The sequence below is a fragment of the Kitasatospora sp. NBC_01539 genome (assembly GCF_045040525.1).
Lineage (GTDB): Bacteria > Actinomycetota > Actinomycetes > Streptomycetales > Streptomycetaceae > Kitasatospora.
In genome coordinates this window covers 2344692-2401748 of the sequence record NZ_CP109390.1, presented here as the reverse complement: position 1 = coordinate 2401748, position 57057 = coordinate 2344692, and the positions used below count along the sequence as shown (strand labels likewise).

Below are 57057 nucleotides of genomic sequence, written 5' to 3'. Positions count from 1 at the left end.
TCGTCATCGGCCTGATGGTGGTCGGCGCGCTGGCCGACGACGACCCGTACACCCCCACGACGCCGTACCGGGTGCCCACCTCGGTGGGGATCACGACCGGGTCCTGCGTGCACAACGCGGGCACGTCGGTGAAGCCCGCGCTGAAGGTGCTGCCGTGCAGCGACCCGACGGCCGACTACAAGGTGGTGGGCCGCGTCGACGGCACCACCGACGACGCGGCGGCGTGCGAGCCGTACCCCGACACCGAGTCGTCGTTCACCCACTCCGAGAGCGGGACGGACGACGACTACGTGCTCTGCCTGGCGCACAACGGCACCTCCGGGGCGAGCGCGGCGGTCTCCTGACGTGCCGCGGGGGCGATGCGGCGGCTGCCGCACCGCCCCCGCGGGCGTCGTGTACCGCCGGGCGGTCACTTCACGGTGCAGGAGGCTCCGTTGAGGGTGAACGCGGCCGGGTTGGTGTTGCTGCCGGTCCACGTGCCGTTGAACCCGAAGGACGTGCTGCCGCCGTTCGCGGCGAGCGCGCCGTTGTAGCTCAGGCTCGTGACGGTGACGTTGGCGCCGCTCTGGGTCCAGCCGCCGTTCCAGAGCGAGCCGACGGTCTGGCCGTTGGCGAACGCCCACTTGAGCGTCCAGCCGTTGACCGCCGTGGTGCCGGTGTTCCTGACGGTGACGTTGGCGCCGAAGCCGCCGCCCCACTGGCTGCTCACGGCGTACGTGACCTCGCAGCCCGTGCCCGCGGTCGGGCTGGAGGACGGCGAGGACGAGGGGGAGGACGACGGCGACGCGGACGCGGAGGGCGAGGCGGACGCCGACGGCGACGGGGAGGCCGATGCGGAGGCCGACGCGGACGGCGACGGCGAGACCGTGGTCACGACCGAGGTGTCGCCGACGATGATGCCGCGGCCGTTGGTGGAGACGTACACCCGGCCGTAGACCCGCGGGTCGCCGGTGATCGCGGCGCCGGTCCAGCCCCACTGGTGGTTGTCGTCGTTGATGCGGACCCAGGTCGCCCCGGCGTTGTCGGAGCGGAAGATGCCGCGGACGCCGCCGATCTGGGCGCTGCTGTAGAGCGCCGGGTAGGCGGAGCCGGTGGCGGCCTTGCCGAAGCCGATGCTGTCGGCCTTGTCGACGCCCGCGAGGCGGGTGAACGACGCACCGGAGTTGGTGGAGTGCCACAGGCCGTAGGTGGCGTCGTCGGCGCCCCCGGCGAGCCAGACGTCGCCCTCGGTGGTGGTCAGCGCCTTGAAGCGGACGTTGCCCTTCGCCGGGAGGCCGGTGGCCGCGGTCTTGGTGAAGGTCGCGCCGCCGTCGGTGGAGACGTAGAAGGAGCCGGCCGCGTAGGCGTAGAACTTCTTGGCGTTGACCCGGTCGGACTCCACGGTCGCGCCGGCCGGCAGGCCGCTCGCGGTGGCCCAGGAGCCGCCGCCGAAGGTCCCGGCGACGGGGGAGGCGCCGTCCGGCGACCACACGACGCGGGTGCCGTCGGCGGAGATCGCCACGGTGCCGCCGCCGGTGACGCCGGTCGGCTCGCTGCTCGCCGCGTACCAGTTGGCGCCGTTGTCGTTGGAGAAGGCGATGTGCTTGTCGGTCGAGCCGCTGGGCGTGTTGCCGACCCGGACGAAGACGTTGCCGTTGGTCTCGGCGTAGTCGAGGCTGGTGGTGCTGCTGTGGTTCGGCGAGGTGAACATCATCGCCGGGGTGGTGGTCAGCGAGGTGTGGCGGAAGCCGCCGATGTCACCGAGCGCGCTGACCAGCGGGGCGCCGGTCGGCGGGCTGGCGAGGTCCAGGACGGCGGTCTCCTCCAGGCCCTCGACCATCGGCTTGATCGTGATCTTGGTGCCGGCGTCCCAGGCGGTGAGGTTGCTGCTGCCGTACAGCGTCGCGCCGGTGCCGTACATCATGCGGTCGGAGTTGAACGGGTCGATCTCCAGCGACTCCGTCATCCAGCCGAGCTTCGGGGTCTCCTCCGGCGGGGAGGGGTAGGCGCCCCAGGTCAGCCACGGCGAGGTGGAGACGTCCATGGTGTAGTGGTCGACCCGGTTCGGGTAGCCGTTGTACTCCCAGATCGGCTTGAACGTCGCGCCGAAGTCGGTGGAGCGGTAGATCTGGGTGTCCGGCCACCAGGAGCTGTAGCCCGTCACCATGACGACGTTCGGGTGCTGGCGGTCGATCGTCAGGCCGCTGTAGCCGAAGTACGCGCCGGAGTCGGACGACTTCAGCGGGCTGATCTGCAGCCAGGTGCCGGCCTTGGTGTCGTAGCGCCAGACGTCGCCCTTGCCGCCGTCGTACGGGCCGCCGGTGTCGCTGGTGGCCAGGTAGAGGTAGCCGTTGGTGCCGTCGAGGACGCCCTTGTGCGGCAGGAAGCCGGTGGGCTGGCCGGCGAGGCGGGTCCAGGTGGTGCCGCCGTCGGTGGAGCGGTAGACGTTGTTCTCCTTGTCGGCGACGCCGACGTAGATCGTCTGGGTGGTGGCGCCCGCGGCGGCGCTCGCCTTGTCGAACGTCACCCAGAGCACGCCCGGGTTGGAGCTCAGGTAGCCGCTGGTGTCCGTCGGGTCGGCCTGGTAGTTGCCGACGTTGGTGAAGCTGCTGACCTTCGCCCAGGTGACGCCGTAGTCGACGGACTTCCACAGGCCGTTGCCCTCGGGCGCGCCGAAGTAGACGATCTTGTCGTTGTTGGGGTCGACGGAGAGCCGCTCGCCCATGCCGCGGCCCGGCATGTTGCCGCCGATCTTGAACGGCATGGTGGTGCGGGCCCAGGTCTTGCCCTTGTCGGTGGAGCGCAGGATGGCGCCGTTGTTCGGGTCCCAGCTGTTGGTGTAGTTGCCCGCGGCGACGTACACCCGGTTGGTCTGCACCGGGTCGGTGGCCAGCGAGGCGACACCGGTGAGGTTCCAGTCGTTCCAGCCGATCGAGTCGAGCAGCGGGATCCACTTCTTGGTGGCCGGGTCCTGCCGGTAGGCGCCGCCGATGTCGGTGCGGGCGTAGACCAGGTCCTTCTCGGTCTGGTTGAAGACGATGCCGGGCACGAAGCCGCCGCCGTCCACCCTGGCGTTGCTCCAGGTGTAGGTGTCGGAGGTGGCCTCGGTCGCGGCGGTCGCGGTGCTGTGCAGGCCGGTCAGCCACGACACCGCCAGGCCGCAGCTCACCGCCAGCGCCGTGACGGCCGTCCGGGGACGGGTCAGGAGAGGAGGCATGGGGGAACGGACTCCTTCACGGGCCCGCGTGGTGGGAGAAGGGCCACCACGGTCGACGCGACCGTGGAGAGGGGTGCCCCCGCGCAACGGGTGGGGCGCGTCGTGCGGGCCGTCGGGCGTGACCCTAACGGCGGGCCGGGGACCGGCAGAAGGGGAGCGGGCCGGGCCTGTCCGTAAGCGGTCATGACGGCGGGTCAGCTCGTCGGGCACACGGAGCCCGCCCATTCGAGCACACCGCCGAGGCCGCCCGGGCAGCTTTTCACATCTTCTCGTGACCGCTGGTGGACGCTGGGTAGCGTCCTCCGCATCCGTGAGCCTCTTCGCACATGCGAAGGGCATATGACCGACCGCCAGGTCGCGCCCGCCGGAGGCATCGATGGGAACCCTGCACCACCTCAGCTTCGGCTGGCCCACACCCGCACTCTCGTACCTCCTCGCCTGCGTCGGCGCCGCGCTCGGCCTGCGCTGCACCCTCAGGGCGCTCGGCGCGACCGGCCCCGCACGCCGCAACTGGCTGCTCACCGCCGCCGCCGCGATCGGCTCCGGCATCTGGACGATGCACTTCGTCGCGATGTTCGGCTTCACCGTCGAGGGCACCGAACTCCGCTACGACGTACCGCTCACCGTGCTCAGCCTGCTCGTCGCCGTACTCGTCGTCGGCCTCGGCGTCTTCGCCGTCGGCTACGGCCGCCACCGCGGACGCAGCCTGCTCGCCGGCGGCCTCACCACCGGCATCGGCGTCGCCGCCATGCACTACATCGGCATGGCCGCCGTCCGGCTGCACGGCGCCATCGGCTACGCACCCGCCACCGTGGCGCTGTCCGTCGCCATCGGGGTCGGTGCGGCCACCGCCGCCCTCTGGGCCGCCGTCACCATCCGCAGCGTCGTCGCCGCCGCCGGAGCCGCCCTCGTCATGGGCGTCGCCGTCAGCTGCATGCACTACACCGGCATGGCCGCGGTGCACGTGCACCTCGACCCCGCCCGCACCGACCTGGGCGGCGCCACCCCGATGCAGTTCGTCTTCCCGCTCGCGGTGGGCCTCGGCTCGTTCCTCTTCCTCACCTCCGCGTTCGTCGCGCTCTCCCCCACCGCGCAGGAGCGCACCGCCTACCGCGAGGCCGGCGAACTCGCCATCGAGGACCTCGCCCCCGCCGAACTCGACCGCGCGGCCTGACCGTCCGCCGCCCCGGGCCCGGACACCACCCGGCCGCCCGGCACCCGCGGCCGGCCCGCACCCGCCCCGATGACGACCCGGCCCGACGACGACCCGGCCCGACGCGGCCGAAAGGACCCACCCATGCGAGTACGCCGCGGCACCCCGCGCAGCGCGCCGACGGCCGCCCCCGGCAGCACCGGGCGCGGACCGCGCCGACCGGGACACCCGGCCGGCCGGCACCGCGGGGCGCACGCCCGCGACGAACACCCCGGGCCCCCGCCCCCGGCCCCCGCCCAGCGCACCGGACGGCCCTCGCTGCGCCCCCGCACCGTGCGGGCCCGGATCGTCGCCCTGCTCATGGTGCCCGTGGTCTCCGTGATGGCGCTCTGGGCGTTCGCCACCGTCACCACCGCCCGGTCCGTGTGGGAGACCCTGCAGCTCAGGACCGTCTCCGGCGCACTCCTCGACCCGGTCTCCGCCACCGTCTCCGCCCTGCAGGCCGAGCGCACCGCCGCCGGCCGGCTGCTCGCCGGCGAGGGCGAGGGCCGCGACGGCGCCCTGCGCGACGCCGGCACCGCCACCGACCGGGCCGCCGCCCCGCTGCGCCTCGCCGACGGCTACAACCGGGCCGACGCCCTCGGCCTCGGCCCGGAGACCGCGGGCCGGGTCGACGAGCTCACCGCCGCCGTCGCCGCCCTCCCCGCTCTGCGGGCCCGGGTGCTCCGGCACCAGGCGGGCTGGCCCGAGACGTACACCGCGTACACCGCGGCCGTCGACCGCGCCCTCGACGTCACCGGCTCCGTCACCGCCCTGCAGGACCACCGGGTCGCCTCCGACGCCCGCGTGCTGCTGGAGTTCACCCGGGCCCGCGAACTCCTCGCCCGCGAGGACGCCCTGCTCCGCGCCGGCCAGGCCGCCGGCCGCCTCGACGACGCCCAGCTCCGCGAGTTCGGCGCCGCCGTGTACGCCCGCCGCCTCTTCGCGCAGGCCGCCTCCCGCGACCTCCGCCCGGCCGACCGGTCCGCGCTCCTCGCCGTCACCGGCGGCGCCGACCACCGCGAACTCGCGCGCGTCGAGGACGCCGTCCGCGACGCCCCCGACGGCGGGGCGGCCGTCCGCGCCGCGTCCGCCGAACGCTGGGCCGACCTCGCCGACGCCACCGCCCGCGACCTCGCCGCCGTCGAACGGGCCGCCGGAAACGCCGCCACCGCCCGCTCCGCCCCGTACGCGCTCGGGCTGTTCACCCCCGCCGGCCTCGCCGTGCTGCTCGGCCTGGCCGCGGTGATCGCCTCGCTGCTCATCTCCGTGCGGATCGGCCGCGGCCTCGTCACCGAGCTGATCGGCCTGCGCAACTCCGCCCTCGAACTCGCCGGCCGCACCCTGCCCGCCACCATGCGGCGGCTGCGGGCCGGCGAGGAGATCGACGTCGCCGCCGAGGCCCCGCTGCCGCCCTCCGGCGACGACGAGATCGGCCAGGTGCACGGCGCGCTGGCCCGGGTGCAGCGCGCCGCCGTCACCGCGGCGGTGGAGCGCGCCGAGGTGCTCTCCGGGGTGTCCGGCGTCTTCGTCAACCTCGCCCGGCGCAGCCAGGTGCTGGTGCACCGCCAGCTGACCCTGCTGGACGCGATGGAACGCCGCACCGAGGACCCGGCCGAGCTCGCGGACCTCTTCCGCCTCGACCACCTCACCACCCGGATGCGGCGGCACGCCGAGGGCCTGATCATCCTCTCCGGCGCCGCCCCCGGCCGGGCCTGGCGGCGGCCCGTACCGCTGATGGACGTCGTGCGCGCGGCGGTCGCCGAGGTCGAGGAGTACGCCCGGGTCGAGGTGCACCGGCTGCCGCCCGCCGCGGTCTCCGGCCCCGCCGTCGCCGACCTCACCCACCTCGTCGCCGAACTCGTCGAGAACGCCACCGGCTTCTCCCCGCCGCACACCAGGGTGCACGTCCGCGGCGAACAGGTCGGCAACGGCTACGCGCTGGAGATCGAGGACCGCGGCCTCGGCATGGGCCCGGAGGCACTCGCCGACGCCAACCGGCGGATCGCCGCCTCCGAACAGGTGGACCTCTTCGACAGCGACCGGCTCGGCCTGTTCGTCGTCAGCCGGCTGGCCCGCCGGCACGACGTCAGGGTGGCGTTGCGCCCCTCCGCGTACGGCGGCACGACGGCCGTGGTGCTGCTGCCGACCGCGCTGCTCGACACCACCGAGTCCGGGGCCGGGCCCGACCCGGTGACGGCGCCCGCGGCGCCCGCGGCCCCCGCGGCCCCCGCGGCCCCCGCGGCGGTGCCTGCGGCCGCCGCGGGGGAGGCGGGGACCGTCGCGGCGAGCGTGCCGGCGGCGCCGGCCCGGCCGCCGGTGGCAGCCGTCCCGACGCCCCGCCCGCTGCCCACCGCGGCCCCGTTCGGGGCGCTCGGCGCCGACCCGGGCGTGCTGCGCCCGACGCCGTTCCGGGCCGCGGGCGGCCGGACCGAGCGGCCTGCCGGGTCCGCCCGCCGCACCGCCCCACCGGACGGCTCCGCGGTCCGCCCGCCGCTGGCCGCGGTGCCCTCGCCGCCGCAGGCCCCCGCCCCGGCGCCCGTGGCGTCCGACGTTCCCGCGGCGGGCGCCGACGAGGACGCGCTGCCGCGCCGCGTACGGCAGGCCAGCCTCGTGCCGCAGCTGCGGGAGGCGCCGCCGAGGCCGAGGACGCGCCCGCGCCGGGACCCGGCGCAGCCCGTCGGCCGCGACCCGGAGGAGGCCCGTGCCGCGATGACGGCCTTCCGGAGCGGCTGGGCGCGGGGCGCCGCCGAGCAGTCCGTCCGACCGAACCCCACCGGAGGAGAGCACCGATGATCGGTACCACGCACCACGCGGGAGAGCTCAACTGGCTGCTCGACGAACTGGTCGCGCGGGTGCCCCAGGTGAGGTTCGCCGTGATGCTGTCCGCCGACGGCCTCGCCATGGGCACCTCGGCCGGCCTCGGCCGCGAGGACGGCGAGCACCTCGCGGCGGTCGCCTCCGGCTTCCACAGCCTCGCCAAGGGCGCCGGGCGCCACTTCGAGGCCGGCGAGGTGCGGCAGACGATGGTCGAGCTGGAGCACGGCTTCCTGTTCGTCGCGGCGGCCGGCGAGGGCACCTGCCTGGCGGTGTTCTCCACCGCCGACGCCGACCTCGGCCTGATCGCCTACGAGATGGCCCGCCTCGTGCGGCGGGTCGGCGAGCACCTGTACGCGCCGCCGCGCAGCACGGTCGGGCGGTGAGCCCGGTGCCGTACCCGCCCCCGGCCCGCGGGCCCGCCGACCCGTTCGGCCGCCCGCCGCTGCCGGAGGCGCCCGTGCAGTGGTTCGACGACGCGGCCGGGCCGATGGTCCGCCCGTACGCGATGACCCGCGGCCGCACCCGGCCGGCGGGCGCCGACTTCGACCTGATCGCGCAGATCACCGCGGACGTGCCGGAGGGCGAGGACCCGCCCGTCGGGCCCGAACAGGCCGTCATCCTCGGCCTGTGCCGGGCGGAGGCGCTCTCCGTCGCCGAGATCGCCGCCGACGTCGACCTGCCGCTCGGCGTGGTGCGGGTGCTGCTCGGCGACCTCCTCGACGCCGGGTACATCCGCGTCGGCCGGCCCGTACCGCCCGCCCTGCTCCCCGACGTGCACATCCTCCAGGAGGTCATCAATGGACTCCGTGCCCTCTGACGGCTCGGTGCTCGCCCTGAAGATCCTCGTCGCCGGCGGCTTCGGCGTCGGCAAGACCACGCTCGTCGGCTCGGTCAGCGAGATCCGCCCGCTGCGCACCGAGGAGCGGCTGACGGCGGCCGGCCGCGGCATCGACGACCTCGGCGGTGTCGAGCGGAAGACCACGACGACGGTCGCCATGGACTTCGGCCGGATCACCATCCGCGAGGGGCTGTCGGTGTACCTCTTCGGCACGCCCGGCCAGGACCGCTTCTGGTTCCTCTGGGACGAGCTGGCGCAGGGCGCGCTCGGGGCGGTGGTGCTGGCCGACACGCGGCGGCTCACCGACTGCTTCCCGGCGGTCGACTTCTTCGAGCACCGCGGCATCCCGTTCGTCGTCGCGGTGAACCGCTTCGCCGGCACCCGGGACTTCCGCCCCGAGGAGGTCGCGCGCGCCCTCGACCTCGACGGCGGCACCCCCGTGGTGGTGTGCGACGCCCGGCACCGCGCCTCCGGCAAGGACGTGCTCGTCAACCTCGTCGAACACGCCGGCCGGGTGCACGCCGCCCGCCTGCTCGCGGACACCCGCCGCTGACCGGCGGCCCGTGCACGCAGGCCCGTGCACGCAGGCCCGTGACCGCCGCCCGCGGGCCCGGCCCGGACCGCCGTCCGGCGCGGTGAGCCCCGGACGGCGGTCCGACACGCATGCCGCTGACGGCGTGTCAGCCGCTGCCGCTGCCCCGGACGTACATTGGCGAGGTGATCACGTACGAGGAGCGCGAGGCGAACGCACTGGCGGCCGACGGCCGCTGGCCGGAGCTGCTCGGCCACTTCCGACGGGCCCGCGCGGCCGCCGTCGCGGCGCACGGACGGCCGGGCGGGGCGGCCGGCCCGTCCGGCCACCTGCTCGCGTACGGCGCGCCGCCGCAGCTCGCCGCCCGGCTCTTCGACCACGACGGCGGGCCCGGCACCGCCGCCGACGAGACCGACCACGACGCCGGCCCGCTCTGGGAGGTGCTCGCCACCCGGCACTCCTGGCAGCGCCTGGCCCCGCTGCTCGAACCGGCGCCGGTGCGCCGGCTCGTCGCCCACACCCGGGCCCTGCTCGGCGAGAACCTCGCCGGCCGGGCTGAGCCCGATCCGGAGGACGTGCCGCTCACCCTGCAGCCGTGGGAGGAGGCGGGCTGGGAGGAGGCCGCCCGGGTCCGCGACTACCTGCCGGGCGGCGGCGCCCGGCGCGCCCTGCTCGCGCTGCCCGCCACCCGCGAGGGCCTCGGCCCGCTCGACCTGCCGACGTCCGGCGGGCGGGTGCCGGGGCTGGCCGCCACCCGGCTGTTCGCGGGGCTCGCCCCCTGGCTGCAGGCGGTCTGCGTGCGCGGCACCGCACCGGACGCCGCGGCCCAGCTCGCCCCGCAGCGCCGTGCCGTCGCCGGGCACCTGCCGTTCGGGGCGGTGTACCCGGCGCTCGTCCAGGCCGGTTCCGGGCTCCCCGGGCTGGGCAGCGCGCACGGGCGCCTCGCGGTGTGGCGGCTGCTCGGCGCGATGACCGGTGCGGGCCGGCCGGCGGTGGCCGAGGTGAACGCCCTGGTGGCCCGGCTGCGCTGCCTCGCCTGGGCCGACCCGGAGGACGAACTCTGGTACCTGCACGTCGCCCTGGAGGATCCGGCGACCGGTCTGGCCTGGGCGGTCAGCGGCACGTCGGAGGCGTGAGACCGGCCCGGTGCCGCTGCCGGGGGAGGTGCGGCGCCGGGCCGGTGGCCTGGGCGGGACGGGTGGTCCGCGCGTGCGGGCCGGGCGCGTGCCCGGGCGCGCGGGGCGGGTCAGGCGCTGGTGCGTTCGGCGGCGGGTGCGTCCGGCTGCGGCGGCACGGCGGTGCCGGCGTGGGCGTCGACCAGGGTGGTCTCGTCGAAGGGGAGTCCGCCGGCCAGGACCCGGGTGAGGCGGTCGCGGTCGAGTCCGCCCGTCCAGTGGCCGATCAGCACGGTGGCGACGGCGTTGCCGGCGAAGTTGGTGAGCGCGCGGGCCTCCGACATGAAGCGGTCGATGCCGACGATCAGGCCCACTCCGTCCACGAGTTCGGGCCGGTGCGACTGCAGTCCGCCGGCCAGGGTGGCCAGGCCGGCGCCGGTGACCCCGGCGGCGCCCTTGCTGGCGATCACCATGAAGACCAGCAGGGAGAGCTGCTGGCCGAGCGGCATCGGCCTGTCGAGTGCCTCGGAGACGAAGATCGAGGCCATGGTGAGGTAGATCGCGGTGCCGTCGAGGTTGAAGCTGTAGCCGGTCGGCACGGTGATGCCGACGACCGGGCGGCTGACGCCGAGGTGCTCCATCTTGGCGATCAGCCGGGGCAGTGCGCTCTCCGAGGAGGAGGTGGAGAGGATCAGCAGGAACTCCCGGCCGAGGTAGCGCAGCAGGGCGAAGATGCTGACGCCGGCGGCCAGCCGCAGCAGCAGGCCGAGGACCACGGCGACGAACAGCGCGCAGGTGAGGTAGAAGCCGGCCATGATCATGGCGAGGCTCTTCAGGGCGGCGGTGCCGGTGGCGCCGACCACGGCGGCGATGGCGCCGAACGCGCCGACCGGCGCCAGCCACATGATCATCGCCATGATCCGGAAGACCAGTTTCTGCAGGTGCCCGACACCGCGCAGCACCGGGGCGCCGGCCGCGCCCATCGCCTGCAGGGCGAAGCCCGCGAGCAGCGCCACCAGCAGGGTCTGCAGCACCTTGCCCTCGGTGAGCGCGGAGAACAGCGTGGTGGGGACGATGCCGAGCAGGAAGTCGGCGGTGCCGACGGCCTCTCCCGCCGCGGCCTGGGCATGCCCCGACTTCGCCAGGGCGCCGGTGAGGTGCAGCCCGGCGCCGGGCTCGATCAGGTTGCCGACCAGCAGGCCGATGCCGAGGGCGACGGTCGACATCGCGAGGAAGTAGCCGAGGGCGAGGCCGCCGACCCGGCCGACCTTCGCGGCCTTGGTGACCGAGCCGATGCCGAGCACGATGGTGCAGAAGATCACCGGGCTGATCATCATCTTGATGAGGTTGACGAAGCCCGTCCCGACCGGCTTCAGCTCCACCGCGACACCCGGCGCCGCCAGACCGACCACGATCCCCGCCACCACCGCGGCGACCACCGCCGGGTAGAGGTAGCGGGTCCGGTCCCGGCCGCCGGCCCTGACCTCTGCTGCGCTCGACATCATGCGGCTCCTTCGCCCTGCTGTCCCTGACGGGCCGGCCGGGCCGCCGTGTTCCGGCGCGCCCCGCTGCTCCCGACGGCCCCGGGGGGAGGGCCGCTCCGACTATCGGCGCCGCACGTGACGGCCGTCACGTTTGCGTTCATAGAGTTCACCGCACGGCCGGGGGCACCCCCGGCGGCACCGGGCACACTGTCCGGTATGACCAGCCGCCCGGACCGCCCCCACCGCCCCGCGCGCCAGCTGCCGCGCAGCCTGGCCGGACAGCTCTTCGCCGTGCAGGTCGTCATCGTCGCCGCCGTGGTCGCAGGCGGCGCCGTGCTCGCCTACCTCTTCACCGAGCAGCGCAGCCACGACGCCGCGGTCCGCCAGGTCACCGCCGCCGCCCGCGCGGTCGCCGACGCCCCCGGCGTCCGTACGGCCGCCACCGGGACCGACCCGACCACGGTGCTCCAGCCGTACGCCGAGCAGGTCCGGGCCGACGCCGGGGTCGACTTCGTCACCGTCATGGACACCCACGGCATCCGCTGGGCCCACCGCGACCCCGCCCAGATCGGCCGCCCCTTCCTCGGCCACATCGACCGGGCCCTCGCCGGGCACACCGACGCCGAGACCTACACCGGCACCCTCGGCCCGTCCGTCCGCGTCGTCACCCCCATCGTCGGCGACGACGGCCGGGTGGTCGGCCTCGTCAGCGCCGGCATCACCCTCGACTCCATCAGCGCCGGCCTGCGCGGCCCGCTCCTCGCCCTCACCGGTGTCGCGGCCGCCGCCCTGGCCCTCGGCGGCGCCGGCACCTACCTCGCCAACGCCCGCCTGCGCCGCCACACCCACGGCATGGGCGCGGCCGAGCTCAGCCACCTGTACGACTACCACCAGGCCACCCTCCACTCCGTCCGCGAGGGCCTGGTGCTCCTCGACCGGGTGCACCGGGTGGTGCTCTGCAACGACGCCGCCCGCGAACTCCTCGGTCTGCGCGGCGCGGTGGAGGGCCGGCCGTTCGAGGCGCTGGGCCTGCCGGAGTCGCTCGTCCGGGCGGTGCTCGGCCCGCAGTCCGCCCACGACGAGGTGCACCTCACCGCGGAGCGCGTGGTGGTGCTCAACACCTCGCCGATCGGCACCGGCCTCGGCAGTGTCGTCACCCTGCGCGACCACACCGAACTCCAGTCCCTCACCGGGGAGCTGGACACCGTACGCGGCTTCGCCGACGCCCTCGCCGCCCAGGCCCACGAGGCGGCCAACCGGCTGCACGCCGTCGTCTCCCTCATCGAACTCGGCCGCCACCACGAGGCGGTGGAGTTCGCCACCGCCGAACTCGCCCTCGCCCAGCGCCTCACCGACCAGGTGGTCGCCGCCGTCGGCGAACCCGTGCTCGCCGCACTCCTCCTGGGCAAGGCCGCACAGGCCGCGGAACGCGGCGTCGACCTCGAACTCGCCCCCGACAGCCGGATCGACGACGGCGTGCTGCCGAGCGGCCTCGCCCCGCGCGACCTCGTCACCGTGCTCGGCAACCTCATCGACAACGCCGTCGACGCCGCCGTGGAGAACGCCGCCGCCCGGCCCGAGCCGCCCCATGTCGCCGTCACCGCCCGCGTCGACGACGGCGAACTCCTGCTCCGCGTCGCCGACTCCGGCGCCGGCATCGACGAGGACGCCGCCGGCGAGGTCTTCCGCCGCGGCTGGACGACCAAGCAGCACGGCCGCGGCCTCGGGCTCGCCCTGGTCGCCCAGACCGTCCGCCGCAACGGCGGCACCGTCGAGGTCGGCCGCGAGCGCGGCGCCGTCCTCACCGTCCGGCTGCCCCTGGCGCGGCGGGCCGCCCGATGACCACCGGCATCTCCGTGCTCGTCGTCGAGGACGACCCGGTGGCCGCCGCCGCCCACGGCCTCTACGTCGCCCGCACCCCCGGCTTCCGCCTCGCCGGCACCGCGCACGGCTGCGCCGAGACCCTCCGGGTGCTGGAGGCGGCCCGGGCCGCCGGTGAGCCCGTCGACCTCGTGCTGCTCGACCTCCACCTCCCGGACGGCCACGGGCTGCAGCTGTGCCGCACCCTGCGGGCGGACGGGCACACCGCCGACGTCATCGCCGTCACCTCCGCCCGGGAACTCGCCACCGTCCGCCGGGCGGTGTCGGCGGGCGTCGTCCAGTACCTGCTCAAGCCGTTCAGCGGGGCGGCCCTGCGCGACCGCCTGGAGCGGTACGCCCGCTACCGCGCCTCCCTCGGACGCCAGGGTGAGGCCACCGGACAGGACGAGGTCGACCAGGCGTTCGCCCTGCTGCGCACCCCCGACCGCAGCTCCCTGCCGAAGGGGCTGAGCGCGCCCACCCTGGAGACCCTCGCCGGGGTGCTGCGCGGCTCCGGTGCGGGCCTGTCGGCCGCGGCCGCGGCCACCGCCGCCGGGGTGTCCCGGATCACCGCCCGCCGCTACCTGGAGCACCTGGTCGACACCGGCCTCGCCGTCCGTGAGCCGCAGTACGGCCAGGTCGGCCGGCCGGAGCTGTGCTACCGCTGGCGGACGTGATCAGCCGCGGACGGCCACCGCGAGGAACCGCTCGTCGGTGTCGGTGTACGCGGTCAGCCGCCAGCCCGAAGCCGCCAGCAGCGGACGGAGGTTGGGCTCGGCCCGCAGGTCGTCCGGGGTGATCCGCCGGCCGTGCCGCGCGGCGAGGGCGGCCCGCCCGATCGGGTGGTAGAGCGCGAGGGTGCCGCCGGGCCGCGTGACGCGGGCGAGTTCGCGCAGGCCCTCCGCCGGGCCGGTCAGGTGGGAGATCAGTCCGGCGCCGAACACCAGGTCGGCGACGCCGTCCCGCAGCGGCAGCCGGGCGCAGTCGGCCAGCAGCAGGACCGCCGCCTCGCGGTGCGCGGCCGCCTGCGCGAGCATCTCCGGGGTGAGGTCGACCCCGAGCACGGTGCCGGACGGGCCGACGGCGGCCCGCAGCAGGGGCAGGGCCCGGCCGGTGCCGCAGCCCGCGTCGACGACGAACCCGCCGTCGCCGGGGGACACCTCGGCGACGGCGGCGGCGTACCGCGGCCCGTCGTCGGGGAACTTCGCGTCCCAGCCCGCGGCCCGTGCCCCGAAGAACTCCCGCGTGCGCTCCCGCTCCGCCCGTTCGTCTGCCATGCGGGCAGCATAGGCCCGACCGCCGTGCGCCGACGGGCCGTCGGCGTCCCGGGCCGGATCGGCCGTGACCTTGCGGGACGCCGCTCGTTGGGGCAGGGCGGAGCCGTACCCCGCGGGTGGGCGCCGGCCGGTCGGTCGGTGGTGGGCGGACTCCTGCCGATAAAGTTAGGCTTACCTAACTTCGCGAGGGGAAGCTGTCCGTGAGTCCTGCCGTCGACACCGCCGCCACGGCCGGTGAGGCCATCCTGCGCCGCCAGCGCATCCGCGAGTCCTCCGCCCGCACGTACGCGCGGTCCTTCCCGATCGTGCCGGTCCGCGCGCACGGCATGACCGTGGAGGGGGCCGACGGCCGGCGCTACCTCGACTGCCTCTCCGGCGCCGGCACGCTCGTCCTCGGCCACAACCACCCCACCGTGCTGGAGGCGATCCGCCGCACCCTCGACGGCGGCGCCCCGCTCCACCTCCTCGACCTCGCCACCGCCGAGAAGGACGACTTCACCACCGCCCTCTTCGAGGCGCTGCCGCCCGCGTTCGCCGCCCGCGCCCGCATCCACTTCTGCGGCCCGGCCGGCACCGACGCCGTCGAGGCCGCGCTCAAGCTCATGCAGACCGCCACCGGCCGCCGCGGCGCCCTCGCCTTCACCGGCGCCTACCACGGCATGACCGCCGGGGCGCTCGCCGTCACCGGCTCGGTCGCCGCCAAGGCGCCGCTGCCCGGCGGCGGCGAGGTCACCCGGCTGCCCTACCCGTACCCGTACCGCTGCCCGTTCGGGCTCGGCGGCGACCGCAGCGCCGCACTCTCCGCCGCCTACACCGAACGGCTCCTCGACGATCCGGCGGGCGGCGTCACGGCGCCCGCCGCGATGATCCTCGAAGCCGTGCAGGGCGAGGGCGGCGTCGTGCCCGCCCCGGACGACTGGCTGCGCACCATGCGCCGGATCACCACGGAGCGCGGCATCCCGCTGATCGTCGACGAGGTGCAGACCGGCGTCGGCCGCACCGGCGCGATGTGGGCCGTCGAGCACAGCGGCATCGTGCCCGACGCGATCGTGATGTCCAAGGCCATCGGCGGCAGCCTCCCGCTCGCCGCCGTCGTCTACCGCGAGGAGTACGACGGCTGGCGGCCCGGCGCGCACACCGGCACCTTCCGCGGCAACACCCTCGCCATGGCCGCCGGCGCCGCCACCCTCCGGTACGTCGCCGCGCACGGCCTCGTCGAGCGCTCCCGGCAGGTCGGCGCCCGGATGGCCGCCCGGCTCGCCGGGCTGCAGAGCCGGCTGCCCGTCATCGGCGACGTCCGCGGGCGCGGCCTCATGCTCGGCGTCGAACTCGTCGACCCGGCCGGCACCCCGGACAGCTGCGGCGCCCTGCCCGCCGACCCGCACCTCGCCGTCCGCGTCCGGGAGGCGTGCCTGCAGCGCGGCCTGATCGTCGAACTCGGCGGCCGCCACGACGCCGTGCTCCGCCTCCTGCCGCCGCTCACCATCACCGACGAACAGGCCGAGGCCGTGCTCGACCGGCTCGCCGACGCCGTCGAGGCGGCCTCCCGGACCTCGGCATGACCCTGCTCCCGGCACTCTCGGGCGGCACCGGCGGACCGGGCGCGCTCCGCCCGCTGCTCGCCCGGGTGCTGGACGCGCTCGCCGCGGGGGCGGCCCGCCGCGGCGGGCCCGTCCCGGCCGTCCGGCCCGGCGACCTCGACGGCCAGGTGCGGGCGGCCCTCGCCGCCGCCCCCGGCCGGGACGCCCTGGACCGCCTCACCGAACTCCTCGCCCACGGCGCCGCCGACCCCGCCGACCCCGGCTGCGCCGCCCACCTGCACGCCCCGCCGCTGGCCGTGGCCGTCGCCGCCGACCTCGCCGTCAGCGCCCTCAACCCCTCCCAGGACTCCTGGGACCAGGCCCCCGCCGCCACCGCCCTGGAGACCGCCCTCCTCGCCGACCTCGCCGCGCTCGTCGGCCACCCGCCGGGGCGGGGCGCCGGGGTGTTCACCGGCGGCGGCACCGAGTCCAACCTGATGGGCCTCATGCTCGCCCGCGACCGGGTGCTCGGCGACGGCGTCGAACTCCACGGCCTGCCCGCCGGCCGCGCGCCCCGCATCGTCGCCTCCGAGGCCGCGCACTTCTCCGTGCAGCGCGCCGCGGCGCTGCTCGGCCTCGGCGAACGCGCCGTCCTCACCGTGCCCGTCGACCGCACCCTCCGCATGGACGGCGACGCGCTCGCCACCGTCCTCGCCGGAGCCGTACGCGACGGCGCCACCCCGATCGCCGTCGTCGCCACCGCCGGCACCACCGACACCGGCGCGATCGACCCGCTGCACCGGGCCGCCGACCTCGCCGCGCAGTACGGCGCCTGGCTGCACGTCGACGCCGCCTACGGCGGCGGCGCCCTGCTCTCCGACCGCCTCGCGCCGCTGCTCGACGGCATCGGGCGCGCCGACTCCGTCGCGCTCGACTTCCACAAGCTCGGCTGGCAGCCCGCCGCCGCCGGGGTCTTCCTGGTGCGCCGCGCCGAGACGTACGCCTCGCTCACCCGGCGCGCCGCCTACCTCAACCCGGCCGACGACGAGGAGGCCGGCTACCCGAGCCTGCTCGGGCTCTCGCTGCGCACCACCCGTAGGCCGGACGCCTTCAAGCTCGCCGTCACCCTGGCCACGCTCGGCCGGGCCGGCCTCGGCGCGCTCGTCGACGCCTGCCACCGGCTGGCCGCCGACGCCGCCGACGCCGTCCGGGCCGAGCCCGCCCTTGAGCTGCACGCGCCGCCGGTGCTCACCACCGTGGTGTTCCGCTACCGGCCCGCCGCCGCGGACCCCGCCGCGGCCGACCGGGTCAACGCCGTGCTGCGCCGCGACCTGCTCGCCGCCGGCACGGCGGTGGTCGGGCGCACCGAACTGCCGGGCACCGGACCGGGCCGCGTACGCCTCAAACTGACCCTGCTGAACCCGCACACCACCCCGGACGAGATCGGCCGGCTGCTCGGCGCCGTCGTCGCCGCGGGCCGCCGGGCGGAGGCCCGGTGCGGCTGACCCGCCCGGGGCGGGTCAGTCCTCGAAGGCCAGGTCGAGCAGGATCTCCCGGGTGCGCTCCCACACCGCCGGGTCGCAGGCGACGAGCAGGCCGTCCTCGCAGCCGGGCGGCTCCGGCCGGTAGGCGCTGCCGTCGAGGCGGGCGGAGACGCCGCCGGCCTCCGTCACCAGCAGCGAGCCGGGGGCGTGGTCCCACGGCAGGGTGCGCCAGTAGAGGATGAACTCGTGGCTGCCCTCGGCCAGCTGCGGATACTCCATGCCGGCCGAGCGGAGGCCGGGGGTGATCGGGCCGAACGCCCGCGCGTTGCTCTGCAGCTGGTGGTGGAGGGCCGGTTCGACGTAGCGGCTCTTCACCCAGCCCCGCCACTTCTCCGGGTCGTCGCCCGCGGGCTCCCGGACGAGCCGGTGCCCGTCCCGCCAGGCGCCCGACCCGAGCTCGGCAGAGTAGGAGACGCCGCTGACGGGCTGGTAGATCCAGGAGGCCACGGTGTGCCCGGCCCGGACGAGCGAGGCCATCACCGCGAAGTCGGGGCGCCCGGCGACGAAGTTGGAGGTGCCGTCGACCGGGTCGACCAGCCACACGGCGGGCTCGGTGCCGAGCGCCCGGGCGAGCGACGGGTCGGCGGCCACCGCCTCCTCGCCGACCACCGGCACCGGCAGCAGCTCCTGCAGGCGCCGCGTGATGATCACCTCGGCCTCGCGGTCGGCGACGGTCACGATCTCGCCGGGCGCCTTCTCGATCACCTCGCCCGCGGCCAGGGCCCGGAACCGGGGCTCCACCACCTCGGCCGACGCCTCGGCGAGGATCTCCGCCACCTTCTCCATCAGCACCCGACCGCTCCCTTCGCCGGGTACCACTCTCGCATGCCCGGGGTGCGGGGACCTGCGGCGGTCCGGCCGGCGGACACGGCCGCGCCCCCGGGCACCGGCGGGCCGCCGCCCGGCGGTCGGGTGACCGGGCGTCGCGGTTCCGGCCCCGCGGGGAGGTGGCGGCCCGGTCGGCCCGGTCAGGAGAGTTCCCGGTCCGGTGCCCCGTCGGGCGTGTCCAGGACGTGGAAGCCCGGCCGGGGGTGCATCAGGAAGTCGTGGTGCGAGATGTTCCACGCGTAGGCGCCGGCCATCGCGAAGACCACCCGGTCGCCGGCCCGCAGCCCGGGGGCCGCCGCCCGTCCGGCGAGCACGTCCTTCGGGGTGCACAGCTGCCCTGCCAGGGTGACCTCCGGTCCGGTCGCGGAGGGCCGCTCCCACGGGTGGGGCCAGTCCGCGGACGGGCGGACGGCGAACGGCTGCGCGTGCCCGCGGGTGGCGGGCGTGCGCAGGTGGTGGGTGCCGCCGCGGACGACGGCGAAGTCCTCGCCGTGGCTGTGCTTGAGGTCGAGCACCTCGGTGGCGTACCAGCCGCAGTAGGCGGTCAGCGAGCGGCCGGGCTCGATCCGCAGGCGCAGTCCCGGGTGCCGGGCGAGGAGCTTCTCCAGGCCGGTGCCGAAGGCCGCCCAGTCGAAGCGGGCGTCCGGGTCCGCGTAGTCGACGGCCATGCCGCCGCCGACATTGGCCTCGCCGAGGCCCAGGGCGGCGGCCTGGCCCACGATGGCCCCGGCGAGCGAGAGTTGGCCGTCGGCGTCGAGGCCGCTGGCGAGGTGGGCGTGGATGCCGCGCAGCCGCAGGTGGCGGGCGTCCCGTCCGGCGAGCAGCCGCAGGCCGCGGTGCACGTCGTCCGGGTCCATGCCGAACGGGCTGGGCCGGCCGCCCATGGCGAGTGCCGCGCCGTCGAGTCCGCCGCCGTCCACCGGCAGGTTGGCGCGCAGCAGCACGTCCACCGGCACGCCGAGGGCGATGAGTTGCCGTAGTTCGTGCAGGCTCTCGACGTGCCACCGGTGCACCCCGGCGGCGAGACCGGCGGTGATCTCGGCCGGGGTCTTGCCCGGTCCGCCGAACGCGGTGCGCGCGCCGGGCACGGCGGCCGTGACGTGTGCCAACTCGCCGCCGGAGGAGACCTCGTAGCCGTCGACGAACGGGCGCAGCGCGGTCAGCAGGGCGGGCTCGGGGTTGGCCTTGGCGGCGTAGTACAGCTCGACGCGGTCCGGCAGTGCGGCCCGGACGGCAGCGGCGTGGGCGCGGAGCGCCGGCAGGTCGTAGAGGTAGGCGGGCAGGGCGTCGGCGGGCAGGGTGTCGACGTGCCGGGCGACGAGCGCCCCGGGGGAGGCGGTCACCGGGCACCGGCCCTGCTGCGGGCGGCCTCGGCGAGGAGGTCCGGGGCGAGCGGCGACGGCAGCCGGACGTACCCGGCCTCGCGGTCGGGGCGGCGCTCCCACCGGGTCAGCAGGTTGGCCTTGGCGGGCAGCGGGGCGCCGTCCAGCAGGGCGGTGAGCCGGGCCGGGCGGCCGTTCGCCTCGGCGTACTCGGCGAGGACGGTGCGGAGTTCGCCCCAGAGGGCGGCCTCGTGCCGGGCGGCGTGGGCGGCCGGGGCGAGGTCGGCGAGCGCGGCGAGCAGCTCGGAGAGGTGGTTGACGACGAGGCAGTAGACCACGCGGTCCCATCCGCGGTCGGCGTCGTAGGCCATCGGCCCCGCGACGTCGGGCGGCAGGGCGGCGAGCGCGGCGGCGTGGTGGCCGGGCAGCAGTTTGGTGCCCTCGAGGTCGCGGAAGAGCACCTGGGCCGGGCGGCCGTCGGTGTCGACGCACACGAGGACGTTCTGCAGGTGGGGTTCCAGCACGATGCCGTGGTCGAGGTAGGCGGCGAGCACGGGAGGGACGACCAGGCGCAGGTAGCGGGCCCACCAGTCGCGGGCGGCGGCCGGGTCGGCGTCGTCGAGGAGGGCGGCGATCTGCGCGGAGCTGGTGGGGTACTCGTCGGCGACGGCGGCGGCCAGCAGCGGGGTGAGGCCGGGGCGGACGGCGCCGGCGAGGCCCTCGCGGACGATCAGGCCGAAGCCCTCGTAGAGCGCGGTGTCGGTGCGGCCGTCCGGGCCGGGCAGGGCGAGGGTGCGGAAGGCGGGTTCGCGGAGCACGGCGGCGTCCGGGAAGCGCCGGGCGAGGTCGGCGAACGGCCCGGCGAGCAGCCGGGTGAGGGCGACGGCGCCGGCCAGCTCGTACGCGGCGTTCTTGCGAAGGCAGTTGGTGATCCGCACGTTGAGGCTGAACTTGAGGAACGTGTCGGCGCCGTAGAGCGTGCGGACGGACGCGGTGGCGGTGAAGGGGGTGCCGCCGGGGCCGAGGTCGACGACGTCGCCGCGGGCGAGGGCGGCGGTCAGCAGCGGGTGGTCGCGCAGCAGCGCGTACTGCCAGGGGTGGGCGGGCAGCAGGCGGTAGCCGTCGGGGAGTCCGGTGCGCAGGCCGTCGAGCAGGGCGGGTGCGCCCGGGTCGGCGGCGTCCTCGGCGAGCAGGGCGCTGCGGACGGCGAGGTGGCGCAGCCGGAAGGCGGCGCGCGCCTCGGGCGCGTACGCGGACCACGGTGTCGGCGGGCCGGGCCGGTCGACGGAACGGGCCTTGGGGGCGGGGTGGAAGCGGTGGCCGAGCAGCAGGGCCTGTTCGGACTCCACGTACCGGTCGGCGCCGGGTTCCGGCCGGCCTGCCAGCGCGGCGGCCACCCCGGCGTGGCTGGAGGCGAGTTGGGTGAGGAACTCGTCGTTCGCGGTGCCGCCGCGGCCGGCGAGCTCGGCCTGGACGTGCTCGGCGAGTTCGCGCCAGCCGAGGGCGTGCGGCCCGTCGGCGGCCTGTGCGAGGACGGGGCCGGTGAAGCGGTGCGCGCCGGAGAGCGAGGTGCGGCGCAGGGCGACCCTCAGCAGGGTGCCGCGCCGGGGCAGCCGGACGATCAGGTGGTCGTCGATCACGGCGGTCTGGTGCTCGGGCGCGGAGACCTCGCGGAGCAGGCAGTTGAGGAGGGTGTGGGCGACCGCGTCGTCGGCGGTGGGCAGCCCGGCGGGGGCACAGGTGTGGCGGGTGTCGAGCCGTGGGGTCATGCGTCACTCCATCGCGGGTGTGGGCCGGGCGCACCGGTCGGGGCGCTCACCTGGGCGCGGACCGAAGGTAGTTGGGCCCGGTGGTGTAGTGCTTGTTGATGTCGGCGGCGCCGGAGCGTTCCTTGCTGAGCAGGGTGCCGGCGGTGACCATGGCCTTCACGGGCAGTTCGTCGGCGTCGAGGAGGGCGGCGCGCAGCGGTGCGCCGGTGTCGCCGAGCCGGTCGAGGGCCTCGCCGAGGCGGGCGCGGAGCAGGCCGAGGGTGCGGTCGAGGGGGGCGCGGCCGAGGTCGGCGAGGCCGAAGGCGAGGGCTCCGGCGCAGAGGTGCCCGGTGATCGTGGCGAACAGGTCGACGACCGGCCGGTCGTCCGTGCCGGGTATCCGCGCATCGTCGAACTCCTCACCGTACGGGGCGAGTTCCCCCAGCCGGGTGGTGTTGATGCGCGGGCCGTCGTCGTCCTTGAGGAGCAGCCGCAGCCGGGTGCGGCCGCCGGGCCGGTCGAGCACGAGGGAGGTGTTCTGCTGGTGGGACTCCAGGGCGATGCCGTAGGAGAACAGCGTGGTGTGCCAGTCCAGTAGCAGGCGGAGCAGGTCGTCGTAGAGGCGCAGCGGGTCGCCGTCGTGGAAGCGGTCGGCGAGGTGGTCGACGACGGTGCGGCCGCCGGGGGCGGGGGCGAGCAGTGCGGCGAGCGGCACGGTCACGGCGTCGTCGAGCCCGTGGGGCTGGCGGCGGAGCAGGACCGCGACGAGTTCGTCGCCGGCGTGGGCCCAGCACTGTTCGTCGGCGTGCAGGACGGCGCCGGCGAAGCGGGGTTCGCGGGCGGTGACGGCGGCGAGCAGCCGCTGGCCGGCGGCTCCGTCGACGAGGCTGCCGGGCTTGATGGTGCGCCGGTTCCGCAGACCCAGGGTGGCGGTGGCGAGGGGGAGTTTGAGGTGGCTGGAGGGGTCCTGGACGACGGCGACGGTGCGCATCGACAGGGTGGGCCGGACGGTCAGGTAGGGCCGTTCGGCGAGGTGCGCGCCGGGCACCCGGGCGGCCAGGCCGGGTGCGGCGGTGAGCGGGTGGACGGGCACGGTGAGGCCGCGGCCGGTGAGTCCGAGGTCGGCGGGGGTGGGCCACCAGGCGGGCAGCGGGCCGGTGCCGTGCACGGTGAGGGCGTGTTCCGGGAGGACGAGCCAGCGCAGTTCGAAGGCGGGGTGGAACTCCGGTGCGTAGGCGCGGAGCTGGTCGTCGTCGAGGCCTGCGCGGCCGCGGCCGGCGGGGTAGACGGGGTGGTCGAGGTAGGCGGCGAGGGTGTCGAAGCCGAGGGTGCCGGCGGGGCCGGTCCAGTCGGCGGGGTCCGGGCCGAGGCGGTCGGCGAGGGCGGCGAGGACGGAGGGCCCGGAGCGGTCGTGGAGGTGCATGGTGGCGAGGGTCTGGCGGCACTCCTCGGCGAAGGCCAGGTGGCCGTGCCGGTCGAGGGGGTCGGCGAGGGCGGTGACGGCGGCGAGCACGTCGTCGAGGCGGGTGAGGGGGCGGCCGTCGACCTCCAGGAGGGCGAGGCGGGCGGTCCAGCGGCTCTGGAAGCCGTCCTCGGCGACCGGCAGGGCCAGCCGGGTGCCGCGCAGCCAGGGGCCGTCGGGCCGGAGCTCGCGGGTGGCGCGGGTGCGCAGGCCGAGCACGTCCTCGCGGTGCAGGGCGCCGAGGACGCGGCGGGTGAGGAGGTCCTCCTGGCGGGTGGCGGGCCGGGGCCGGGGCACGCCGTTCACGGGGTGATCTCCCAGCGGTTGGCGTCGACGAACCGGCTGACCGCGCGGTCGACGGCCTGCTGGTCGGGGCCGACCGCCCAGACGACGCCGAGGTAGTCGCGGTTGGTGCGGTGGTGCTCGTGGTGTTCGCCGAGGGCGCGGACGGGCCGGTAGACGAGCTGGACGCCGTCGGCCTCGTGCTCCTGCGGTGCGGGTGCGGCGGTGAGGGTGCCGGCCCGGTCGGCGAGGACGGCGCGGTTGTGCCCGTACCGTCCGGTGCGGGTGCCGAGGTCGTCGGGCAGCGGGTGCCCGAGGTGGACGGCCAGCACGTGCTCGAAGTACGGGATGCCGAGGAGGCGGGCCAGCATGAGGTCGCACTGGTCGCCGATGGCGCGGTAGTTGACCTCGACGATGCGGGCGCGGCCGTCCGGCTGGACGACGAACTCGGTGTGGCAGGCGCCGAGTCCGACCCCGAGGGCGTCCAGCTGGGCGAGCACCTGGTCGACCACCGGGCGGGGGTGGGCGGCGACGAACTCCAGCGACTCCTCGACGAAGTACGGCGGCGGGGAGAGCCGGGTGCGGAAGCCGCCGAGCACGTGGCGGCGGGTGCCGTCGCCGAGCGTCTCCAGGGTGTGGAGCTCGCCGACGAGGAACTCCTCGACCACGAGGGCGTCCTGGGGGCGGCGGGTACGGACCGCGGCGACGTGCGCGGCGAGTTCGGCGGGGCCGGCGGCGAGGGCGACGTCCTCGCTGGCGACGCCCTCGCGGGGCTTGACGACGCAGGGGTAGGGCGGGTCGAGCGTGGCGACGTCCCGGCCGGGCGGGAGTTCGAGGGCGCGGACGGTGTCGTGGCCGGTGGCGGCGAGGCGGCGGCGCAGCTCGGCCTTGTTCTTCGTCCGCAGGGCGGCCCGCCAGTCCTTGGCGGGCAGGCCGAAGTAGTCGGCGGTGAGGGCGGTCTGGGTCTGCAGATGGTCGCTGTTGCTGAACACGGCGTCGGGGGCGCCGAGCCGGGAGGCCAGGGCGATGACCTCGCGGTGGTCGCGGACCTCGCAGGCCGTCACCCCGGGGGGTGCGGGGAGGCCGGCGTAGGCGGCGCGGTGCGCCTCGGGGTGGTCGGTGAGGACGGTGACCGTGAGGCCGAGGCGGGCGGCGGCGGGCAGGAAGCCCTCGGTGACCGAGTCGGTGGGGTTCAGGGCGAGCAGGTACAGCCGCATGGCGTCGTCCTCGGGGTGGTGGCAGGAGGGGCCCGCGCGGGGCTGATCGGGGGGCGTCTCGGAGCGGGGACGGTCAGGAGGGTTGCCGCGGCGGGTGGTTGGGGCGGTGGGCGTCCGGTGCGGTCGATCGTGCCCGGGGGCGGGGCGTGGAAACCGCGTGGCGGTGCCGGGGCGTGGCGGGGTGCGGTGTTTCGTCACTCGTGGTTCTCTGGTGGGCACGGAACGGAACATTAGGTTAGGCGTTCCTAATTCCGTCAAATCCGCCGGGGTGGTGCGGGTCCGCGGATTGACGGCCTGTCAGTTGGATGTAAGGTGAGGCATACCTTAGTTGATCACAGGAGTGCCCCATGCTCCAGCTGACGGCCCCGCCGTCCCCCGCACCCGGCGGTGCGTCCGGATCGATTCGACGCCTTGTCGACATCTGTCCGGCGCTGCCCGTCACGCTGCTCGCCGCCCCGCCCGCCGACACCTCGCGCTGGTGCGCCGGGGCGGACCTCGCGCCGCGGGCGGAGGCGCTGGTCGCCGCCGAGGCCGCCCGCATCGAGGCCGCCCACGGCGCCGCACCGCGCCCCCACGTGGCCGCCTCCCGGCTGCTCCACCACTACCTCTGGGCGCTGTGCCTGCTCACCGCCGGGCCCTGGTACCTGGACGGCCGCCTCGCCCGGATCGCCCCCGCGGCCTTCTGGATCGAGGAGTCCACCGGGGCCCTGGCGCTGCTCGCGGACGTACCGGGCGCGGGGCCCGCCACCCCGGCGCAGCTGCGGACCGCCGTCGCCGCCCACGCCGGGCCGGTGCTGGGCGCCTTCCAGCCGTACGTGCGGCGCGGCCCGCACGCGCTGTGGGGCATGGTGACGGACGATCTGGTCTCCGCCCTCTGGTACCTCGGCCGCGCGCTCGGCGAGGAGGACCGCGCCGTCGCCGCCGCGGCCGCGCTGCTGCCCGGCGGCACCCCGCCCTTCGCCGGGGCCGCGGCCTTCCGCACGCTCCCCGGCACGGCGGGGCGCGCCCACTGGACGCGCACCCGGCAGGGCTGCTGCCTCTACTACGCGATCAGCCCGGCCGAGGCCTGCGTGACCTGCCCGCGCACCGTCGACGAGGAGCGCGTGCGGCGGCTGGAGGCCTGACACCCCGGCGCGGCCGGCCCCCCGGTCAGCCCCGGCGGGAGACCGCCACGCCCGCCAGGCAGAGCGCACCGCCCGCCAGCGTCAGTGCGGCCGGCACCTCGCCGAGCGCGGCCCAGGCCATCAGCACGACGAGCGCCGGCACCGCGTAGGTCGTGGCGCCCATCCGCCCGGCGGTGGTGCGGGCGAGGGCGTACGCCCAGGTGGTGAAGGCGAGGGCGGTCGGGAACAGTCCGAGGTAGACCATGTCGAGGGTGGCCCGCACGGGCGCCGCGCCGAGGTCGGAGACCAGCTGCGGCGCGAACGGCAGGCAGGCCACCGCCCCGATCAGGCAGCCGAAGGCCGTCACCTGCAGCGGGGAGCCGTGCCGCAGCGCGGGCTTCTGGGCGACCACCCCGCCGGCGTACGAGACCGCGGCGAGCAGACAGAGGCCGATGCCGAGGGCGGAGCCGGTGCCCGTGTCGCCGGCCGTCGACAGGCCGACCACCGCGGCGCCCGCGAACGACACCGCCAGCCCGGCGAGCAGGGACCGGGGGAACCCCTCGCGCAGGACCCAGCCGCCGAGCACGGCGATCAGCACCGGTCCGATGTTGACCACCATCGCCGCGGTGCCCGCGTCGACCTCCTGCTCGCCCCAGTTGAGCGCCACCATGTAGAGGCCGAACCAGAGCAGCCCGGAGATCGCGATGCCGGGCCACGCGGCCCGCGGCGGCAGTCCCTCGCCGCGGACGGCCAGCAGCGCCAGCAGTGCCACGGCGCCGACGAGGAGGCGGCCGAGGGCGAGCGCGCCGGGCCCGAAGTGCGGTCCGGCGTCGCGGATGGCGACGAACGCGGAGGCCCACAGCAGGACGGTCGTGGTGGCGGCGGCCAGTGCGCGGACGTCCGGGCGGGTGGTGCCGTCGGTGAGGGTCTGCTCCATGGCGCGCAGGCTACCGGTGGCGCGCCGCCCGGCCGACCGGGTTTCTCGCGGCGGCGGCACCGGCCGTGGGGCGGCACCGGCACCGGCCCGGCCGCGGCGGCCGCGGGGCGGTACCCGCCCGGCCGGGGCCGGGTCTCACTCCCGGGCGAGCAGGCGTTCGTACGCGGCCCGGACCTTGCGGTCCATGGCGAGCGAGAACTGGGCGTCGGCGGTGGCGCGGGCGAGCGGGCGGACGCGGCGGATCCGCTCGGTGAGGCCGGCGGCCTCGGCGGGGGTCAGGTCGTCGACGTGGGCGAGGCCGCCGAGCAGGTGGTCGCGGGCGAGGTCGGTGAACGCCTCGGCGACGGCGTCGAGGTGCTGCTGGGCCTTGCGGCTGGCGGCGAGCACGGCGGCCAGCGGCACGCCCTCGGCGACGAGGGCGAGGGTGGCGTCCATCAGACGGCGGCTGATGTGGGTGATGCCGTCCTCGTCGAGGGTGATGTAGCCCTGGGCGATGGTCTCGGCGGTGTTCTCCGGGGTGAGCTGGTCGCCGAAGGCGGCGACGAGCTCGTCCCAGCCGAGGCGCACGGGTGTCTCGTCCGACCAGGGGGTGGCGATCTCGTCGCGCAGTCCGATGAGGTCGGCGACGTCGCGGCCGCTCTCGCCGGCGCCGATGAGTTCGGCGATGCCGCCCAGGGTGTGTCCGCGGTCGAGGAGTTCGCCGATCACGCGCAGCCGGGCGAGGTGGTGCCCGCCGTACCAGGCGATGCGGCCCTCCTTGCGGGGTGGCTGGAGGAGCTTGCGCTCCCGGTAGAAGCGCAGGGTGCGCGTGGTGATGCCGGCGGCCTCGGCGAGTTCCTCGACGCGGTACTCGCGGGGCTGCCCGGTGCTGCTGGTGATCTCCGCCACGCGGCTCAGCATAGGGCGGTGACCGGGTGAACCGGACCGGCCCGGCGTCTTCCCGGAACGCACGGCAGCGGCTACCCTCCAATCGTGCCAGTGATTACTGGCACGGTTCGACCGGTCGTGCATGCCCCTCCCATGCCCCACCCTCGCCCTGGAGCCGCCGTATGGCATCGCGCAGCAAGCAGTCCCCCGATCCCGCCGCCGACCCGGCCGCCGCGCCGCACGTCCGGGTCGCCGTGATCGGCTCCGGCTTCGGCGGCCTGGGCGCCGGCGTGCGGCTCCGACGGGCCGGCATCACCGACTTCGTCATCCTGGAGCGCGCCGCCTCCGTCGGCGGCACCTGGCGCGACAACAGCTACCCCGGCTGTGCCTGCGACGTGCCCTCGCACCTCTACTCCTTCTCCTTCGCGCCCAACCCGGAGTGGCCCCGCAGCTTCTCCGGGCAGCCCGACATCCGCGCCTACCTGGAGAAGGTCACCGACACCTTCGGCCTCCGCCCGCACCTGCGCTTCGGCGCCGAGGTCACCGAGGCCCGCTGGGAGGAGGGCCCGGCCCGCTGGCGCCTCACCACCGCCGCCGGCACCTGGACGGCCGACGCGGTCGTCTCCGCCGCCGGCCCGCTCGCCGACCCGCAGATCCCCGACATCCCGGGCCTCGCCGACTTCCCCGGCACGGTCTTCCACTCCTCCCGCTGGGACCACGACTACGACCTCGCCGGCAAGCGGGTGGCCGTCGTCGGCACCGGCGCCTCCGCCGCGCAGATCATCCCGGCCATCCAGCCGAAGGTCGGCCGGCTCACCGTCTTCCAGCGCACCCCCGCCTGGGTCATGCCGCGGCGCGACCGCGAGATCACCGGCCTGGAGAAGTGGCTGCACGGCGCGCTCCCGCCGACCGGCGCGCTGCGGCGCGGCACCCTCTTCGCGCTGCGCGAGCTCCAGGTCGACGCCTTCGTGCGCCGGCCCGGTCTGCTCAGGCTGGTGCAGCGGATCGCCGAGCGGCACATCGCCCGCGGCGTGAAGGACCCGCAGCTGCGCGCCCGCCTCACCCCGGACTACCGGATCGGCTGCAAGCGCATCCTGCTCAGCAACACCTACTACCCGGCGCTCGCGGCGCCCAACGCCGAGGTCGTCCCCGGGGGCCTCGCCGAGGTGCGCGGCTCCACCCTGGTCGGCGCCGACGGCAGCGAGCACGAGGCCGACGCGATCGTCTTCGGCACCGGCTTCCACGTCACCGACATGCCGATCGGCCGGCGGGTCTTCGGCGTCGGCGGCCGGAACCTGGCGGAGGAGTGGAAGGGCGGCATGGAGGCGCTGCGCGGCTCCACCGTGCACGGCTTCCCCAACCTCTTCTTCGTGATCGGCCCGAACACCGGGCTCGGCAACAGCTCGATGATCCTCATGATCGAGTCGCAGCTGAACTACCTGGTCGACGCCCTCGGCGCGCTCGACTCCGTCGGCGCCACCGCGATGCAGCCCACCGCCCGCGCCCAGCGCCACTGGAACCTCGAACTCCAGCAGAGGATGTCACGCACCGTCTGGACGACCGGCGGCTGCACCAGCTGGTACCTCGACGAGGGCGGCCGCAACACCGTGCTCTGGCCGGGCTCGACCACCGCCTTCCGCCGCGCCACCCGCCGGGTCGACCTCGGCGAGTACGAGCTGATCAAGCGCACCGCCCCGGTGGCCGAGGGGGTGCCGGCATGATCGACCGCGACTTCGTCCTCCCCGACCCGGCCGCCGTGCACCGGGTGGTCTCGGCCGACGGCACCGGCCTGAACGTCGAGGAGTACGGCCCCGCGGGCGCCCCGCTCGTCGTGCTCGCGCACGGCTGGACGTGCTCCACGCCGTTCTGGGCGCCGGTCGTCCACCGGCTGGCCGCCGACCACCGGGTGATCGCCTACGACCAGCGCGGCCACGGACGCAGCGACCGGCCGTCCGGCCCGGCCGGGTACGGCACCCGGCAGCTGGCCGACGACCTGGAGGCCGTGCTGTCCGCGGTCGTGCCGGTCGGCGGGCGGGCCGTGCTCGCCGGGCACAGCATGGGCGGCATGACGATCATGGCCGCCGCGGACCGCGCCGGGGTCGCGGCGCGCACCGCGGGCGCCGTCCTGATCAGCACCGGTCCGGCCGACCTCGTCGCCGAGCTGCTGGTGGTGCCGGCGGCCGTCCGCCCCGCCGGGCTGCGCCGGGCGCTGCACCGCCTCGTCCTGGAGTCGCGCCTGCCGCTGGGCCGGGTCAACGCGGTCAGCCGCGCCCTGCTCAAGTACGCCACCATGGGCCCGCGCACCCCGGCGGCGCAGGTGCAGGCGTGCGCCCTGGTGGTGCACGCCTGCCCGACGGCCGTGCGGCACGGCTGGGCGAAGGTGCTCGGCACGCTGGACGTGACGGAGGGTCTGGCGAGGATCGCCGTGCCGACCGCCGTCGTCGTCGGCACCGCCGACCGGCTGACCCCGCCGGTGCACGCCCGCCGGATCGCCGCCGCGCTGCCGGACCCCCGCGGCCTGCTGGAGCTGCCCGGCGTGGGCCACATGTCGCCGGTCGAACGGCCCGACGAGGTGGCCGCCGAGATCCGCCGGATCGTCGCGGCCGCCGAGGGCGCGCCGTCCACCGAGAACGAGAGGAGCCGCACCGCATGAACCCGCCCCTGTCCTCCCAGGTCGTGGTGGTGACCGGAGCCGCCCGCGGCGTCGGCGCCCTGATGGCCCGCCGGCTCTCCGCGCGGGGCGCGAAGGTCGCCCTGGTCGGCCTGGAGCCGGCCGAGCTCGAGGCGGTGGCCGCCACGTGCGGCCCGGACGCCTCCGCGTGGGAGGCCGACGTCACCGACCTGGACGCGCTGACCGCGGTCGCCCGGCGGATCCTGGACCGGTACGGCCGGATCGACACCGTCGTCGCCAACGCGGGCATCGCCATCGGCGGCCCGCTGCTCGACAGCGACCACCGGGCGTTCACCCGGGTGATCGAGGTCAACCTGCTGGGCAGCGTCGCCACCGCGCGGGCGTTCCTGCCCGCGCTGACCGAGAGCCGCGGCTACCTGCTGCAGATCGCCTCGCTCGCCGCGCTCACCCCGGCCCCGCTGATGTCCGCGTACTGCGCCAGCAAGTCCGGCGTGGAGGCGTTCGCGCACGCGCTGCGCGCCGAGGTCGCCCATCAGGGCGTCAGGGTCGGGGTCGGCTACCTCAGCTGGACCGACACCGACATGGTGCGCGGGGCCGACCAGGACGCCGTGCTGAAGCAGATGCGGGCCCGGCTGCCGTGGCCGGCCAACAAGACGTACCCGCTGGAGCCGGCCGTCGACCGGCTGGTCGCGGGGATCGCCCGGCGCTCGGCGCACGTGTACGCGCAGGCCTGGCTGCGCGGCATGCAGCCGGTCCGCTGGCTGGTGCCGTCGGTGATCGCCCTCGGCGGGCGCCGCGACATGGCCCGGCTGGAGCCGCAGTTGAAGGCGACGGCGGGGGAGCGCCTGCGCCCGGTGGGGGCCGGCGGGGCGGCCGACTCGGCGGTGTCGGGGGCGGGCGCCGGGGTCGCCCGGACGGGTGACCCGGCGGCGCGTCCGGTGGACCCGGGGGCCGAATAGCCGTCAGTCTTCGACCGGGGTGGCGGACTTCGCCACCCCGGTCTGGCGGTTTCCGGCCACGGGGCTGGTGTTGCGGGGAGGTAAAAGCTCCCCCTGGACGGACCGATCGCCGGTAAACCTCCGGCATTTGAGTGATTTGTCCGTAGTATTTCGCGGCCTGAACGCATCTGACGCGTGCACGGCGGGAATGCGTAGCCTCTGCTCGGCGGCACCCACGGCCGCCGTCCCCCACACCCTCTCCGGGAGAGCAGATGCGCCGTTCTGCCCGTGTCCTCAGCCCTGTCCTGGCCGTCCTGCGGGGCAACCGCCTGCTCGCCGCGGCCGCCCTCGCCGGCGTCCTGTCGGTCGGTCAACTCGCCCTGCCCGCCTCCTCCGCCGTGCTCGGTGCGCCGTCCGCGTCGGCGTGTACGACCGACTCCGGCCAGGACGCCGGGGCCCGCCGCGGCACCGGCTCCTCGGCCCACGAGCCGAACGCCGTCACCGACGCCCAGGCCCAGGCGATGGACGCCGACCTCAAGGCGAAGGTCGCGAAGCTGGCGAAGTCCGCCCAGGGCTCCCAGCTGCTGGCCGACTCCGCCCTCGCGGCGACGAGCATCCCGGTCTACGTGCACGTCGTGCACTCCGGCACCACCGGCAAGCTCTCCGCCTCCGCCATCGCCGGCCAGATCGCCGTGCTGAACGCCGCGTACGGCGGCCAGGGCACCGGCAACGTCGCCACCCCGTTCAGCTTCTCGCTGGCCGGCACCGACTACACCGACAAGGCCGCCTGGTACAACGGCATCACCCCGGGCTCCTCGGCGGAGAGCGCGATGAAGTCCGCGCTGCGCAAGGGCGGCGCCAACGCGCTGAACCTCTACACCGCGAGCCTCGGCGACGGCCTGCTCGGCTGGGCGACCTTCCCGAGCTCGTACTCCTCCGACCCCACCGACGACGGCGTCGTCATGCTGGACACCTCGGTGCCCGGCGGCTCCGCCACCAACTACAACGAGGGCGACACCGCCACCCACGAGGTCGGCCACTGGCTGGGGCTTTACCACACCTTCCAGGGCGGCTGCAACGGCAACGGCGACTACGTGTCGGACACCCCGGCCGAGAAGAGCGCCGCCTACGCCTGCCCGACCGGCCGCGACACCTGCACCGCCAAGGCCGGTGTCGACCCGATCCACAACTTCATGGACTACACCTACGACTCCTGCATGTACCAGTTCACCGCGGGCCAGGTGACCCGCATGACGAACTCCTGGGCCTCCTACCGCGCCTGACCGCGCGGTACGACCCCCGCCGCCGCCCGTCCGGGATCCGCTCCCGGGCGGGCGGCGCCGGTGCGCGCGGGCCGTCCGGATCGGTACGGTCGGCGCATGACCACTGCTCTCATCACCGGCGCGACCGCCGGCATCGGCGCCGCCTTCGCCCGCCGCCTCGCCCGGGACGGCCGCGACCTCGTCCTGGTCGCCCGCGACACCGAGCGGCTGGACGCGGCCGCCGCCGACCTCGCGAAGCGCTTCGGGGTGCGGGTCACCACGCTCACCGCCGACCTCGCCACCGAGGCCGGGATCGCCGCCGTCGAGGAACGGCTGCGCTCCGGCGACCGGCCGGTGGACATCCTGGTCAACAACGCGGGCTTCGGGAACAAGGGCGCCTTCCTCGACGTGCCGCTGCAGGCCGAGCTCGACATGGTGAGGGTGCACGTCGAGGCGATCCTGCGGACGACCTCCGCCGCCCTGCCCGGCATGCGCGAGCGCGGCCGCGGCGCCGTCGTCAACGTCGCGTCGGTCGCCGCCTTCCTGCCGCGCGGCACGTACGGCGCGAGCAAGGCGTGGGTGGTGAGCTTCACCCAGGGCATCGCCCGCGACCTCGGCGGCACCGGGGTGCGGCTGCAGGCGCTGTGCCCCGGGTTCACCCGGACGGAGTTCCACCAGCGCGCCGGAATGGGCACCTCGAACATCCCGTCGTGGGGCTGGCTGACCGCCGACCGGGTGGTCGACGACTCGCTGCGCGACCTGGCCCGCGGCCGCACGCTCTCGGTGCCGGGCAAGCGCTACAAGGCCGCCGTGGCCCTCGCCAGGCTGCTGCCGAGCGGCCGGATGGGTGCGGTCTCCTCGAAGGCCGGGCGCAGCTACGGGACCGACTGAGCGGGAGACTGGGGACGGTACGGCCGGGCGGCCCGCGGGAATAGAGCAAGGCTCACTGTTAGTTCGGCTAAAAGTGAGCCTTACTCCACTCGGCAGACCGCCCCGCCCGCCCCGACCCCGGAGGCCGCCCTTGAAGCTCGACCGGATCGACTGGACCCCTCCCGAACGCGACGGTGCCGAACCCGCCCCGCCCGCGCAGATCCGCCGCATCCTCGCCCTGTTCCGCCCCTACCGCGGGCGGCTGGCGATCGTCGGCCTGCTCGTCGCGGCCTCGGCCGTGGTCTCGGTGATCACGCCGTTCCTGCTGCGCGCCGTGCTCGACACCGCCATCCCGCAGGGCCGCACCGGCCTGCTCACCGTGCTCGCGCTCGGCATGATCGCGGCCGCGGTCGTCAACAGCATCTTCAACGTGCTGCAGACCCTCATATCCACCGTCGTCGGCCAGCGCGTCATGCACGACCTGCGCACCTCCGTCTACAGCCACCTCCAGCGGATGTCGCTGGCCTTCTTCACCCGCACCCGCACCGGCGAGGTGCAGTCGCGCATCGCCAACGACATCGGCGGCATGCAGTCGACCGTCACCATGACGGCCACCTCGCTGGTCTCCAACCTCACCGGCGTCATCGCCACGGTCGTCGCCATGCTCGCCCTCGACTGGCGCCTCACCGTGATCTCCCTGCTGCTGCTCCCGCTGTTCGTCTGGATCAGCCGCCGGGTCGGCAGCGAGCGCAAGAAGATCACCACCGAGCGGCAGCGCAAGCTCGCCGCCATGAGCTCCGCCGTCCAGGAGTCGCTCTCCGTCAGCGGCATCCTCCTCGGCCGCACCATGGGCCGCTCCGACTCGCTCTCGCGCGAGTTCACCCAGCAGTCCGACGAGCTCGCCGGGCTGGAGGTCCGGGTCAACATGGCCGGACGCTGGCGCATGTCGACCATCCAGATCGTCATGGCGGCCATGCCCGCGCTGATCTACTGGGCCGCCGGGCTCGCCGCCGCGGGCGGCGCGCCGATCGTCTCCGTCGGCACCCTCGTCGCCTTCGTCTCCCTCCAGCAGGGCCTCTTCCGCCCGACCGTCAGCCTGCTCTCCACCGGCGTCCAGGTGCAGGTCTCGCTCGCGCTCTTCCAGCGGATCTTCGAGTACCTCGACCTGCCCGTCGAGACCGCCGAGCCGGCCAGGCCGGTGCGGCTCGCCGAGGTGCGCGGCGACGTCACCTTCGAGGGTGTCGAGTTCGCCTACCAGGGCGGCCAGGACCGGCCCACCCTCGGCGGCGTCGACCTCAAGGTGCCCGCAGGCAGCTCGCTCGCCGTCGTCGGCGAGACCGGCTCCGGCAAGACGACGCTCAGCTACCTGGTGCCGCGGCTCTACGACGTCACCGGCGGCCGGGTCTGCATCGACGGCACCGACGTCCGCGACCTCTCCTTCGAGACCCTGGCCCGCGCGGTCGGCGTGGTCTCCCAGGAGACGTACCTCTTCCACGCCTCCGTCGCCGACAACCTGCGCTTCGCCAAGCCCGACGCCACCGGCGAGGAGCTCGTCGCGGCCGCCCGCGCGGCCCAGATCCACGCGATGATCGCCGACCTGCCCGACGGCTACGACACCGTGGTCGGCGAGCGCGGCTACCGCTTCTCCGGCGGCGAGAAGCAACGGCTCGCCATCGCCCGCACCATCCTGCGCAACCCGCCCGTGCTGATCCTCGACGAGGCCACCAGCGCCCTCGACAACCGCACCGAGGCCGCCGTGCAGCAGGCGATCGACGCCCTCGCCGCGGGCCGCACCACCATCACCATCGCGCACCGGCTCTCCACCGTGCGGCACGCCGACCAGATCGCCGTGCTCGACAGGGGTGAGGTGGTCGAGCTCGGCACCCACGAGGAACTGCTCGACCGCGGCGGCCACTACGCGGCCCTGCTGCGCCGGGAGGCCGGGACCGGTTAGGTCCCGCCCGGCCGGGGATCCTCCGGGGCGTCGTCCCCGAGCGACAGCAGCAGGGTGCGCAGCGTGCCGGCGAGTGCGTCGAGCTCGTCGGCGCCGAGGGCGGCGAGCAGGCGGTGCTCGTTGGCGACGTGGTCGGGCAGCGCCCGGTCGATCAGCTCGCGCCCCCGGGCGGTGAGGGCGACGTGCACCACGCGGGCGTCCTCGGTGCTGCGGGTGCGGGCGACCAGGCCGCCGGCCTCCAGGCGGTCCAGGCGCTGGCTGACGGCGCCGGAGGTGACCATCGAGGTCTGCATGAGCCGGGCCGGGGTGAGCCGGTGCGGGGGGTCGCTGCGGCGCAGCGTGGCGAGCATGTCGAAGGAGGCGGCGTCGAGGCCGTGCTCGGCGAAGGTGCGGCGCAGCCCGGTGTCCAGCAGACGGGCGAGCCGGCGGAGCCGTCCGATCACCGCCATCGGTGAGACGTCCAGGTCGGGGCGCTGCCGGGCCCACTGGGCCAGCACGAGATCGACGTGGTCACGGGGGGGCCCGGCATCGGTCATGGCGTCAGGGTAGCCAATCTCTTAGCGGTGAGATAATTTATCTTAGTGCTAAGGAATCGTCCTGCGACCCTGCTGCTGACCGCCCTGGCGCCGAGCGTCTGGGGCACCACCTACTACGTCACCACCGAGTTCCTGCCCCCGGGCCGGCCGCTGCTCGCCGCCGTGCTGCGCGCCCTCCCGGCCGGGCTGCTGCTCGTCGCCGCCACCCGGCGGCTGCCCGTCGGCGTGTGGTGGTGGCGCTCCCTCGTCCTCGGCACCCTCAACATCGGCGTCTTCCTCGCCCTGCTCTTCGTCGCCGCCTACCGCCTGCCGGGCGGTGTGGCCGCCACCGTCGGCGCCCTGCAGCCGCTGCTCGCCGCCCTGCTCTCCGCCGGACTGCTGGGCATCCGCCCGACCCGGCGCACCCTTCTCGCCGGCCTGGCCGGCGTGCTGGGCGTCGCCCTGCTGGTGCTGCGGTCCACCGCCCGCCTGGACGCCGTCGGCCTCGCCGCCGCCCTGGGCAGCGCCGCGGTGATGGCGACCGGCGTCGTGCTCAGCAAGCGCTGGACCCCGCCCGCGCCGGTGCTCGCCACCACCGGCTGGCAGCTCGTGGCCGGCGGCCTGGTGCTGCTGCCCGTCGCCCTGCTCGTCGAAGGGCCGCCGCCCGCGGAGCTGACCGCGGACAACCTGCTCGGCTACGCCTGGCTCTCCGTGGTCGGCGCCGCCCTCGCCTACACCCTGTGGTTCCGCGGCATCCGTGCCCTCCCGCCGACCGACGTCACCTTCCTCGGCCTGCTCAGCCCGGTGGTGGCCACCGCCGTCGGCCTGCTGGCGCTGGGGCAGGGGCTGACGGCCGCCCAGGCCGCCGGAGGCCTCCTCGTGCTCGGCGCCCTGGTGGCGGCCCAGTGGCGGCCCGCGCCCGCCGCCCGGCCGGACGCGCACGACGCCGCCCGGCCCGGCGCCACGGCGACGCCGACCGGGGCCGACGGGCAGCCCGCCCGCGGAGGCGCGGGCCGGTGACCGACCGGGCCCCGGGCGCTCCTCCGCCGGCGCGGCCGGACGCGCCGAACACCCGCCGGGCGGCCTCGCCGGCGGAGGAGCCTCAGGCGGCCTTCGGCGTCTCGTTGTAGGACTCGGCCAGCTCCTGGCCGGAGAGCTCGTGGATCGCCGCCATCACCTCGTCGGTGACCTGGCGGCGGGCCCGGGCCGAACGGGCCTGCCCGTGCAGCTCGGTGAAGTGCAGCGGCGCGCCGAAGCGCACGGTCACCCGGCGGACGCGCGGGATGCGCCGGCCGACCGGCAGGATCTCCTGCGGGCCCTCCAGCGCGACCGGCACCACCGGCACGCCCGCGGTCAGCGCCAGCCAGGCCACGCCGGTCTTGCCGCGGTACAGGCGGCCGTCCAGCGAGCGGGTGCCCTCCGGGTAGATGCCGAACGCGTTGCCGTCGTTCAGGATGCCGAGCGCCTGGTCCAGCGACGCCGCGGCCGAGCGGTAGTCGCCGCGCTCGACCGGCACCGCGTTGATCGCGGAGGTGAAGAAGGCGCGGGAGATCGCCCCCTTGATCCCCGTGCCGGTGAAGTACTCGGCCTTCGCCAGGAAGAACACCTGGCGCGGCGCCGTCAGCGGGATCACCACGCTGTCGACGAAGGACAGGTGGTTGCTGGCCAGGATCACCCCACCCCTGCGAGGCACGTGCTCCAGACCCTCGACGACCGGCCGGTAGACGGCCTTCGCGAGCGGCTTGAGCACGAACTTCGTGATGAGGTTGAGCATGGGCCCTCCCTGGCCGGCCTGCGTGTCCGGGCCGGACGGCCCGCGATCAGCTCGCAGATTACGACATGCACCCCCGCGGGCGTCCACTCCCTCCGGCCGGTCGCCGGGTGCGATTCTCGTCACGCTGCGCGCAGGGGTGACTGCGGAGCAGAATGGCCGGGACCGACGGTGCGTCATGCCGGTGCCGCCGAGCGGGGGTCGGGTGGACGGCGGGTCAGGCCGTCAGCACCCGCGGGCTCTGCTCCCCGGCGGGGGAACCGGTCGGGAAGACCGCGCGGACGACCCGCTCCGCGGCGTGTCCGTCGTCCCACGGGCAGAACCGGGTGCGGAAGGCGGCCCGCAGGTCGGGGCGGGGGTCTCCGGCGAGGAGGGCCTCGGCGGTGGCCGGGGTGGTGGTGGCGACCGGCCCGGGCGCCTCGGCGAGGAGGTCGAGGTAGGCGCCGCGGACGGCGCGGTACTCCTCCCAGTCCGGGGCGAAGACGGTGATCGGCCGGTCCAGCACCGCGTAGTCGAACATGACCGAGGAGTAGTCGGTGAGCAGGGCGTCGGCCGCCAGGCAGAGGTCCTCCACCACCGGGTGGGCGGACACGTCGACGATCCGGGCGGCGTCCGGGCCGGCGGCGAGGGCCCCGGGGCCGCCGGTGTGGAAGTAGTGCGTGCGGACGAGCAGGGTGTGGCCCGGGCCCAGGAGGCGGGCCAGCGCGGGCAGGTCGAGCAGGGGCAGGTAGCCGCCGCGGGCCTCGCGGTGCGTCGGGGCGTACAGCACGGTGCGCTGCCCCTCCGCGATGCCGAGGGCCTCCCGGACGGCCGCGCACTCCTCCGGGGTGGCCAGCGCCAGCCGGTCGTTGCGCGGGTAGCCCGTCTCCAGCAGCTCGTAGCGGCCGGGGAAGGCCCGCGAGAAGTGCTCGCTGGTGTGCGGGTTGGGGGAGACCAGGTAGTCCCAGCGGGCGACGGCCTCCCGCAGCCGGTCGAAGTCCATGCCGTCGGCGGCGACCGGGTGCGCCCGCAGGTCCATGCCCATGGACTTCAGCGGGGTGCCGTGCTGGGTCTGCACGTGCACGGAGCCCGGGCGCTTGCCCATCGTGTGCGGGAAGTTGACGTTGTTGACGAAGTACTTGGCGGTGGCCGTCGCCCGCAGGTAGGCGGGCGAGTTGAGCAGCACGTACGGCACCCCGGCGGGCAGGATCGCGGCCTGTGCGCGGGTCTCCACCACCCACACCCCGCGGATCTGCGGTGCGAGCTCGCGGGCCTTCTCGTAGATCGCCGCGGGGTTGCAGGCGTAGCCGCGGTGCCAGTAGGCGGCGTAGACCGCGAGGTGCGCGTCGAGCGGCAGCCGGCGGAAGGCGTTGTAGGCGGTGAAGCGGGCGCCGCCGCGGACCACCCGCCGCACGGCCGGCGCGAGGGCCAGGGTGCCCTCGCGGGCGGCCCGGGGCAGCCCCCTGGTGCGGCGCAGCTCGTCGTACGGGCGCCGGGCGCCCCGCGCGGCGAGCCGGTACGGCACGCCCCGGGGGCCGCGCGGGAAGTGGTGGCCGTCCGGGCGGTGCCGGGTGATGTGGTCGGTGATCCGGCGGAAGAAGTCGGCGCGCAGGTCGGCCGGCACCAGCCCGGGGGTGTCGTACACGGTGAGTGCCTGGCGGACGGTCCGCTCGAAGACGAGCGGGCGCAGCGGGTCGTCGCGGCGGTCGAGGAAGGCGAAGATCGCGTCGTACTGGGCGAAGGCGTCGGCGTGCCGGGCGGAGGCGGTGCTGGTGATCGCGCCGGGGCGGCCGCGCCGGTAGGTGTAGCAGGAGCGGTCGAGGAAGCGCAGGCGGCGGGCGGCGAGGAGGACCGGGTAGGTGACGGAGATGTCCTCGTAGTAGCCGCGGCCGAAGGAGACGCCGAGGTCGAGCAGGAAGGTGCGTCGCACGATCTTGTTCCACACCGCCATGACGGCGCGCAGCAGGTCGGGCTGGTCGGCCGCGGTGCAGCCGGCGGTGAGGGCGGGGGTGGCGAGCACCCGGTGCCAGGGGTTGGGCTCGGTTCCGCCGTCGGCGTAGGCGTGGCTGAAGTCGGTGAGGAGCACGTCCGCGGGGTGCTCGCCCGACCGGGCGCGCTCCTCCTCGCGGGCGAGCTCGGCGAGGACGGCGTCCAGGGCGCCGTCGGGCAGCCAGTCGTCGCTGTCGACGAACCAGACGTAGGTGCCGGCTGCCTCGGCCAGGCCGGCGGCGCGGGCGCCGCCGAGCCCCTGGTTCTCGGTGAGGTGGAGGACGCGCATCCGGCCGTCCCGGGCGGCGTGCGCGTCGAGGAGGGCGGGGCACCCGTCGGGGGAGAGGTCGTCGACGGCGATGATCTCGACCGTGCCGGGGGCGGCGTCGGCCCGGAGCGAGTCCAGGCATGCGGGGAGGAAGCGTTCCACTCCATGGACCGGCAGGACAATGCTGAGGAGGGGGCTCACGCTCGTTCACTCCGCGAAGACGGTGGGTCGGCGGATGCTCGCCCGCTACAGCTCACTCTAGCGAGCGGATGTGGACGGCCGGTTGACCAAAAGTGATCGCAGTGGTGTCGAAAGATGTCCGGGATTGATCGATGCCGGAGGCCGTCGCAGGTCAGACGCTCCCCGGCGGTGATCGCGGGCCGGTCCGGCGTCCGGGGGCCGGGGCGGGCGGGGCGGGGGTGCCGGGCGGTGTCGCGCCGGTCACCGGGCTCGGACGGCCCGGAAAACGCGACCGCCGGTGCCGCGCCGTGCGAGCGGCGGCACCGGCAGTCCGGTTGGCGGCCCAGCCGACCCTCAACGGCCGGCCGCCGGTCCGTACACCGCACCTGAGTCGGGCCGCCGCAGCGTCGAGACGGCCGGACAGTGACTCATGGAGGTGTCGGAAGCTTCATCTGTCGAACTCATTCGACAGGGTCTCCCGGGGGGTGGCCCGGGATTCCTTGTCTGAGGAAATATTGCTTGTAGGTTTCCGCCACGTCAATCCCCTCGGCGCGTTCAAGTTCTGAAGAAACGCTCCTGTCATGATCGGCCGCGGAGGGTGACCGCCGCACCGGCGGGCGCCCAGCCCCCGGTCAGCGCCCCGCGGCCTTGATCCGATGCTCCCACCGCCGGACCGGACGGCACCGCTCCGCGGGCGCGCTCTCACCCGCACCGGTGACCCCGCCGCCCGCCGCGTCACCCGTTCCCGTTCGGTCCTCCCGATCGCCGCCCGCCGCCCGGGGCCGCCCCGGCCCGCTGCCGCACCGCCCTCGGGAGCGCCCGGCGGCCCCCGCGCGCCGGGGCCGCACCGCCGTACGCGGACCGCGCCCCCGCCTGCCGCCACCGGCGGGTTTGCCGTCCCGGCGGCCCGCCCCGCACCGGGCCGGAGCGGGCCCGATCGATGCCCAGTCGTGACCGATGGCGCCGGTATCTGGTGAAGTGTCAGTTCCGTTCGCGCGATACGGTGGCAGAACACCAGGACGGTTGCGCGAAGGCCGTCTCTCACGGATAGTCTTCGCCTCACGGCCCTGGCGCCTCGTAGGGGTGGGAAACTGATGGAACAGATGCAAGTGCGGGTACGGCCCCGCGTGCCGGCGGTCCAGTGCGGAGTCGGTGCGACCGGCCGCCGGATCGAGCGGCACCTCGCCGTGCTCGGCGCGCCCGCGCTCTCGGAGGTCGACACGGCGGAGGCCCTCGGCCTCATAAGGGAGCTGACACCGCGCGGCACCGAGGCGGCCGGCACCCGGACCACGCCGCGGCGTACCGCCCGGGTCTCGCTGCTCGCTCCGCTGCGCCGGCTCCGACGGAGCCTGTTCGGCAACCGGCACTAGCCGGGCAGCGGCCGGGCGCCAGCCGCCCTGCCGGTGCGGCCCGACGGACACGAGTCCGCCGGGTCGTCGTCATGTCCGCGAGGCGTCACGCGGTCACTGCACGGCAGCGGCCCGGCGATGCGTCAGGATGTGACCATGGCGGACACCTTCCACACGCTCACCTTCGAGACGGCCACCGGCACCGGTGAGGTCGCCCTCGACATCACCGAGCGCTGCACGGCCTTCCTCGACACCGCGGCCGGCGGCCGGGACGGCCTCTTCAACGTCTTCGTGCCGCACGCGACCGCAGGCATCGCCGTCATCGAGACCGGCGCCGGCAGCGACGACGACCTCCTCGCCGTCCTGCGCGACCTGCTCCCCGCCGACGGCCGCTACCGGCACCGGCACGGCAGCCCCGGGCACGGCCGCGACCACGTGCTGCCCGGCCTCGTCGCGCCGCACGCCACACTGCCCGTGATCGGCGGCCGGCTCGCCCTCGGCATCTGGCAGTCCGTCGTGCTCGTCGACACCAACGTCGACAACCCGCGCCGCACGGTACGGCTCAGCTTCCTCGGCTGAGCCGGGCCCGACGGTGGCGGGTCCGGCGGCGGCGGGTCCGGCGGTGCCGGGCCCACCGCCCCGGGCTCCACGGCACCGGCCCCGGGCCCGCCGCCCCCGCCGGCGGGCCGGAATGAACGGCGGCGGGTCGGCGCTGTGCAGCGACGACGGTAGGGACGACGCGGCGGAACGCCGCCAGGAGGGGAAGACCATGAACGACGACCCGGACGCCCGGCTCTGCGAGCTCGCACCCGTCCCCGGCACGGCAGCCGAAGGGCTGACCCCGGCCGCCCCGGACGCCGGCCCCCGCGCCGACTGCGTGCTGTGCGGCGAGCCGACCGAGTACCCGGCGGACCGGGCCGGCAGCACGCTCTGCCCCGTCTGCACCTGGCAGCAGGCGCAGCGCATCGCCTGCTCGGGCTGAGCCCGCGCGTCCGCCCGCGTCCGCCCGCGCCCGTCCGTCCGCCGCCCGCAGGTCCGCAGGCCGCCCCGGCCCCGGCCGCGGCGGTCAGGCGTCCTCGCGGGAGACGAGCGCCAGCGTCGACCCGTGCCGTCGCTTGTGGACGAGCAGTTGGGCGGGGATCCGCGAGCGGAGGTCCGCGACGTGGCTGACGATGCCGACCGCCCGGTCGCGCTCGCGCAGCCCGTCCAGGACGTCCATGACCTCCTCCAGCGTCTGCTCGTCGAGGCTGCCGAAGCCCTCGTCGATGAAGAGGGTGTCGAGCGGCATGCCGCCGGCCTCGTCGGTCACCACGTCGGCCAGCCCGAGCGCCAGCGCGAGCGAGGCGAAGAAGCTCTCCCCGCCCGACAGCGTCGCGGTGTCCCGCTCGCGGCCGGTCCAGGCGTCCACCACCCGCAGCGAGAGCCCGGAGCGCTTCGTGCCGGAGACCAGGCCGTCGCTGTGCACCAGGGTGTAGCGCCCGCCGGACATCCGCACCAGCCGGGTGCTGGCCGCCGCGGCCACCTGCTCCAGCCGGGCCGCGAGCACGTACGACTCCAGGCGCATCCGCAGCGCGTTCTCCCCGGGGGCGCCGGAGACCAGCGCGGAGAGCCGGCCGAGCCGGCCGTACTCGGCCAGGGCGGGCGCCAGCTCGGCCGCCAGAGCGGCCAGCCCCGTGCCGATCCGCCGCAGCGCCTCGCAGCGCTCCTCGGCCGCCCCGGCCGCCGCCGCGGCCCGCTGGAGCCGTTCCGTCGCCCGGTCCAGCTCGGCCGCGGGCCCGGCCGGGTCGACCGGCGGCAGGCCCCCGGCCGCGACCAGCTCCGGCCGCGCCAGCTCCGCCTCCGCGGCGGCGAGCGCCCGGTCGTGCTGCTCCAGCCGCGCCGCCAGCGCCTCCCGCCGGGCGGCCGGGAGCGCGGCGGCCTCCGCGGCCCCGGGGGTGTCGAAGCCGGCCTCGGCCGTGGCGCGGGCGACCTCGGCCTCCGCCTCGGCGAGCCGCTCCGCGGCCTGCACCGCCGCCCGTACGGCGGTCAGGGCCGCCGCGACCGCCCCGGCGGCCTCCTCGATCTGCCGCGCCCGCACGGCCACCGACGGCGCGTCGCCGCGGGCCGCCGTGACGAGCGCGGCCAGCTGGCCGCGCTCGGCCTCCAGCGTCTGGAGCCGGCCGGCGAACCCGGCCGCGTCGGCGCCGCCCGTCCGCAGCTGCTCCTCGCGGAGGTGCTGCTCGGCGGTGAGCCGCTCGATCCGCTGCTCGATCCGGCCGAGTCCGTCGGCCTCCCGCACGGCGTGCCCGCGTTCGGCGGCGGCGGCCGCCAGGGCCTGGGCCAGTGCGGCGGCCGGCTCCTCGCCGGCCACGGCGCGCGCCGCGGCCTCGGCGGTGCGGAGCGCGGCCAGCTCCCCGCGGGCGGTGTCCCGGCGCTGTTCGGCGGCGGACTGTTCGGCGGCGGCCCGCTCCTGGTCGCCGGCGGTGACCGGGTCGCTCGCGGGGGCCGCCGGGGCGGGGTGCTCGGCCGCGCCACAGACCCGGCACGGCTCACCGGCGAGCAGGCCTCCGGCGAGTTCGGCGGCCATGCCGGCCAGCCGCCGCTCCTGGAGGTCGAGACCGTGCGCCCGCGCGTCGAGGGCGAGGTGTTCGAGGTCCAGGACCTGCTGCCCCGTGGCGGCGATCCGGCCGGTCAGGGCGTCCCGCTCCTCGGCGGCGCGGTGCCGCCGGGTCAGCGCCGCGTGGTCGAGGTCGAGGACGGCGACCCGCGCGGCGGCCGCGGCGGCGGAGGTCTGCTCGGTGCGCAGGCCGGCGAGCCGCTCGTCGACGTCGGCCAGCCACTCCCGGGCCTCCTCGGCGAGCAGCTCGGCCTTCTCCCGGCGGGCCGTGAGCTCCTCGGCCTCGCGGCCGAGCTCGGCGTGCCGCCGCTCGGCGTCACGGGCCGCGGCCAGGCCGCCGCCTGCGGCGCGCAGCCGGCGCTCCGCCGCGGCGAGCGCCTCGGCGTCGCCGTCGGCGGGCAGCGCGGGCGGATCCGCCGGGCCCGCCTGGCGGGGGAGCAGGACGTCGCCGCCCGTCGGGCCCGCAGAGCCTCCCCCCGGGCCGGTACGGGCCGGCAGGACGGCCGCCGCGGACCGCCGCAGGGCCGCACGGCTCTCCTGCTCGGTGCCGAGCGCCGCACGGTGGGCCCGGTCGGCGGCGGAGTGCAGCCGCAGCGCCGACTCGACGCCCAGTGCGGCCTGCGCGCGGGCGAGCCGGCCGCGGTCGTCGGCGACGGCCCGCGCCTGCAGGCCGAGCTCCTGGGCGCGGTGCACGGCGGCCCGGTGCTGCCGCTGCCGGTCGGCGAGCTGCCCGGCCTCCTGCCGGCGCTGCACCGCCCCGGTCTGGGCGGTGCGGGCGGCGGTCAGCGCGGAGGCGGCCACGGCCTGCTGTTCGGCGGCGCCGCCGCGCAGCACGGCGGCCCAGCCGAGCACGCCGTCGACGAGCCCGGCGGCGCTCGCCGCGGAGCCGTCCTCGGCGGGCACCCAGGCGTCCTGCGGTTCGGCGTCCGGGCCGGCGGCCTCCTCGGCCCGGGCGGCCAGTGCGCGGAGCCGCTGGCGGCCCTCGCGGACGGCGGCCTCCTGCCGGGTGCGCCGGTCGGCGAGCCACCGCTCGACCTGGCCGAAGCGCCGGGTGTCGAAGAGCCGGCCGAGCAGCTCGGCGCGCTGCTTGGTGTCGGCCCGCAGGAAGCGGGCGAAGTCGCCCTGCGGCAGCAGCACGACCTGGCAGAACTGCTCCCGGCTCATGCCGATCAGCCGGCCGATCTCCTCGCCCGCCTCCTGGTGCGACCTGCTGAGCGCCTGCCAGCCGGGCGCACCGCCGTCGGTGCCCGGCACGCGCTCGCGCAGCAGCGTCCGGGCCTTCTCGGTGGTGGTGCCGGTGCCGCGCAGCTTCGGGCGCTGCTGCTCGGGGCTGCGGGTGATCTCCAGACGGCGCCCGCCGAGGGTGAGTTCGAGGCGCACCTCGGTGAGCAGGCCGGGGGCGGCGTGGTCGCTGCGCAGCGGGTTGCCCTTGCGGGCGCCGGGCACCTCGCCGTACACGGCGTAGCAGACGGCGTCGAGCACGCTGCTCTTGCCGGCGCCGGTGGCGCCGCGCAGCAGGAAGAGCCCGGAGGCGGCGAGGGTGTCGAAGTCGACCTCCTCGGTGCCGGCGAACGGCCCGAAGGCGGTGAGGGTGAGCCGGTGCAGCCTCATCGGGCGTTCTCCCGGGCGTGCTCGGTCTCGCGGCGGACGTCCTCGAAGCCCTGGGCGAGCCAGCCGTGCTCCTCCTCGGTCAGCGTGCCGCCGGGGCGTACGTGCCCGACGAAGCCCTCGGCGACCTGCAGGTCGGTGCGGCCGCCGACGCGCGCCGCGTACGAGGGCAGGCCGTCGCCGGCGGCGTCGTCGGGCTCGAAGAGCAGCTGCAGGGTGTGGGGGAAGCGCCGGCGCAGCTGCTCCATGGCGTCGGCGGGCCGGCCGGGGTCGGTGAGGGTGGCCTGCACCCAGCGGTCCTCGGCCCAGGTGTGCCCGTCGTCGTGGAGCAGGTCGTGGAGCCGGCCGCGCAGGCAGGCGAGCGCGCGGGGCTGCGGGCAGTCGACGCGCCGCTCGGCGGCGATCCCGCCGTCGGCGTCGAGGTCGATCAGCCACATGCTCTTGCGGTGCTTCCACTCGGAGAAGGAGTACGCGAGCGGGGAGCCGCTGTAGCGCAGGTGCGGGGCGAGGCGCTGGCTGCCGTGGAGGTGGCCGAGGGCGGCGTAGTGCACGCCGTCGAAGACGCCGGCGGGCACGCTCGCGACGCCGCCGACGGTGATGTCGCGCTCGCTGTCGCTGGGCTCGCCGCCGGTGACGAAGGCGTGCGCGAGCACCACGGCGCGGGTGCCGGCGGGCCGGCCGGCGAGGTCGGCGCGGACGGCGTCCATGGCGGCGCCGAGCACCCGGTCGTGGCCGCCGCGGTCGAGCCCGAAGCGGTCGCGGACGAGGGCGGGCTCCAGGTAGGGCAGGCCGTAGACGGCGACCGGCCCGTGCTCGTCGGAGAGCAGCACGGGGGTGGCGCAGCCGTCCGGGTCGGTGCGCAGGTGGATGCCGGCGCGGTCGATCAGGCGGGCGCCGACGCCGAGCCGGCGGGCCGAGTCGTGGTTGCCGCTGATGAAGACGGCGGGCACCCCGAGGCCGGCCAGCCGCACGAGGACGTCGTCGAAGAGCGCGACCGCCTCCAGGCCGGGCAGGGCCCGGTCGTAGACGTCGCCCGCGACCAGCACGGCGTCGACGCGCTCGGCCTCGGCGACGGCCACCAGGTGGTCGAGGAAGGCGCGCTGGGCGTCGTGCAGGCTCTCCCGGTGGAAGGAGCGGCCGAGGTGCCAGTCGGAGGTATGCAGCAGTCGCATGGTCACCGACCATAACGGGCGTCACCGACATCCCGTGGGTCGCTCCGGATGCGCCGGTGCCGATCCGTGGTGCCCGGCGGACCGTCGGCGACGTCCGGTACGGTCCGTTCCGCGGAGGGGCCGGACGCGGCGGCGGGGCGCACGCCGGGGGCGGGCGTCCGGCGCGGTGCCCCGGGCGGCCGCCAGGACTGTTCATCGACCGGATGTTCGGGGAAGATCAACAGTCAACGGCGGGCGGCGGCGCCACCGCACCCGCTCCCGGCCGCCGCCCGGCGCGCCGGTCGGCCCGGGACCGGAGGGGACGCGTGAACCGCATCGAGTACAGCGCGGAGATCGCCGAGCTGCTCGGGCTCGTACGGCGGCGGCCCAGCGCCGGGTGGCCGTGGCTGCCGGGCGACGCGGTGCCGGCCGGGCTGCCGGTGAAGCAGTCGTGGGGGTGGCTGTTCGCACCGGACGGCCGCGTGCTGACCCTGGTGAACCCCAGGGACGGGGTCGTCAGCCTGCCCGGCGGCTCGCTGGAGCCGGAGGACGCTGGCGACCCGGGCGCGGCGCTGGCCCGGGAGGCGGACGAGGAGGCGCAGGCGCTGATCGGCCGCCCGTACTACCTGGGGTACCTCTACGACCGCGTGGGCTCCGCGAACGGCGGGCACGAGTGCGCCCGGGTGCGGATGGCGGCGGCGCTGCAGCAGGTGGGGGAGTCCCGCCCGGACCCCGCGTCGGGCCGGCACTACCGGCGGCTGCTGGTCGCGCCGGGGCTCGCGGTGGAACTGCTCGGCTGGGGTGCGCCGGGCCTGCGGCAGGCCCGGGCGGCGGTGGCCGCGGCCGTACGGCACCTGGGGGTGCCCGCCGCGGCGGACGAGACGATCGAGGAGCTCCCGCGGGCGGGCTGCACGCTCTGGCCGGCGGGCTGACGCCCCGTCGTCCCCGGCGCCCGCCGACGGCCCGTCCCCGTCGTTCGCAGGTGGCCCGTCCGTGACCTCCGGGTGGCACCCGGGAGGCCTGACGGTGCCGTACCTGTCATTCCGTCAACAACTTTGGCATGGGCACTATCCACTCAGGCTACTGCCTGGTATCAACAAAGTGTGATCCGGGTCACCCCACCTCCCGGACCGCTTTCACCCCCCACCCGGAGGTCCCCCCATGCCTCGCGTCAGAATCCTGGCCGTTGCCGCCACGACCCTCGCGCTCTCGCTGTCCACCCTCGTCACCGCCACCCAGGCGTCGGCCGCCGGAGCCCGGTACGTCGCCCTCGGCGACTCGTACTCCGCCGGTGTGGGCGCCGGCAGTTACACCAGCGACAGCGGCAGCTGCAAGCGCAGCAACAACGCCTATCCGATCCTCTGGAAGAATGCCAACGCCCCCACCTCGTTCTCCTTCGTGGCGTGTTCCGGTGCGAAGACCGGAGACGTCCTGAACAACCAGATCTCCGCACTGAGTTCGACCACGACCCTGGTGAGCATCACCATCGGCGGCAACGACGCGGGATTCGCGAGCACCATGCAGACGTGCGTGCTCAACTCCGAGAGCTCCTGCCTCGGCGCCGTCGCCGCGGCCAAGTCGTACGCCACCAACACCCTGCCGGGGCAGCTCACCTCCGTCTACAACGCCATCCGCAGCAAGGCGCCGAGCGCCCATGTGGTGGTGCTCGGCTACCCGCACCTCTACAAGATCGGCGGGAGCTGCATCTTCGGCATCGGCGACACCAAGCGGGCCGCGATCAACGGGGCCGCCGACACCATCGACTCGGTGATCGCCAAGCAGGTGGCGAACGCCGGCTTCACCTTCAAGGACGTGCGCAGCCCCTTCACCGAGCACGAGATCTGCGGCTCCGCCACGCAGTGGCTCAACAGCACCACCGTGCCCGTCGACGAGAGCTACCACCCCAACAAGGCCGGACAGTCCGGCGGCTACCTGCCGTCGTTCAGCGCCGCCGCCTGATCCGCGCCCCACGGCGCACCCCACGGCGCGCGCCCCCACGGCGCACCCCCATCGCGCACCCCGGGGCGCATCCCCCACGGCGTGCCCTGGTGACGGGCCGCCCGGCAGACCCCGCCGGGCGGCCCGTCCGCCCGTCGGGCACCCTGCCGCCGGGATCCCCCTCGACGCCTGACGGACCGTCAGGGGGTGTACAGCTCCTCGACGTCCTCCGCGTGGTGCTCCAGGATCGCGCCGCGCCGCATCTTCAGCGAGGGCGTCAGCAGGCCGTCCTCCGCGGAGAACTCCTTCGGCAGCAGCCGGAACGCCCGGATCGACTCCGCCCGGGAGACCGCGGTGTTGGCCGCCGCGACGGCCCGCTGGATCTCGCTGTGCAGTTCGGCGTCGGTGAGTGCCGCCCACATGTCCAGTTGCGCGCGGCCGCGCACCTTGAGCCAGTGTGTCAGGGCGAGGGGGTCGAGCGTGATCAGCGCCGCCACGTACGGCCGGTTGTCGCCCACCACCAGGCACTGGGCGACGAGCGGGTGCGCCCGCACCCGCTCCTCCAGGGCGCCGGGGGCGAGGTTCTTGCCGCTGCTGGTGACGATCAGCTCCTTCTTGCGGCCGGTGATGGTGAGGTAGCCGTCCTCGTCGAGCGCCCCGAGGTCGCCGGTGGCGAGCCAGCCGTTCACCAGCGCGGCCTCGGTGCACCGCGGGTGGTTGAGGTAGCCGGCGAAGACCGTGCCGCCGCGCACCCACACCTCGCCGTCCTCGCCGATCGCCACCGTCGCCCCCGGCACCGGCCGGCCGACGGTGCCGAACTTCGGCTTCCCGGGAGGGTTCGCGGTGACCGCCGCGGTCGTCTCCGTCAGGCCGTACCCCTCGTACACGGTCATGCCCGCGCCCGCGAAGAACAGGCCGAGCTCGCGGCCCAGCGTCGACCCGCCGGACATCACGCTGCGCACCCGCCCGCCGAGCACGGCCCGCAGCCGCTGGTACACCAGCCGGTCGTACGCGGTGTGGCGGACCCGCAGCGCCGGGCTCGGGCCCGAGCCGTGGCCGAGCGCCCGGCGCTCCTTCGCGGCGGCCCAGGCGACCGCGGTCTCGGCGGCCTGGTCGAAGAGCTCGGCCTTGCCGGCGTCCTCGGCCCGCTCCCGGGCGCGCTGGTAGATCTTCTCGAAGACGTACGGCACCGCGTGCAGGAAGGTCGGGCGGAAGGAGGCGATCGCGGGCAGCAGGCTGTCGGTGGAGAGCTCGCCGTGGTGGCCGATCCGGATGCCGCCGCGGACGGCCGCGACCTGCACCATGCGGCCGTACACGTGGGCGAGCGGCAGGAAGACCAGGGTGGCGGGCGGTACCCCGCCGGTGTCGCGGAAGATCGGGCCCCACCCGGCGAGGAGGCCGTCGGCCTCGGCGGCGAAGTTGCCGTGGGTGAGCAGGCAGCCCTTCGGGCGGCCCGTGGTGCCGGAGGTGTAGATGACGGTGGCGACGCTGTCGGCGGTGACGCCGAGGCGCTGGCGGTGCACGAGGGAGTCGGGCACGCCGCGGCCGTCCTCCATCAGGCTCTCCACGCAGTCCCGGTCGAGCTGCCAGATGCCGGTCAGCTCCGGCAGGGCGTCGCAGACCGCGCCGACCGTCATCGCGTGGTCCTCGTGCTCCACCACGCACGCCACCGCCTGCGTCTCCGCGAGGATCCAGCGGACCTGTTCCGGCGCCGACGTCGGGTAGACCGGCACGGGGATCGCGCCGACCGCCCAGAGCGCGTAGTCGAAGAGCGTCCACTCGTAACAGGTGCCCGACATGACGGCGACCCGGTCGCCGTAGCGGACGCCGCGCGTCAGCAGGCCCTTGGCCAGGGCGAGCACCTCGTCGCGGAACTGCAGCGCCGTCACCGGGTGCCAGACGCCGCCGCGGCGCCGCGAGAGCTGGATCAGGCCGGGGTCGTGCTCGGCGGTGTCGAAGACCGAGTCGGCCAGCCCTCCGGCGGCGGGGGCGGACAGGGCAGGGCTGCTGACCTCGCGCACACGCCGCTCCCGATCCCCGTGCCCCCCGGCGGCCGGTCTGCCCCGGCCGCGCGGGCGGATGGCAGGGAAGCTACCGGATCGCCCGGTCCGCTGCCCAGAGCCTGCGGCGGAGGCGCGCGGATCGGCACCGCGTGCCGCCCGCGGTGACACCCGCGCGGGGGCGCCGCGAGAGCAATACGGGATCATTCGGGCAGGGCCCGTCGGCGATCGGTGCGACCCTTCGAACGGGTGGTCAGTGCGGTGTAGGCTCACGCAGATCCGTCGGCCCGGCCCCTCCGCCCGGGCCGTCATGCCCGTCCCGGGAGGCACTGCGCCCGCCCGACAAGCACCCCCTGTCCGCGCTTGGCTCCATCCCGACCGAGGACCCCATGCGTCTGCGCAGCAGCTCGATCCGCGCGAAGATCATCGCGCTGCTCATGGTGCCCATCGTGGCCCTCACCGGGCTGTGGGTCTACGCGACCCTCATCACCACCGGCGACGTCCGGAGCCAGTTCGACGTCAGCACCACCTACCGTGAACTCGTCCGGCCGGTCGACGCCTACACCCAGGACCTCCAGGACGAGCGCCGCACCGCCGTGCTCCGGCTCGCCGACCCCGGCTCGCAGCCCGCCAAGGACGCCTACCAGCACGCCCAGGCCGCCACCGACAGCAGCCTGCGCGAACTCCGCTACCTGACCGACTCCGCCGCCGCAGGCAAGCTCGACGCGCAGCAGCGGGTCCGCTACCAGGACATCCTCACCGCCGCCGACCAGCTCTCCGCCATCCGCAGCCAGGCCGGCCGCGAGGCCGTCAGCTGGGACCACCAGCTCGCCTCCTACAGCGGACTCGTCGAGACGGTCTTCCCCTTCCGCTCGTCGTTCGTCGGCCGGCAGAGCGGCCAGCTGCCCCGCCAGACCACCCTGCTCAACGAGCTGGTGCGGGCCCGCGAGTACCTCTCCCGCGAGGCCGCCGCCATGCAGGCGCTGCGGCTCTCCCGGAGCACCTACCCCCAGCAGATCCAGGTCGCGCTCGACAACATGCACGCCCAGCAGGCGCTCTTCCGCGTCTACGTCGGCGAACTCGACCTGCAGGACCAGCGCGACTACGCCGACCTGCGCGGCAGCGACGCCTGGATGGTGCTCGACGCCGCCGAGGCCACCTTCGACAGCGCCGCCGACCGCGTCGCCACGCTGCACGCCGGCACCAAGGACCCCTGGAAGGAAGCCGCCGAGCCCTCCCTCGCCTCCTTCGCCGACCTCAACACCCGGCTCGCCGACCGGATCGGCGAACGCGCCACCTCGTACGCCGTCAACCAGATCGTGCGCGGCGGCATCGCCGGCCTCATCGGCCTCGTCGCCGTCGTGCTGTCGGTGCTCATCTCGTACCGGATCGGCCGCGGGCACGTCCGCGAACTCGTCGCGCTGCGCAACGCCGCGCAGGAACTCTCCGGCACCCGGCTGCCCGGCATGATGGTGCGGCTGCGCCGCGGCGACCCGGTCGACGTCGAGGCGGAGGCCCCGCAGCTGGAGTTCGGCGCCGCCGAGATCGGCCAGGTCGGCCGGGCCTTCCACGACGTGCAGCGCGTCGCCGTCGAGGCCGTCGTCGAGCAGGCCGAGCTGCGGCGCGGCGTCTCCGCGGTCTTCGTCAACCTCGCCCGCCGCAGCCAGGTGCTGCTGCACCGCCAGCTGACCCTGCTGGACGCCATGGAGCGCCGCACCGAGGACCCGTCCGAGCTGGAGGACCTCTTCCGCCTCGACCACCTCACCACCCGCATGCGGCGCCACTCCGAGGGCCTCATCATCCTCTCCGGCGGCTCGCCGGGCCGGGCCTGGCGCAAGCCCGTCCGGATGGTCGACGTGGTGCGCGCCGCGGTCGGCGAGGTCGAGGACTACGCCCGGGTGATCGTGCGGCCCTTCCCCGGCACCGGCCTGCTCGGCAGCGCGGTCGCGGACGTCACCCACCTCGTCGCCGAACTCGTCGAGAACGCGACGGTGTTCTCCCCGCCGCACAGCCAGGTCACGGTGCAGGGCGAGGTCGTCGCGCACGGCTTCTGCCTGGAGATCGACGACCGTGGCCTCGGCCTGAGCGAGCACGCCCTGGAGGAGATCAACGAGCGGCTCGCGGTGGAGCAGGAGTTCGACCTCGCCGACACCGACCGGCTCGGCCTGTTCGTCGTCAGCCGGCTCGCCCGCCGGCACGGCATCCGGGTGCACATGCGGCCCTCGCCGTACGGCGGCAGCACCGCCGTCGTGCTCGTGCCGCGCGAGCTGCTCGCCGACGCCAGCGAGGTGATGGCCGACCAGTTCTCCGGCCAGCCCGTGGCCGACGCCCGCCCCGACGCCGCCCGCACGGCCGGAGCCCGCCCCGAGACCGGCCGGCACGCCGCCGGGCCCGCCGAGGCCCCGCCCGGCGTCGACGGCAGGCCCGCGCACGGTGTCGTCCGGGTCGGCGGCGGCCCCCGGCCGTCCGCGGCGGAGCCCGCCAGCACACCCGGCGGGCTGCCCCGCCGCCGCACCGGCGGCCCCGTCCTGGTGCCCGACCCCGACGGGGCCGGCACGGGCCGCCACCGCCGCGCCGACGGCCCGGAGCCGTCCGTCGCACCCGCACCCGCGCCCGCATCCGTGCCGGCCGCCGCCGAGGCCGTACCGGCCGCCGGGCCGCAGGGCCCCGCGCCGCTGGTGGCGGGCGGGCTGCTGCCCCGGCGCGTCCGGCAGGCCAGCCTGGCCCCGCAGCTCCGGGACGGCGCCGACGAGCACGACGCGGCCGCCGCCGAACGCGCCAGGGAGCGCTCGCCCGAGGAGGCGAGGGCCGCCTTCGCGTCGTTCCAGCGGGGCTTCCAGCGCGGCCGCGGCGACCGCCTCCAGCCGGCGTCGCTCACCGTCGTGCCGGACCTCCCCGAGCCCCCGCCGCCGCCCCGCGCCGGCACGCCCAGGGGCCGGTCTCCCGTGCCGCCCCGGGTGGCGCTACCCTCTGCACCCGTCCCACCTGCTCTGCCGGCCGCCCGACCGCGGCCCCAGCTGTACCCCGTACGCCAAGGACATCCCGTACCACCCGCACAGCCCGCCCCAGCGGAAGGACCCGAATCATGACCGCAACGACACCGCCGTCCGGAGACCTCAACTGGCTCCTGGACGATCTGGTGGGCCGTGTCGCGACGTTGAGGCACGCGGTGATCCTCTCCGGCGACGGCCTGGCCACCGGCGTGTCCAGCGGCCTGGCCCGGGAGGACGCCGAGCACCTCGCCGCCGTCGCGTCCGGCTTCCACAGCCTCGCCAAGGGCGCCGGCCGGCACTTCCGGGTCGGCGGGGTCCGCCAGACGATGGTGGAGCTCGACGAGGCGTTCCTCTTCATCACGGCGGCGGGCGACGGCAGCTGCCTCGCCGTGCTGAGCGACGCGGAGTCCGACGTCGGCCAGATCGCCTACGAGATGGCCCTGCTCGTCAAGCGGGTCGGCGAGCACCTCGCCGCCGAGCCGCGCACCGAGCCCGCCCCGCCGGGGAGATGAGCGAGCCGATGAGCGCCCCCGAGGACGGACGGCAGGACGACGGGCAGGAGGCCGGGCCCGGCGCGGCCGCGCCGGACGTCGACCTGTTCGCGCCGCGCGGCCCGGTCGAGGACCGCTGGTTCGACGACGACGCCGGTCCGGTCGTGCGGTTGTTCTCGATGACGCGCGGCCGCGCGGCCCGGCCCGTCGAGGACGGGCTGTTCGACCTCATCTCGCTCATCCGCGCGGTGGACGCGGACCCGGTGTCCGATCGCGGGCCCGTGCTGGACGCCTCCCACCACGCCCTGCTCGCGCTCTGCCGCGACGAACCGCTGAGCGTCGCCGAGCTCGGCTCCTACACCGACCTGCCGGTCAGCGTCGTCAGGGTGCTGCTCGGCGACCTCCACGAGGCCGAACTGATCAGTGTCACGAAGCCGGTGACACTCGCGCAGCGCCCCGACGAACAACTGCTCCGGGACGTGATCCATGCCCTCCGTGCCCTCTGACGCCCCCGCGGGGCCCCGCTCCGCGCCGTGGTCCGCCGTCGCCCTCAAGATCCTCGTCGCCGGCGGGTTCGGCGCGGGCAAGACCACCCTGGTCGGCGCGGTCAGCGAGATCCGCCCGCTGCGCACCGAGGAACTCCTCAGCGAGCGCGGCCGCCCGGTCGACGACACGGCCGGGGTCGAGGGCAAGCGCACCACCACCGTCGCCATGGACTTCGGGCGGATCGACCTCCGCCCGGGGCTGGCGCTCTACCTCTTCGGCACGCCCGGGCAGGACCGGTTCTGGTTCCTGTGGGACGAGCTCGCGAGCGGCGCGCTCGGCGCCGTCGTGCTGGCCGACACCCGGCGGCTCGCCGACTCCTTCCCGTCCGTCGACTACTTCGAGCAGCGCGGCCTGCCGTTCGTCGTGGCGGTCAACTGCTTCGAGGGCACCGAGGTGTACGCCCCGGACGACGTCCGTGCCGCACTCGACCTCGACCCCCGGGTGCCGGTGCTGCTGTGCGACGCGCGGCGCCGCGAGGACGGCAAGGAGCTGCTGGCCCGGCTGGTCGAGCACGCGGCGGGCTTCGACGCGGCTCCCGCCGCGCACGGCTGACCGGGGACGTTCCGGCGGCTGTCCGGATGGTGGTCGGTTCCTGTCCCGGATGGCGGACGCCGTTGTCCGCGGGCTTGCCCGGGGCCGTCAGGGCATGGAAGGCTCATACCCGTTGCACGTCGCGCCCGTCCCGGCGCCGTGCCCGAGGGGGAGGAGTCGACACCGTGACCGCAGACGCGTTCCGTTCCGTCGTGATGCCCACCCCCGCCGTGCCGGCGCTCACCGTGCGCCGCCACATCGACCAGGCGCTGGTCTGCAGCGCCTGCTGTCGCTGACGGTTCCCCCACCGGGCCCGCGCCCCGTTCGCAGGCCGGTCCGTCGCCCGCACCACGCCCCTCCGCCGTCCGCGGAGCACGGCAGCCTCCACCCTTGCGCACACCGGAGACCCACTCGTGGACCCGTTCCATCGCGACCTCGAACCCTTCTGGCCCTCCCGCCAGCCCTACCTCTTCGACCGGACGTGTCGGCGCGCTCCCGGCGCGTCCCGCCCTGCGGCGAGCTGACGGACCGTCAGTTCCCTCTCCGCACCAGGCCCGACGCGCAGACGACCACCCGAATCCGTTCCGCGCGAAGAGAGCTCACCATGTCCTCCACCTCCACGGCCACCCGTACCGTCACCGCCGCCACCCCGCACCTGCGGGCCGTACGCTCCGTCACCGCCGTGCCCGGGGGTGAGCGGTGGTACCCCGCCGCAGCCCCGCAGCAGCACCCGGTGCCGCCCCAGGACCGCACCCCGGACCGGCTCGCCGGGCCGGCCGAGGCCCCGCAGTCCGTCCCGTCCGCCGCCGCGCCGGTGACCGCCGGGCTGCCGGCCGGCGCGATCCCGGAGGGCGCCACGGTCGTCGCCCTCCCGCAGGCCCTGCTCGCCCAGTACGGGGCCGAACTCGGCGGCTCCGCCGGGCACCCGCTCGTCGGCTACCTGCTGCTGGTGCCCGCCGACCGGCCCGCCGCCGCCCCCGTCGAGGCGCCCCGGCCCGCGGCCCGCCAGGCCGGCCGCGGCATCGCCGTCGACACCGACCGGCGCACCGCGTACGTCGACGGGGTCCAGCTCGACCTGACCTACCTGGAGTTCGAGCTCCTCGCCCACCTCACCGCCCACCCGCACCGCGTGCACACCCGCGACCACCTCGTCACCGCGGTCTGGGGCTACGGCCACGTCGGCGACGGCCGCACGGTGGACGTCCACGTGGCGCGCCTGCGGCGCAAGCTCGGCGCGGCCCAGCGCGACAGCATCGTCACCGTGCGCCGGGTCGGCTACAAGTACGCCCCGACCGCCTGACGCGGCCCGCGTGAGGCCGGACGTGCGACGGCCGGGCCCGCCCCCGCAGGGCGGACCCGGCCGTCACCGCTCACCGTGCACCGCTCACCGTGCACCGCTCACCGGCGCGGACCGCGCCGGAGCAGCCTCCGGAGGAGGCGCGGCCGGCGGCGCAGGCCGGCCGTGCCTGCTCTTCAACGGCTGAGGCGGTCGATCTCGGCGAGCTCCTCGGCGGTCAGCGGGCCGCCGTTCAGCGCGTCGATGTTCTGGTCGAGCTGGCCGACGCTGGACGCACCGATGATCACCGACACGACCCGCTCGTCCCGGAGCACCCACGAGAGCGCCAGCTGGGCCAGCGTCTGGCCGCGCTGCTCGGCGACCTTGTTGAGCGCGCGCAGCTGCTCCAGCTTCTGCCCGCTCAGCGACTCCTCCTTGAGGAAGTGGCCGACCGACATCCGCGAACCGGCGGGCACCTCGCCGCTGAGGTAACGGTCCGTCAGCAGGCCCTGTGCCAGCGGCGAGAAGGCGATCAGGCTGGTCTGCGTCTCGCCGACCGCGTCGAGCAGCCCGTCCTCCGGCGTGCGGTTGAGGATCGAGTAGCTGATCTGGTTCATCAGCACCGGCGTGCCGAGGCCGCGCAGGATCTCCACGGCCTCTCGGTGCTGCTCCGCCGGGTAGTTGGAGATGCCCGCGTACAGCGCCTTGCCGGACCGCACCGCGGAGTCCAGCGCCCCCATCGTCTCCTCCAGCGGAGTCGTGGAGTCGTAGCGGTGCGAGTAGAAGACGTCGACGTAGTCGAGGCCCATCCGGTCCAGCGACTGGTCGAGGCTGGCCAGCAGGTACTTGCGCGAGCCGCCGTCGCCGTACGGGCCCGGCCACATGTCGTAGCCCGCCTTGGAGGCGATGAACAGCTCGTCGCGGTACGGCTTGAAGTCCTGCGCGAAGAGGTAGCCGAAGTTGCGCTCGGCACTGCCGTACGGCGGGCCGTAGTTGTTCGCCAGGTCGAAGTGGGTGATGCCGCGGTCGAACGCCCGGCGCAGCACCGCGCGCTGGACGTCGAGCGGCTGGGTGTC

At 75.8% G+C, this 57057-nt stretch carries 46 protein-coding genes (2 of these 46 running past the window's edge); 29 read left to right on the top strand and 17 right to left on the bottom strand.

From position 1 onward, the window contains the following. Positions 1-344: the end of a hypothetical protein gene (locus OG335_RS10275; protein ID WP_405010753.1), read on the top strand. 658 nt of this gene lie to the left of the window's left edge; the window shows 344 of its 1002 coding nt (coding positions 659-1002); its start codon lies beyond the left edge, outside the window; it ends in the stop codon at positions 342-344. A gap of 65 nt (positions 345-409) precedes the next feature. Here the strand turns inward: OG335_RS10275 and OG335_RS10270 are convergent, their stop codons facing one another. Continuing rightward, complete coding sequence (locus OG335_RS10270; protein WP_405010752.1) at positions 410-3196, bottom strand: cellulose binding domain-containing protein; 2787 nt, start codon at positions 3194-3196, stop codon at positions 410-412. Between the two features lie 376 nt (positions 3197-3572). Here OG335_RS10270 and OG335_RS10265 point away from each other — a divergent pair, with 376 nt between their 5' ends. From OG335_RS10265 to OG335_RS10240, 6 genes are all read left to right on the top strand, one after another. Then, complete coding sequence (locus tag OG335_RS10265; RefSeq protein ID WP_405010751.1) at positions 3573-4370, top strand: MHYT domain-containing protein; 798 nt, start codon at positions 3573-3575, stop codon at positions 4368-4370. 123 nt (positions 4371-4493) lie between these two features. Beyond that, positions 4494-7184: a nitrate- and nitrite sensing domain-containing protein gene (locus OG335_RS10260; RefSeq protein WP_405010750.1), complete on the top strand. Its 2691-nt coding sequence runs from the start codon at positions 4494-4496 to the stop codon at positions 7182-7184. Beyond that, positions 7181-7591 (top strand): roadblock/LC7 domain-containing protein, encoded by a 411-nt coding sequence (locus OG335_RS10255; protein ID WP_405010749.1) that lies wholly within the window; start codon positions 7181-7183, stop codon positions 7589-7591. The genes OG335_RS10260 and OG335_RS10255 overlap by 4 nt, the downstream gene beginning before the upstream one ends. Positions 7592-7695: 104 nt before the next feature. Further along, on the top strand, positions 7696-8025 hold the full coding sequence (locus OG335_RS10250) for a DUF742 domain-containing protein (protein ID WP_405015350.1): 330 nt from the start codon (positions 7696-7698) through the stop codon (positions 8023-8025). Further along, positions 8006-8599, top strand: coding sequence for a GTP-binding protein (locus OG335_RS10245; protein WP_405010748.1), 594 nt, complete (start codon positions 8006-8008; stop codon positions 8597-8599). Before OG335_RS10250 ends, OG335_RS10245 begins: the two co-directional genes overlap by 20 nt. Before the next feature lie 164 nt (positions 8600-8763). Beyond that, positions 8764-9714 carry a hypothetical protein gene (locus OG335_RS10240; RefSeq protein WP_405010747.1) on the top strand — a complete coding sequence of 317 codons (951 nt, stop codon included), beginning with the start codon at positions 8764-8766 and terminating at the stop codon, positions 9712-9714. Positions 9715-9824: 110 nt separating this feature from the next. Here OG335_RS10240 and OG335_RS10235 read toward each other — a convergent pair whose 3' ends face one another. After that, positions 9825-11198: a cation:dicarboxylate symporter family transporter gene (locus OG335_RS10235; RefSeq protein WP_405010746.1), complete on the bottom strand. Its 1374-nt coding sequence runs from the start codon at positions 11196-11198 to the stop codon at positions 9825-9827. Positions 11199-11393: 195 nt separating this feature from the next. On the opposite strand from OG335_RS10235, the gene OG335_RS10230 reads away from it, so the two are divergent. After that, positions 11394-13019, top strand: coding sequence for an ATP-binding protein (locus OG335_RS10230; RefSeq protein WP_405010745.1), 1626 nt, complete (start codon positions 11394-11396; stop codon positions 13017-13019). Beyond that, the gene (locus tag OG335_RS10225) at positions 13016-13714 is read left to right on the top strand and encodes a response regulator (protein WP_405010744.1); all 699 of its coding nucleotides are present in this window, start codon (positions 13016-13018) and stop codon (positions 13712-13714) included. Before OG335_RS10230 ends, OG335_RS10225 begins: the two co-directional genes overlap by 4 nt. Here OG335_RS10225 and OG335_RS10220 read toward each other — a convergent pair whose 3' ends face one another. Beyond that, positions 13715-14314, bottom strand: coding sequence for a class I SAM-dependent methyltransferase (locus OG335_RS10220; RefSeq protein ID WP_405010743.1), 600 nt, complete (start codon positions 14312-14314; stop codon positions 13715-13717). Between the two features lie 194 nt (positions 14315-14508). Between OG335_RS10220 and OG335_RS10215 the strand changes: the two genes are divergently transcribed. Then, on the top strand, positions 14509-15876 hold the full coding sequence (locus tag OG335_RS10215; protein ID WP_405015349.1) for a diaminobutyrate--2-oxoglutarate transaminase family protein: 1368 nt from the start codon (positions 14509-14511) through the stop codon (positions 15874-15876). Further along, entirely contained in the window at positions 15873-17339 is a 1467-nt protein-coding gene (locus tag OG335_RS10210) for a pyridoxal phosphate-dependent decarboxylase family protein (RefSeq protein ID WP_405010742.1), read from the top strand. The genes OG335_RS10215 and OG335_RS10210 overlap by 4 nt, the downstream gene beginning before the upstream one ends. A gap of 15 nt (positions 17340-17354) precedes the next feature. Here the strand turns inward: OG335_RS10210 and OG335_RS10205 are convergent, their stop codons facing one another. The 5 genes from OG335_RS10205 to OG335_RS10185 form a co-directional block, all read right to left on the bottom strand. Beyond that, complete coding sequence (locus tag OG335_RS10205) at positions 17355-18164, bottom strand: inositol monophosphatase family protein (RefSeq protein WP_405015348.1); 810 nt, start codon at positions 18162-18164, stop codon at positions 17355-17357. A gap of 182 nt (positions 18165-18346) precedes the next feature. Then, on the bottom strand, positions 18347-19549 hold the full coding sequence (locus OG335_RS10200; protein ID WP_405010741.1) for a type III PLP-dependent enzyme: 1203 nt from the start codon (positions 19547-19549) through the stop codon (positions 18347-18349). Next, positions 19546-21297: an IucA/IucC family protein gene (locus OG335_RS10195; protein WP_405010740.1), complete on the bottom strand. Its 1752-nt coding sequence runs from the start codon at positions 21295-21297 to the stop codon at positions 19546-19548. Before OG335_RS10195 ends, OG335_RS10200 begins: the two co-directional genes overlap by 4 nt. A gap of 46 nt (positions 21298-21343) precedes the next feature. Further along, entirely contained in the window at positions 21344-23044 is a 1701-nt protein-coding gene (locus OG335_RS10190) for an IucA/IucC family protein (protein WP_405010739.1), read from the bottom strand. Further along, positions 23041-24237, bottom strand: coding sequence for an acetyl-CoA carboxylase biotin carboxylase subunit family protein (locus tag OG335_RS10185; protein WP_405010738.1), 1197 nt, complete (start codon positions 24235-24237; stop codon positions 23041-23043). Before OG335_RS10185 ends, OG335_RS10190 begins: the two co-directional genes overlap by 4 nt. A 347-nt stretch (positions 24238-24584) precedes the next feature. Between OG335_RS10185 and OG335_RS10180 the strand changes: the two genes are divergently transcribed. Next, entirely contained in the window at positions 24585-25361 is a 777-nt protein-coding gene (locus OG335_RS10180; RefSeq protein WP_405010737.1) for a (2Fe-2S)-binding protein, read from the top strand. Positions 25362-25386: 25 nt separating this feature from the next. Here OG335_RS10180 and OG335_RS10175 read toward each other — a convergent pair whose 3' ends face one another. Then, positions 25387-26277 (bottom strand): DMT family transporter, encoded by an 891-nt coding sequence (locus OG335_RS10175; protein WP_405010736.1) that lies wholly within the window; start codon positions 26275-26277, stop codon positions 25387-25389. Between the two features lie 135 nt (positions 26278-26412). Then, complete coding sequence (locus tag OG335_RS10170; protein WP_405010735.1) at positions 26413-27177, bottom strand: MerR family transcriptional regulator; 765 nt, start codon at positions 27175-27177, stop codon at positions 26413-26415. A 149-nt stretch (positions 27178-27326) separates the two neighbouring features. Here OG335_RS10170 and OG335_RS10165 point away from each other — a divergent pair, with 149 nt between their 5' ends. The 6 genes from OG335_RS10165 (at position 27327) to OG335_RS10140 (ending at position 34800) form a co-directional block, all read left to right on the top strand. Next, entirely contained in the window at positions 27327-28865 is a 1539-nt protein-coding gene (locus tag OG335_RS10165) for a flavin-containing monooxygenase (protein WP_405010734.1), read from the top strand. After that, the gene (locus tag OG335_RS10160; protein ID WP_405010733.1) at positions 28862-29797 is read left to right on the top strand and encodes an alpha/beta fold hydrolase; all 936 of its coding nucleotides are present in this window, start codon (positions 28862-28864) and stop codon (positions 29795-29797) included. The genes OG335_RS10165 and OG335_RS10160 overlap by 4 nt, the downstream gene beginning before the upstream one ends. Then, positions 29794-30735, top strand: a complete 942-nt coding sequence (locus OG335_RS10155; protein WP_405010732.1) for an SDR family oxidoreductase — start codon at positions 29794-29796, stop codon at positions 30733-30735. The genes OG335_RS10160 and OG335_RS10155 overlap by 4 nt, the downstream gene beginning before the upstream one ends. A gap of 251 nt (positions 30736-30986) precedes the next feature. Beyond that, a complete protein-coding gene (locus OG335_RS10150) occupies positions 30987-31997 on the top strand; it encodes a zinc metalloprotease (RefSeq protein WP_405010731.1) in 1011 nt (336 codons plus the stop codon). A gap of 96 nt (positions 31998-32093) precedes the next feature. Next, positions 32094-32867: an SDR family NAD(P)-dependent oxidoreductase gene (locus OG335_RS10145; protein WP_405010730.1), complete on the top strand. Its 774-nt coding sequence runs from the start codon at positions 32094-32096 to the stop codon at positions 32865-32867. A 130-nt stretch (positions 32868-32997) separates the two neighbouring features. After that, entirely contained in the window at positions 32998-34800 is a 1803-nt protein-coding gene (locus OG335_RS10140) for an ABC transporter ATP-binding protein (protein WP_405010729.1), read from the top strand. On the opposite strand, the gene OG335_RS10135 is transcribed toward OG335_RS10140, so the two are convergent. Next, positions 34797-35336, bottom strand: a complete 540-nt coding sequence (locus OG335_RS10135; RefSeq protein WP_405010728.1) for a MarR family winged helix-turn-helix transcriptional regulator — start codon at positions 35334-35336, stop codon at positions 34797-34799. The two genes, OG335_RS10140 and OG335_RS10135, sit on opposite strands and share 4 nt — an antisense overlap. 45 nt (positions 35337-35381) lie before the next feature. Here OG335_RS10135 and OG335_RS10130 point away from each other — a divergent pair, with 45 nt between their 5' ends. Next, on the top strand, positions 35382-36335 hold the full coding sequence (locus OG335_RS10130) for an EamA family transporter (RefSeq protein ID WP_405010727.1): 954 nt from the start codon (positions 35382-35384) through the stop codon (positions 36333-36335). 82 nt (positions 36336-36417) lie between these two features. On the opposite strand, the gene OG335_RS10125 is transcribed toward OG335_RS10130, so the two are convergent. Further along, entirely contained in the window at positions 36418-37089 is a 672-nt protein-coding gene (locus tag OG335_RS10125; protein ID WP_405010726.1) for a lysophospholipid acyltransferase family protein, read from the bottom strand. A gap of 214 nt (positions 37090-37303) precedes the next feature. Then, positions 37304-39523, bottom strand: coding sequence for a CDP-glycerol glycerophosphotransferase family protein (locus OG335_RS10120; RefSeq protein WP_405010725.1), 2220 nt, complete (start codon positions 39521-39523; stop codon positions 37304-37306). 1073 nt (positions 39524-40596) lie between these two features. Here OG335_RS10120 and OG335_RS10115 point away from each other — a divergent pair. From OG335_RS10115 to OG335_RS10105, 3 genes are all read left to right on the top strand, one after another. Then, complete coding sequence (locus OG335_RS10115) at positions 40597-40872, top strand: hypothetical protein (RefSeq protein WP_405010724.1); 276 nt, start codon at positions 40597-40599, stop codon at positions 40870-40872. Positions 40873-41007: 135 nt separating this feature from the next. Further along, entirely contained in the window at positions 41008-41430 is a 423-nt protein-coding gene (locus OG335_RS10110; RefSeq protein WP_405010723.1) for a YjbQ family protein, read from the top strand. A 190-nt stretch (positions 41431-41620) separates the two neighbouring features. Beyond that, positions 41621-41833 (top strand): hypothetical protein, encoded by a 213-nt coding sequence (locus OG335_RS10105; protein ID WP_405010722.1) that lies wholly within the window; start codon positions 41621-41623, stop codon positions 41831-41833. An 84-nt stretch (positions 41834-41917) separates the two neighbouring features. Here the strand turns inward: OG335_RS10105 and OG335_RS10100 are convergent, their stop codons facing one another. Together OG335_RS10100 and OG335_RS10095 are read right to left on the bottom strand one after the other, a co-directional pair. After that, positions 41918-45058 carry an AAA family ATPase gene (locus OG335_RS10100; RefSeq protein ID WP_405010721.1) on the bottom strand — a complete coding sequence of 1047 codons (3141 nt, stop codon included), beginning with the start codon at positions 45056-45058 and terminating at the stop codon, positions 41918-41920. After that, positions 45055-46227 (bottom strand): exonuclease SbcCD subunit D, encoded by a 1173-nt coding sequence (locus tag OG335_RS10095; RefSeq protein WP_405010720.1) that lies wholly within the window; start codon positions 46225-46227, stop codon positions 45055-45057. Before OG335_RS10095 ends, OG335_RS10100 begins: the two co-directional genes overlap by 4 nt. Positions 46228-46532: 305 nt before the next feature. Between OG335_RS10095 and OG335_RS10090 the strand changes: the two genes are divergently transcribed. Together OG335_RS10090 and OG335_RS10085 are read left to right on the top strand one after the other, a co-directional pair. Then, the gene (locus OG335_RS10090) at positions 46533-47138 is read left to right on the top strand and encodes a hypothetical protein (protein ID WP_405010719.1); all 606 of its coding nucleotides are present in this window, start codon (positions 46533-46535) and stop codon (positions 47136-47138) included. Between the two features lie 229 nt (positions 47139-47367). Beyond that, positions 47368-48165, top strand: a complete 798-nt coding sequence (locus tag OG335_RS10085; protein WP_405010718.1) for an SGNH/GDSL hydrolase family protein — start codon at positions 47368-47370, stop codon at positions 48163-48165. Between the two features lie 179 nt (positions 48166-48344). Here the strand turns inward: OG335_RS10085 and OG335_RS10080 are convergent, their stop codons facing one another. Beyond that, on the bottom strand, positions 48345-50165 hold the full coding sequence (locus OG335_RS10080; RefSeq protein ID WP_405010717.1) for an AMP-dependent synthetase/ligase: 1821 nt from the start codon (positions 50163-50165) through the stop codon (positions 48345-48347). Positions 50166-50533: 368 nt separating this feature from the next. Here OG335_RS10080 and OG335_RS10075 point away from each other — a divergent pair, with 368 nt between their 5' ends. The 5 genes from OG335_RS10075 to OG335_RS10055 all read left to right on the top strand — a co-directional run bounded on the left by OG335_RS10075 (position 50534) and on the right by OG335_RS10055 (position 56005). Then, entirely contained in the window at positions 50534-53233 is a 2700-nt protein-coding gene (locus tag OG335_RS10075) for a nitrate- and nitrite sensing domain-containing protein (RefSeq protein WP_405010716.1), read from the top strand. Further along, positions 53230-53649, top strand: coding sequence for a roadblock/LC7 domain-containing protein (locus tag OG335_RS10070; protein ID WP_405010715.1), 420 nt, complete (start codon positions 53230-53232; stop codon positions 53647-53649). The genes OG335_RS10075 and OG335_RS10070 overlap by 4 nt, the downstream gene beginning before the upstream one ends. An 8-nt stretch (positions 53650-53657) precedes the next feature. Next, positions 53658-54134, top strand: coding sequence for a DUF742 domain-containing protein (locus OG335_RS10065; protein ID WP_405010714.1), 477 nt, complete (start codon positions 53658-53660; stop codon positions 54132-54134). Beyond that, positions 54115-54726, top strand: coding sequence for a GTP-binding protein (locus OG335_RS10060; RefSeq protein WP_405010713.1), 612 nt, complete (start codon positions 54115-54117; stop codon positions 54724-54726). The genes OG335_RS10065 and OG335_RS10060 overlap by 20 nt, the downstream gene beginning before the upstream one ends. 583 nt (positions 54727-55309) lie before the next feature. Then, a complete protein-coding gene (locus OG335_RS10055) occupies positions 55310-56005 on the top strand; it encodes a winged helix-turn-helix domain-containing protein (protein WP_405010712.1) in 696 nt (231 codons plus the stop codon). Positions 56006-56178: 173 nt separating this feature from the next. Here the strand turns inward: OG335_RS10055 and OG335_RS10050 are convergent, their stop codons facing one another. Further along, on the bottom strand, positions 56179-57057 hold the 3' portion of the coding sequence (locus OG335_RS10050; RefSeq protein WP_405010711.1) for an aldo/keto reductase. Its footprint extends 111 nt past the window's final position; only the last 879 of its 990 coding nucleotides appear in the window; its start codon lies beyond the right edge, outside the window; its stop codon occupies positions 56179-56181.

Excerpts from the sequence above, each read along its gene's own strand:
- OG335_RS10270 (WP_405010752.1), bottom strand. The coding sequence starts at position 3,196 with ATGCCTCCTCTCCTGACCCGTCCCCGGACGGCCGTCACGGCGCTGGCG.
- OG335_RS10265 (WP_405010751.1), top strand. The coding sequence starts at position 3,573 with ATGGGAACCCTGCACCACCTCAGCTTCGGCTGGCCCACACCCGCACTC.
- OG335_RS10260 (WP_405010750.1), top strand. The coding sequence starts at position 4,494 with ATGCGAGTACGCCGCGGCACCCCGCGCAGCGCGCCGACGGCCGCCCCC.
- OG335_RS10255 (WP_405010749.1), top strand. The coding sequence starts at position 7,181 with ATGATCGGTACCACGCACCACGCGGGAGAGCTCAACTGGCTGCTCGAC.
- OG335_RS10250 (WP_405015350.1), top strand. The coding sequence starts at position 7,696 with ATGGTCCGCCCGTACGCGATGACCCGCGGCCGCACCCGGCCGGCGGGC.
- OG335_RS10245 (WP_405010748.1), top strand. The coding sequence starts at position 8,006 with ATGGACTCCGTGCCCTCTGACGGCTCGGTGCTCGCCCTGAAGATCCTC.
- OG335_RS10235 (WP_405010746.1), bottom strand. The coding sequence starts at position 11,198 with ATGATGTCGAGCGCAGCAGAGGTCAGGGCCGGCGGCCGGGACCGGACC.
- OG335_RS10230 (WP_405010745.1), top strand. The coding sequence starts at position 11,394 with ATGACCAGCCGCCCGGACCGCCCCCACCGCCCCGCGCGCCAGCTGCCG.
- OG335_RS10225 (WP_405010744.1), top strand. The coding sequence starts at position 13,016 with ATGACCACCGGCATCTCCGTGCTCGTCGTCGAGGACGACCCGGTGGCC.
- OG335_RS10220 (WP_405010743.1), bottom strand. The coding sequence starts at position 14,314 with ATGGCAGACGAACGGGCGGAGCGGGAGCGCACGCGGGAGTTCTTCGGG.
- OG335_RS10210 (WP_405010742.1), top strand. The coding sequence starts at position 15,873 with ATGACCCTGCTCCCGGCACTCTCGGGCGGCACCGGCGGACCGGGCGCG.
- OG335_RS10205 (WP_405015348.1), bottom strand. The coding sequence starts at position 18,164 with ATGGAGAAGGTGGCGGAGATCCTCGCCGAGGCGTCGGCCGAGGTGGTG.
- OG335_RS10195 (WP_405010740.1), bottom strand. The coding sequence starts at position 21,297 with ATGACCCCACGGCTCGACACCCGCCACACCTGTGCCCCCGCCGGGCTG.
- OG335_RS10185 (WP_405010738.1), bottom strand. The coding sequence starts at position 24,237 with ATGCGGCTGTACCTGCTCGCCCTGAACCCCACCGACTCGGTCACCGAG.
- OG335_RS10180 (WP_405010737.1), top strand. The coding sequence starts at position 24,585 with ATGCTCCAGCTGACGGCCCCGCCGTCCCCCGCACCCGGCGGTGCGTCC.
- OG335_RS10175 (WP_405010736.1), bottom strand. The coding sequence starts at position 26,277 with ATGGAGCAGACCCTCACCGACGGCACCACCCGCCCGGACGTCCGCGCA.
- OG335_RS10170 (WP_405010735.1), bottom strand. The coding sequence starts at position 27,177 with ATGCTGAGCCGCGTGGCGGAGATCACCAGCAGCACCGGGCAGCCCCGC.
- OG335_RS10165 (WP_405010734.1), top strand. The coding sequence starts at position 27,327 with ATGGCATCGCGCAGCAAGCAGTCCCCCGATCCCGCCGCCGACCCGGCC.
- OG335_RS10160 (WP_405010733.1), top strand. The coding sequence starts at position 28,862 with ATGATCGACCGCGACTTCGTCCTCCCCGACCCGGCCGCCGTGCACCGG.
- OG335_RS10155 (WP_405010732.1), top strand. The coding sequence starts at position 29,794 with ATGAACCCGCCCCTGTCCTCCCAGGTCGTGGTGGTGACCGGAGCCGCC.
- OG335_RS10150 (WP_405010731.1), top strand. The coding sequence starts at position 30,987 with ATGCGCCGTTCTGCCCGTGTCCTCAGCCCTGTCCTGGCCGTCCTGCGG.
- OG335_RS10145 (WP_405010730.1), top strand. The coding sequence starts at position 32,094 with ATGACCACTGCTCTCATCACCGGCGCGACCGCCGGCATCGGCGCCGCC.
- OG335_RS10135 (WP_405010728.1), bottom strand. The coding sequence starts at position 35,336 with ATGACCGATGCCGGGCCCCCCCGTGACCACGTCGATCTCGTGCTGGCC.
- OG335_RS10125 (WP_405010726.1), bottom strand. The coding sequence starts at position 37,089 with ATGCTCAACCTCATCACGAAGTTCGTGCTCAAGCCGCTCGCGAAGGCC.
- OG335_RS10115 (WP_405010724.1), top strand. The coding sequence starts at position 40,597 with ATGGAACAGATGCAAGTGCGGGTACGGCCCCGCGTGCCGGCGGTCCAG.
- OG335_RS10110 (WP_405010723.1), top strand. The coding sequence starts at position 41,008 with ATGGCGGACACCTTCCACACGCTCACCTTCGAGACGGCCACCGGCACC.
- OG335_RS10105 (WP_405010722.1), top strand. The coding sequence starts at position 41,621 with ATGAACGACGACCCGGACGCCCGGCTCTGCGAGCTCGCACCCGTCCCC.
- OG335_RS10100 (WP_405010721.1), bottom strand. The coding sequence starts at position 45,058 with ATGAGGCTGCACCGGCTCACCCTCACCGCCTTCGGGCCGTTCGCCGGC.
- OG335_RS10095 (WP_405010720.1), bottom strand. The coding sequence starts at position 46,227 with ATGCGACTGCTGCATACCTCCGACTGGCACCTCGGCCGCTCCTTCCAC.
- OG335_RS10085 (WP_405010718.1), top strand. The coding sequence starts at position 47,368 with ATGCCTCGCGTCAGAATCCTGGCCGTTGCCGCCACGACCCTCGCGCTC.
- OG335_RS10075 (WP_405010716.1), top strand. The coding sequence starts at position 50,534 with ATGCGTCTGCGCAGCAGCTCGATCCGCGCGAAGATCATCGCGCTGCTC.
- OG335_RS10070 (WP_405010715.1), top strand. The coding sequence starts at position 53,230 with ATGACCGCAACGACACCGCCGTCCGGAGACCTCAACTGGCTCCTGGAC.
- OG335_RS10065 (WP_405010714.1), top strand. The coding sequence starts at position 53,658 with ATGAGCGCCCCCGAGGACGGACGGCAGGACGACGGGCAGGAGGCCGGG.
- OG335_RS10060 (WP_405010713.1), top strand. The coding sequence starts at position 54,115 with ATGCCCTCCGTGCCCTCTGACGCCCCCGCGGGGCCCCGCTCCGCGCCG.
- OG335_RS10055 (WP_405010712.1), top strand. The coding sequence starts at position 55,310 with ATGTCCTCCACCTCCACGGCCACCCGTACCGTCACCGCCGCCACCCCG.